Source organism: Chryseobacterium sp. MHB01 (assembly GCF_034651565.1).
Lineage (GTDB): Bacteria > Bacteroidota > Bacteroidia > Flavobacteriales > Weeksellaceae > Chryseobacterium > Chryseobacterium nepalense.
The window spans coordinates 57672-115342 of sequence record NZ_JAYEDA010000012.1 but is presented as its reverse complement, the minus strand read 5'-3'; the positions used below and the strand labels follow the sequence as shown (position 1 = coordinate 115342).

Sequence of the window (57671 nt, the reverse complement as noted above, 5' to 3'; positions counted from 1 at the left end):
AATAATTAACAAATTTTTTAACATTATGAACAATTACGAAACTGTTTTCATTTTAACTCCCGTTCTATCTGAAGCTCAGGTGGAGGAAGCAGTGAACAAGTATGTAGATCTTATCAAAGAAAAGAACTGCGAAATCGTTGCTAAAGAAAACTGGGGATTAAAAAAATTAGCTTACCCGATCCAATTGAAAAAGAACGGATTTTACACTTTAATTGAATTTAAAGGTGAAGGTTCTGTAGTAGCTGATCTAGAATTAGCATTCAAGCGTGACGAGAGAGTAATCCGTTACCTTACTACAAAACTAGACAAACATGCTGTTGACTACGCTGTAACTAGAAGAGCAAAAGTAAAAGCAGCTAAAGCTTAATTATTAACCCTATTTTTTAAAAAGACAAGACATGGCAATAGACGAAATGGCTAAACAAGCCTCAGCTGGAGGAGAATCTGAAGTAAAATTCCTTACTCCGCTTGATATCAATACAAAATCTGAAAAGAAATATTGTAGATTCAAAAAATACGGAATTAAGCACGTTGATTACAAAGATGCTGATTTCTTATTACAGTTCGTAAACGAACAAGGTAAAATCTTACCAAGAAGATACACTGGAACTTCTTTAAAATACCAAAGAAAAGTTTCTGCTGCAATCAAAAGAGCAAGACACCTTGCGTTACTACCATACGTAGCTGACTTATTGAAATAAAAAAAATTGCAATTAGCCATTAGCATTAGCTTTTGGCTTTTTGTTGCTGAATAAATAATTAATTCTAACTTGATTTTAGATAATAGATTTAAGGTTTGAGACAAAATGTCTAACATCTGATTTCTAAATTCTAACATCTAAAAAAGGACAACAACAATGGACATTATCCTAAAAAAAGACGTAGAAAATTTAGGTCTTGAATTCGACACCGTAAGCGTAAAGCCAGGTTATGCTAGAAACTTCTTAATTCCTCAGGGATACGCACTTTTAGCAACTCCTAAAAATAAAGCAGCTCTTGAAGCTACTTTGGAAGCTAGAAAAGAAGAAGAAGCTAAGTTAATCGCTGCTGCAAACGCTGTAGTTGAACAATTGAAAAAAACTTCTATTACTATTCCTGCAAAAGTAGGTTCTGGTGATAAATTATTCGGATCTATCAACAATGCAGATCTTTCTGCAGCTCTTGGAAAAGCAGGAGTTTCTGTAGAGAAGAAATACATCAAAATCCCAGGAAATACAATCAAGAGAACTGGTAAAGTAACGGCTAACATCAGACTACACAGAAATGTAGAATACAATTTCGAATTCGATATCGTATCTGATGCTCCGGTAGAAGCTGCTCCTGCTAAAAAAGAAGAAGCAAAATCTGAAGAAGCTTAATCTACAATACTTGTATAATACAAAACCACTTCAATTTGAAGTGGTTTTTGTTTTGCTTAATAAATAAAATTCGCGAGTTAAGTTTATGACTTTGGAACCCATTCCTTAAAAAACTCTTTTACTTTTTCAAGGCTGTACCCTTTACCTTCTTCCAACACGTCACTCTGCTGAACATGGATCATTTTGCCGTTTTTATCCAGAATAATGAACACAGGATAACCGAATTTTTCGCCGGGATTTCCATAGGCTTCAAAAACTTTTTCGTTTTTGTTGTCAGGGGAATAATTGAGGTGATAATATTCATAGCTCTTATCAACAATTGATTTCAGCTCCGGTGTTGTTTGTACAAACTGGTTGAATCTGAGGCACCAGATACACCAATTTCCGCCAGCTTGGATCATTATATTCTTTTTCTCTTTTTTTGCTTTAGCAATAAGGTTCTGAATATCTTTTTCAGCATCAGCTTTCGGATCATATGGCTTTGGTAATTTAGCCTTTTCTTCCGCAGCTTTCTTTTTAGCATCCAGTTCAGACTGATCTGGCTTTACCAACAATGACTTTTCATCATTTTTTCTTTCGTCTGCCGGCTTAATATTTTGAGAAAAGGCAAAAAAACTTAATCCCAAAAAACCTATTAGTGATAATTTTTTCATATTGTAAAATTAAAAAAATATGAGTATTTGCATGCAAAAATACAACCATATTTTTATTATCCGTAAATTTGCCTGTTTTATGAATTTTCTGATAAAAATATTAAACTTGATTTCCAAGCTTCCTCTGAAAATATTGTATGTTTTTTCAGATATTATGTTCTTTCTGAATTATTATTTGGTAGGCTATCGGAAAAATGTAATTACTAAAAATCTTAAAAACTCCTTTCCCGAAAAATCTGAACAGGAAATAAAAGAAATAAGAAAAAAATTCTACCGTAATTTTTCCGATTATCTGGTAGAAACCATTAAATCTTTTGGTATTTCAGAAACGGAATCAAGAGTAAGGATGCAGCATATTAACCAGGAAGTTTTCCATGAAGCAAAACAAGAAGGGAAAAACATCATCTTATTGGCAGGGCATGTATTCAATTGGGAATGGATTAATGCTTTGGCGAAAATAATTCCGCAGGACCACTGCCATCCCGTGTATAGAAAAGTAAACAGTGATTTCTGGGAAAATCAGATGAAAAATGTCCGAAATAAATTCGGCAATGAGGCGCTTGAAGCAAAAGAAGTAATCCTTAATATTGTACGGTCCAGGAACGACGGAAGCTCAGCCTACATGTTTGTGGCGGACCAGACTCCACATTTTGCTCATATCACCTATGGCTTGGAATTTCTTAATCAGAGAACTCCTGTTTTTACAGGCTACGACAGACTGGCAACAAAAATGGATCTTGCCTTCATTTATTGTGAGATGAAGAAGGTGAAACGCGGGTTCTATCAGGTCAATTACCACAGAATCTATCCGGATGGAGAAAAATTTGTTGAACATGAAGTAGTAAAAAAATTCCATAAATTACTGGAAAATACAATTAATAAACGTCCCGACAATTATCTCTGGTCTCATAGAAAGTGGAAATATCAGGATTCTATCAAAAATTTTGATTCTGAAAAAATTTAGTAACGAATGTCAAAAAAATTAGCGGTTGTCATATTAAACTGGAACGGAAAATCATGGCTGGAAAAATTTCTTCCGGACGTAGTTCGTTTCTCTCCTCAATCAGATATTTATGTGATCGACAATCTTTCAACAGATAATTCTATTGCTTTTTTACTGAACCATTTTCCAGAAGTAAAAGTTATTAAAAACGATAAAAATTACGGTTTCGCAGGCGGATATAATGAAGGTTTGAAGCATATCAAGAACGAAATATACTGCCTTCTGAATTCTGATGTTGAAGTGACTGAAAACTGGACAGGTCCTGCGATTGAATTGCTGGAAAAAAATCCCGATATAGCAGCGGTACAGCCGAAAATCTTGTCATACGACAGAAAAAATTATTTTGAATTCGCAGGTGCCGCAGGTGGACTGATTGATAATTTGGGATATCCATATTGCAGAGGAAGAGTTTTTGATGACATTGAGGAAGATCACGGACAATATAATGATGAAGCTGAAATTTTCTGGGCTTCGGGATGCTGCTTATTTATCCGCTCAAAAGATTTTTGGGAACAAAACGGTTTTGATGAACGCTTTTTTGCCCATCAGGAAGAAATTGATCTCTGCTGGAGATTAATTAATTCAGGAAAAAAGATTTTTTATACCGGAAAATCTGAAGTTTTTCACGTTGGTGGCGGAACATTGAATAAGCAAAGTGCAAAAAAAACGTTCCTTAATATGAGGAATAACCTTTTAATGCTTTTGAAAAATTTGCCGTTTCCACAGTTAATTGTCGTAATATTTTCAAGGCTTTGTCTTGACGGATTCGCTGCTTTATATTTTGGTTACAAATACGGAATCTCTCATTTTTGGGCAGTAGGAAGAGCGCATTTTGCTTTTTATACTTATATTCCCGGAACATGGAAAAAACGGCAGAAGAATCAGAAACATCAATTTTATCAATCTAAATGGTTGATTTTTAAACATTTTTTGAAATGAAAACAACTCCACTAGTCTTATTATTTTTACTTTTCTTTCAGCAGTCATTTTCGCAGAAAAATGCATGGTCTGCTATTGATAAAAGTTACAGCATTAAAACAATATCAGAAAAAAGTACGGAAATTTTAAAAGATACAGATCCTGTAAATGTTAAGATTTTTTCATTTCGTGATATTGTTGATAATCTCGATCCTGAAAAAGAAAAACCGGCATCCGAGAAGAATTTGTCTTTTAAAGATATCCGTGATAAAGTTGATAAAAAAGGTAAAGTTAATTTCAAAAGAAACTCTGTTTATCTGGTAAGGCTTAAAGAAGGCCTTAATGGCGGAAGGTTCCGGATTACCATCAATAAAAATGCTGACAAAAACGCGGTAGAAAATTTAAATCAATACCTCAGCGAAAAAATTACGCACGGAAGCATTTTAAAAGAGACCATTGATACACCGGAAAGTAAAAATATGACTACGGGATTTATTATTACGGTAAGTGATAAGGATGGCGTTGATATTAATAGTTTAAAACAAAAATACAGCAATATTATTAGTGATATCACCAAGGTTGCCACGAACAAAAGTACACTCTTTTTTAAAATAACAACTTAGAAATTATGGATTTTTGTGCAATAGATTTTGAGACCGCTACGCACGAGAGAAATTCTGCATGTGAACTGGGAGTTTGTATCGTACAGGATTCAAAAATTATCGAAACCAGGACATGGCTCATTAAACCGCCGAGTTTCCCTTATTTTAATCCTTTTAATGTCGACGTACACGGAATTGTGGCAGACGACGTAAAAGACGCTCCTACTTTCGATGAAATCTGGTATGAAGTGGAAGAAATGATGTACGGAACTTTAATGATTGCACACAACGCAGGTTTTGACGCCGGTGTATTACGCGGTTGCCTGAATCATTACGGAATATTTACTCCAAAGCTGAATTATTTATGCAGCATTCAGCTAGCCAAAAAATCATGGAATTATTTACCAAGGTACGGACTGAAACATTTGGCAGAATATCATCAGTTAAGCTTTAACCATCATAGAGCGGGCGATGATGCAGAGGTGTGTGCAAAAATATCTTTACTGGCTTTTGAAAAGCTGTTTTTAAGCAGTAATGAGGAAATAAGTGATGTTATGAAATTAAAAATAAAAAAACTTTAATTTTTTTTTTCTATAGGCAACATGCAAATTCCAGAATAAGGAATAATTCCGTATTTGGGAATTTTAATTGCTTAAAACTTCTGATAACAAATTAAATTTCGGAATATCAATTTCAAAATTTTCCTGGGTTTCCATATTTCTTACGAGGTACTTTCCACTCATATTTCCGACTCCGGAACGAAGCATTACATTGGAAAAATAGGCAAAATTTTCACTGACAGCAATTTCGGGTGTTAAGCCTATAACACCGTCTCCGATGATTTCCGTATAGCCGAATCCCACATCGAAAATCAGCCATTTTCGCTTTAAAATCTTTATCGGAAAGCTTCCGTCATTTTCGATCGTTATGTTATACTTGAAAACATATCTGTTTTCAGATGGATAACTGTTTTTGCTATCATATTCAGGTATTACTGAAACTTTGATATTGGAGGTCATTTTGGAGAACATCATCTTGGTATTTTCTTAAAATATACAAAAATCTCGCCCTTTTTGGGCGAGATTGAAATTTATATCTTATAATTTGTTTTTATACTTATAAGCCCAGGCCTTTTCTTTCGTCCCCGTTCATTAAAATTCCTACCGGATTGTCAATGGCTTCTTTTACCGCAACCAGGAATCCAACAGACTCTTTTCCGTCGATAATTCTGTGGTCGTAAGACATTGCTACATACATCATTGGGCGGATAACCACCTGCCCGTCAACAGCTACCGGTCTTTGAATGATATTGTGCATTCCAAGAATTGCAGATTGCGGAGGATTAATAATCGGTGTTGACATCATAGAACCGAATGTACCACCATTGGTAATGGTAAAAGTACCCCCTGTCATTTCGTCAACTGTAATCTTCCCGTCTCTTACTTTTGTAGCAAGATCTTTGATATTCGCCTCAACACTGGCAAAAGACATGTTTTCCGCATTTCTCAATACAGGAACCATTAATCCTTTAGGACCTGAAACGGCAATTGAAATATCGCAGAAATCATAATTTACTTTGAAATCTCCGTCGATGGATGCATTAACGTCCGGGTACATTTGCAATGCTCTTGTAACCGCTTTTGTGAAGAAAGACATGAAACCAAGTCCAACGCCGTGTCTCTGAGCAAATTCTTCTTTATATAATTTTCTTAATCTAAAGATTTCGGACATGTCAACTTCATTAAATGTTGTTAGCATCGCCGTCTCGTTCTTCACAGAAACTAATCTCTGTGCTATTTTTCTTCTAAGAACTGAAAGTTTTGTAGTAGTGGTAGATCTTGAACCTGTAGCGGTAACCGGATTTCCTCCCAATGCAGGAACAGCAGCAAGTTCAGCATCTGATTTTGTAATTCTTCCATCTCTTCCGCTTCCTGAAACCTGTGCAGCGTCCATTCCTTTTTCATCAAGGATTTTTTTAGCTGCAGGAGACGGAGCGCCCGTTGCATAGGTTTGTGTTGCAGCAGGTTGAGCAACAGGTTGTTGAACCGGTACTTCCTGTTTAGCAGGCTCAGCAGCTTTTGGAGCTTCTTCCTGTTTTGGAGCTTCAGCAGCAGGAGCAGCACTTCCTGAAGGTTTTGCAGCATCCATATCGATTAAGCAAACCACTTGTCCTACCTGTACCACATCCCCTTCTTCAGCTTTTAAAGTAATTACACCGCTTTCTTCAGCAGGCAATTCCAGCGTTGCTTTGTCTGAATCTACCTCCGCGATGGGTTGATCTTTCTCTACATAATCACCATCTTTTACAAGCCAGGTTGCAATTTCAACTTCTGTAATTGATTCGCCCGGTGAAGGAACTTTCATTTCTAAAACTGACATATCGTATTTTTTATTTTTTTATTTATTATCTTTTTGACTTTATGAGAATAGATGAATAGATTTTAGAATCTTAGCTTTATTCTTGTACATCTTACTTATAACATCTCACCTCTCACTTTATTAAAATTAAGCGGTTACAGGTCTTTTTACCGGAGCATCATTTCTGTCGAATACTCTGTTGATCACTGCATTCTGATTTTTCTCAAACATTTTGTGACTTCCGGGAGCCGGAGCACCGCTTGGAACCGGAGCGATTACCTGGATTCCCGTATCTCTGAAGTTTCTTAAGATATAAGACCATGCTCCCATATTTTCAGGTTCTTCCTGAGCCCAAACAATTTCTTTTCTGTTTAAATATTTTTCGAAGATGGCTTCAATAGCGTTATTCTGTAAAGGGTATAACTGCTCGAACCTTACCAATGCAATATTTTCAGCATTCAGCTCTTCTTTTTTAGCTAGTAATTCAAAGTATAATTTTCCTGAACAAAGCACTAATTTTTCAACTTTTTTAGGATCTGCAGAAGGATCATCAAGAATTGGCTGGAAACCTCCGTTTGCAAAATCTTCAAGTGGAGAAACTACTTTCGGATGTCTTAGCAATGATTTAGGACTCATTACGATTAACGGCTTTCTGAATGACCATTTCAGCTGTCTTCTTAATAAATGGAAATAGTTTGCAGGAGAAGTGATATTGGCAACCACCATATTTTCATTGGCACATAAGGTAAGGAATCTTTCCAGTCTTGCAGAAGAGTGTTCCGCTCCCTGACCTTCCGAACCGTGTGGCAATAGCATTACCAAACCATCCTGAATTTTCCACTTTTCTTCTGCAGCAGCCAGATACTGATCAACAATAATCTGGGCACCGTTTACGAAATCTCCGAACTGAGCTTCCCAAATGGTTAAAGTATTAGGTGATGCCATTGCATAACCGTAATCAAAACCTAAAACCCCATATTCTGAAAGATGAGAGTTATACACATCAAATCTGCTTTCTGAAACATGTCTTAGCGGGATATATTCTTCTTCCGTATCTTCAGTCTTTACCACGGCATGTCTGTGTGAGAAGGTTCCTCTTTCTACATCTTCCCCGGAAATTCTTATGTTATGGCCTTCCACTAAAAGGGTTGCATAAGCCAGCCATTCTCCTAAAGCCCAGTCTAAAGAATCGGCTTCGATTGCTTTAATCCTGTTTTCAAAAAGTCTTGTAATTTTGTTTAGGAACTTTTTATCAGCAGGAAGCGTAGACATTTTAACGGCCAGTTCTTTCAGCTTTTCAAGGTCATATTTTGTATCAACAGAATCCTGAACTGCGCCTCTTTTGGCGATTGGATAATTGGTCCAGTCATCTGCCATGAATACATCCATCACGTTTTTTTCTATTTCTTTGGATGCATCGAAATTTTCATCTAAAAGTGCTTTGAATTCCGTTTCCATTTTAGCAATAACATCATTTGAGGTTACGCTGTCTTTCAACAATTTATCTTTATAGATCTCTCTTGGGTTCGGATGTTTTGAAATGATTTTATAAAGATTCGGCTGCGTAAATCTTGGCTCATCCCCTTCGTTGTGTCCGTATTTTCTGTATCCTAACAAATCAATGTACACATCTTTACCGAATTTCGCTCTGAAATCAGCAGCAAAGTGGATTGCATGAACAACAGCTTCTGCATCATCAGCATTTACGTGCATTACAGGAGATTCCGTAACTTTTGCAATATCTGTACAATATGTTGAAGATCTTGCATCCATGTAATTCGTTGTGAAGGAAACCTGGTTATTAACTACGATATGAACCGTACCACCTGTTCTGTAACCTTCCAGTGTCATCATCTGGGCAACTTCGTAAGCAATACCCTGTCCGGCAATAGCGCCGTCACCATGGATTACGATCGGTAAAATTTTAGAATAATCACCTTTGTACTTATCATCTACTTTTGCACGGCAGATTCCTTCTACAAGAGCAGCAACCGTTTCAAGGTGAGACGGATTCGGGGTAAGATTGATGGAAACTTCCTCTCCTGAGGCTGTTTTAATTTTTTTAGATGAACCTAAATGGTATTTTACATCTCCCGAGAATACGTCTTCTTCAAATTCTTTTCCTTCAAACTCCGAGAAGATTTGCTTGTAAGACTTTCCGAAAATATTGGTAAGAACATTCAGTCTCCCTCTGTGCGCCATTCCTAAAACAACCTCATCAACGCCCAACTGTGAAGATCTTGAAATTAACTGATCCAATGCAGGAATCAATGTTTCACCACCTTCAAGAGAAAATCTTTTTTGTCCGACAAATTTTGTATGAAGGTAATTTTCAAATGCAACAGCCTGATTTAATTTTAATAAAATCTCAGTTTTTTCATTTGCTGAAAGACCTGGATGGTTTTCGTTAACCTGGATCCATTTTTTAATAAAATCTTTTTCTTCAACGTTGTTGATGTGCATATACTCTACCCCGATAGAATCACAATAGATATTCTCAAGGTGTGTGATAAGCTCTTGTAACGTTGCAGGACCCTTCATCCCTGTTTCAACTGCACAATTGAATTTTGTATTTAAATCCGACTTATCAAGGCCGAAGTTTTCGATGTCTAAAGTCGGAGTATAATGTCTTCTTTCTCTAACAGGGTTTGTTTTCGTAAACAGATGTCCTCTCGTTCTGTACGCTTCGATAAGGTTTACCACCTTAAATTCTTTTTTGATATGCTCAGGAACTTCACCGTTTGATGCAGCCTGTGCTGCCTGCTGTACTACCGGAGCAGAAGCAGCCGGAGCCTGTGTGTACTGACTATAATCGTCTTCCCCGTAATTCTCCAAAGCAAAATCGAAACCTTGAAAAAAGGCCTTCCATGATGGTTCTAAAGAATCGGGAAATTTTAAATACTGTTGGTATAAATCCTCAATTAACTGAGAATGAGCTGCGTTTAGGAATGAAAATCTGTCCATTATTACAGTTTATCTGTTATTAAAATTTGTTTGTAGAATTAAACGTCAAATTTAATAAAAAAAACCGACTTGGAACAGCCTGCAACTATTAAAAAAACTATAAAAGAAATAAATTTAATGAATTTACTTAAATACTGATAATGAGAGTTTCATATTCACATCTCCATCCTCTACCGGGCGTTCCAAAAACGTCTGCCGGATATCACCAAAACGCATCTCATCTTTTTTGGCTTTCTGAATAAGCTGCTGAATTGCTTTTATTCTCCCGTCATAAGTCCCTTTATAATACATGATATAGTTTTGGGTAGGAGATTGAGTCCTGAAACTGAAATTGTTATCCGTAAGCCCGAATTGTTTAGACAAAGGAATTCCAAGAAAATAAGAAACTTCCTTATCTTTATAATTGTCGGCATCCGTGATCATTACCGGAAAACCAAATTCATCCTCTTTTTTGCCCAGATCCATCGTGGTGTAATTATAAATTTTGTTATAATTCATCACAATATTTCTGTAGAGCGCATCTTTTTTGTTGGAAGTGCTTACGTTAATTCCCAGGAGAAGCTTTTCTTCCTCATTTTCAACCATAAGGCTATCGTATTTTATAGCTGCCATCTGATTGTCTTTTTCAACTTTATTACCTAAAACATTGTTGAGATTAATCATGCTCTTATTAATATTTTCAGCAAAACGGTCTTCTGTCCAGAAGTTTTCAACACGTCTTAAAACAGACAGTTTAGGAGTATGTACAATCCAGGTGATTTTTGTTTTTTCTGCGGCTACGGACTTAAATTTCACATCAACCACAGTAGGACTTTCATTGTTGTCTTCAAAGAGCTGATAGCGTAAGGTTCTGTTTGGATTTTCGTAGCGGAGGAACATTTCCCCGTTCGTATCATTTTTCGGGTCTGTATAGCTTATGGAACTTCCCTGCCCTTCATAGGGTGTATAATAATCAATATCAACGGAACTTGAACTGGTGAAGAAATTATTCCACCTTGTAAAATTCTGAAGATTATTAAACTGGTTAAAAACTTTTTCTACCGGATAATTGATTTCTTTTTCGATTGTAAAATCTTTGCTTTCATCCACAAAATAATACATGGAAGCCGCATAAGCCCCGATCAGTAATAAAACAATAGCTGCTATGATTTTAAAGAAACGCATCGTACAAATGTATTGAAAATAACAAAAGTGACCAATATGATGATCACTCTGTTTTAATTTATTTTTGATAAAGTTAAACTAAGTTTAAATTTTTTAATCTCCTTATCCGATATGAGTTCCCGGTGTAAGTACCGCACCCTTTTTCACTACAATAATACCGTCCTGAACGGAGTATGTACCGTAGTCGCCGTCACTGATATGTTTTCCTCCAATGATGCGTACATTGTCGCCAATGTGGCAGTTTTTATCTAAAATTGCTTTTTCAATATAGCAGTATTTCCCTATGCCCATATTAGGCTGCCCATTTCTGTCATTGTTGATAATTTCTGCAGGATCCTGATAAAAGTCAGCGCCCATAACGTAAGAATTTACGATGGTACTTCCCTTATCGATTCTTGTTCTGTTTCCGATTACGGAATTTTCGATTTTATCTGCCATAATAATACATCCGTCACCGAAAACCGCCTTACTTACGTAAGAACCGTTAATTTTGGATGGCGGAAGCATTCTAGCTCTCGTATAGATTGGTGATGAAGAGAAAAGATTAAACTGAGGAAAGTCCTGGCAAAGATCCAGGTTTGCTTCGTAGAAAGATTCTATGGTTCCGATGTCTGTCCAGTAGCCTTCATACTGATAGCTTAACGTAGTATATTTCCCGATGGAATTAGGGATAATGTCTTTTCCGAAATCGTCTCCGGCTCCTTCATCAAACATTTTTTTCAAAATGCTTTTGGTGAAGATATAAATCCCCATTGAAGCCAGATATTCTTTTCCCGCATGTTTGTTTTCTTCCGAAACTTCAGATTTTAAACCATCTAAGATATCATATCCCGGTTTTTCAACAAAAGAGGTTATGTTGCCTTCGTCATCAGAACTCAAAATTCCAAAACCTGTAGCATCTTTGGCGTTTACCGGAATGGTTGCAATAGTAACGTCGCCACCTTTTTCGATATGGAAATCCAGCATTTCTTTGAAATCCATCTGGTAAAGCTGGTCTCCCGAAAGAATCAAGATATAATCATAATCATATTTTTCTAAATGTTTCATCGACTGGCGTACTGCGTCAGCCGTTCCCTGATACCAATTTTCGTTTTCAACATTCTGTTCTGCGGCAAGAATATCTACAAAACCTTTGCTGAAAATATCGAAATGGTAAGAGTTTTTAATGTGTGAATTTAAAGAGGCAGAATTAAATTGCGTTAAAACCAGAATTTTGTTCATTCCTGAATTTAAACAGTTTGAAATAGGAATATCTACCAGCCTGTATTTTCCAGCGATGGGAACTGCCGGTTTAGATCTTGTGAACGTTAATGGGAACAACCTTGTTCCTCTACCTCCTCCTAAAACAATGGAAATGACATTGCGATTCATAAATTATTTTGCGTTTTATTTTATTAAGTTTACTGTTCTGTTTTTGGTGTCTATATATTTACTTCAGAAATTAATTTCAGACAATTCTCAAAATTAATTTTTATATAAAGCTATATATTTTTCTGCTGACTTTTCCCATGAAAAATCAAAATTCATATTGGCATGAATCAGATTTTCCATTACATCCTTTTGATTGTAAAGCATTAATGCCCTGTTCATGGCATGGATTACATCATCTACTCCGGGATAGCTAAAATTAATCCCTGCTCCACCCGTGGAAATATCAGCTACTGTATCTCTCAGACCTCCGGTGTAGCGTACAATCGGTACCGTTCCGTATCTCATGGAGTACATCTGATTGAGACCACAAGGCTCTACCCTTGAAGGCATCAGCAAAAAATCCGCCGAAGCGTATATTTTATGGGAAAGATGTTCCTTATATCCCAAATCCAAAGCAAAATTGGTATACGTATAATCGTATTCTTTAAGCTTATTTTCAATATAACTGTTACCGGATCCTAAAACCATGATGTTGAGTGCACCGTAGCTTTGTTTAATGCTTTTCCAGACAATATCAGGAAGAAGATCGGCGCCTTTTTCTGTGGCAAATCTTCCGATAAAGGCAAACAAAGGAAGTTCAGGCTTCAATCCATATTCTTTACAAAGTTTTTCTTTGCCTTTCCTTTTCTGCTCAACAGCATTTTTAATGTTAAAATTAAAATCCAGCATCGGGTCGGTTTCCGGGTTCCAAACTTCGGTATCAATTCCGTTGATAATTCCGTATGCCTTACCAAATTCGTCCCTTACAAGACTTTCAAGACCGCGGAAGCTTACATACAGCTCTTCAAGATAGCCCTGAGAAACGGTTGTAAAAGCATGGGCACATTTGATCATGCTTGCGAGAGGATTGATCAGTCCGTTCCAATCCATTAATCCCCATTTATACTGATCGAAGGATGGAAGAAACCGGGCCATTTCCCAGCTCATCATTCCCTGATATTCGCCGTTGTGGATTGTTGCTATAGTTTTCACTCCTTTAAGGGAAGAAAATTCAGGACAATATTCAATCATAAAAGGAACCAATCCTGTATGATAATCATGGCAGTGTAAAACATCCGGACGGATATTCATCGCACTTAACCAGTGAAGAACGCCATGCTGAAAACCTAAAAACTGAAAATTTTCGTCCTGGTAGCCGTAAGGATTGTCTCTGTCTAAAAGTCCCGGGATTTTTACCATGTACAGTTCGAAGCCCAAAACATTTGATTTCTCCTTTAAAACCTGCACCCGAAGCATATTTCCTCCCTGGTGAATAAAGCCATCAAAAACTATGTCAAACTCATGATCGTAGACAAAAGATTTGTTGTACCAGGGCATAACAACCTTCGCTTCAATATCTTTAATTTTATTCTGATATTTCGGCAAAGCGCCCACTACATCGGCCAAGCCTCCTACTTTTGCCACCGGATAACATTCCGTGCTTAGATGATAAATTACCATTTTCTATCTTATCTTTTGTGGTGTTTAATTCTATTTTGCTTGTATTGCTTGTCTTTTCTTTTTAAAATAATCCCTGCCATCGGAGGAAGATTAAGGCTTATAGATTTCTGATGTCCCATATACTCCTCATACTGTTCATTAAAAATATCGGCTTTCACACCGCTTCCTGCATAATGCTCATCATCAGAATTTAGAATTACTTCCCAATGGGTTCCTGCAGCTACACCAATTTTGTAATCAATAACTCTTGGAGTCAGGTTAAGAATTACCATGTATGAATCATCTTTTCGCTTCCCCTTTCTCAAGTAGATGTAGACAGAGTTATCCACATCATCTGCCTGTATCCATTCAAAGCCTTCCGGCGAAAACTGATTTTCGTAAAAAGCAGTTTCATTCCTGTAGATATGATTAAGATCTTTTACCAGTTTCTGTAATCCTTTATGAACGGGATATACAAGCAAATGCCAGTCCAGACTTTTTTTGAAATTCCATTCATTGGTCTGCCCGAACTCATCGCCCATGAATAAAAGTTTGGCTCCAGGATGCGTAAACATATACACATACAGTGCCCGGAGATTGGCAAATTTCTGCCATTCGTCACCAAACATCTTGTAAATCAGGCTCGATTTACCATGTACGACCTCATCATGAGATAAAGGCATCATATAATTTTCATTATACATGTACATGGAAGCAAAAGTCAATTTATGATGATAAAATTTTCTGTCAATAGGATCTTTTTTAAAATAATCCAGTGTATCGTGCATCCAGCCCATCATCCATTTCATACCAAAACCTACACCTCCATTGTGAACAGGTTTAGTAAGCATTGGAAAATCCGAACTCTCTTCAGCGATGGTAATAATGGAATCACCAAACTCTTTATACACTGCCGTATTAAATTCCTGTAAGAACGTTTTTGCTTCCAGATTTACATTTCCCCCATAGATATTGGGTTCCCATTCGCCCTCATTTCTGGAATAATCGAGATGGAGCATGGAAGTAACCGCATCCACACGCAGTCCGTCTGCATGATAACGTTCCAGCCAAAACATAGCATTTGAAATTAAAAAAGATTTTACTTCATTTCTTCCGTAATTGAAAATATAGGATTTCCAGTCGGGATGAAAACCTTTTCTCGGATCTTCATGTTCATATAGGTAAGAACCGTCGAATCTGTGTAATCCGTTGGCATCACCAGGAAAATGGGACGGAACCCAGTCCAGAATCACACCGATATTGTTGCGGTGAAGTTCATCAATTAAAAACATCAGATCCTGAGGCGATCCGAAACGAGAAGTGGCAGCAAAAAAACCTGTAATCTGGTATCCCCAGCTCGGGTCATACGGATACTCCATAACAGGCATAAATTCAACGTGCGTGAATTCCATTTCTTTGATATAAGGTACGAGCCTTTCCGCTATATCGCGATAATTTAAAAATTTTTCAGGATCTTCCTCATTTCTCATCCAGGAAGCAATATGAAGCTCATATACGGAAAGCGGAGCTGTAAGGCTGTTTTTTTTCCAGCGGCGGTCCATCCATTCTTTGTCATTCCATTCATACCATGTTGTTGAAAACAAAGATGCTGCCTGAATATTCTGTTCCCAGCTTAATGCATAAGGATCACTTTTTTCAAGAATTTCTCCTCCGGCAGTTTCTATAGCATATTTATACAAGGTTCCCCAGGTAAGACCGGCAATGAAACCCTCCCAGATTCCTGAGCCGTCCCATCTGGGAAAAAGAATATGATCTTTGGAATTCCAGTTGTTGAAATTTCCGATTACTGAAACTTTTTTGGCATTAGGAGCCCAGACCGAAAAGTAAACACCCGGCACTCCGTCTTTTTCAGCAGAATGTGCCCCGAATTTATCATACAGCTTATAATGTTTACCTTCTCTGAAAAGATAAATATCTTGATCCGTAAAAAGTGTATATGTTTTAACCGAATTCATCACGGTTTTAGTTTAAATTTTATTATTTTCCTGAAAGTACTAAAAAAATCAGAAAGAAAGGTTAATTATTATTGAAGAAATTATTATGTTTAATTACCCGTTATCACTAGTTTCTATCAAATATAGAGCTTTTTGAGGAGTATAAGATCATTTTAAAAATAATTTGCCATAAAAAGATTTTATTATAAATTTATCTTTGAATTGTTAAACACACCTGGATGAGATTTAAACTCCGTACCGAAGAACATGATGAAAGAAATATCTACCTTACCGGAAATTTCAACAGCTGGAATCCGAAAGAAGAACAATATAGACTTGATCAGCTGGATCCCGAAAACTATTCCATCGAAATTAAAGATGAGTTTCTGCCTGAATTAATTGAATATAAATTTACCAAAGGCGGCTGGGAGAATGTGGAGCTCGACCAATACGGAAATATTACACCCAACAGAAAGATCAATAAATCCGAAGCTGAAACTTCAGATGTGGTAAAAAAATGGAGACTCAATTGGGGACCTTTTAAAAAAGAGTTTTTTCCTATTGCAGAAGTTATTTCCGAAGCATTTTATATTCCCCAGCTCGAGCGTCACCGTAAAATCTGGGCCCTTCTCCCCTATGATTATTATGTATCAGGCAAGAGCTATCCGGTTCTTTATCTTCAGGATGCCCAGAATCTCTTTAATGAAGGAAGTGACTACGGAAACTGGGAGATCGACAAAAAGTTATCTCTGCTGACGGAATACGGACGTGGTGATATCATCATCATCGCTATTGAACACGGAAGCGAAGACCGGATAAAAGAATACATTTTTGATAACGATCATATAGCAAACGGCTCTGAAGGTAAGAAATACATCCGTTTCATCACCGATACGCTTAAACCTTTTGTTGACGAAAACTACCGTACCAAAAAAGACCGGGACAATACCGGAATCGGCGGAAGCTCTCTGGGAGCACTGATTAGTATTTACAGCGGTTTTCTATATCCTGAAGTATACTCTAAACTGCTTATTTTTTCACCTTCGTTGTGGGTTGAGCCTAACAATAATTTCCCAATGATGAATTTCAGGGTTCCTTTTGACATGAAAATTTATTTATATGGCGGAGGTAAAGAAGGCTCTAAAATGGTAAAAAGAATTCATATTTTCGAAGAATACCTGAAACAATGGGAAAAGAAAAACCTTTTCAATTTCGAATTCAGGACAAGTATAAATCCGGAAGGCACACACAGTGAATTTTACTGGTCTCAGGAGTTTCCAAGAGCTATCGAATGGCTCTATTATAATAGTAAAGAAAATCCTGTAGAAGTAAAATCCCGGCAAAAAATCAATAAAAATTAAATTATGAAACTAATCAATAAAAAAATAAAAAATTATACGCAGATATTCCACCTTTTTACAGAAGAAGAATGGAACAGAGCTTCTAAAAATTTCAATAAAAATATTACTGCTTTTTTCACGGGTAAAAAACACGAAGTGTTTATTAATGTGCAGGATGAAGGAGTTGCCTACTTCATTGGCTTAGGGAAAGAAGATTCACCGGTTTTTGAAATTCAGCAGATTGCTGTTAAATTCTCTCAAGCGCAAAAAGAAAAGCTGATGGCAGTTCCAACATTGGTTGTTGGAGATTTTATGACGGAAAAGCAGTTTGAGGAATTCACAAAAGGTCTTCTCCTGGGAACATATCGTTATCCTTTTGAGAAAACCCACGCCTTCTGGAATCCAAAATTCGAACTTCATTTTGAAAATTTAAGCCAAAAAAAACTGGATATGATCAGTCGAAAGTCTGAAGCGCTGAGCAACGGACAGACTGCGTGTCAGGAATGGCTCAATAAACCTGCAAATCTTAAAAGGCCTGAAACTTTCAGCCTTTATCTAAAAACAATAGCTAAAAAATATAATTTTAAATATACTTCATTCAACAGGAAAAAATGTGAAGAACTGGGCTTGGGAGCTTATCTTTCGGTAAACCAGGGAAGTGCTTACGATGCTGCTTTTACAATTATTGAATATAAAACTGAGGTTAAAAATGCCAAAACATTCGGGCTTGTAGGAAAATGTGTTCTTTTCGACACGGGCGGAATTTCCCTGAAAAATCCGGACAATATGCATTATATGAAGTCGGATATGGGTGGCGCGACAGCCGTTTTAGGAGCCTTGATATATGCAGCAGAAATGCAGCTTCCTGTAAATATCATTGCTATTCTTCCAGTTACAGACAACGCGATTTCTCAGAATGCTTTCCTGCCAAGCGACGTCATTACAGCCTACAACGGGAAGACCATCGAAGTCCTGAATACAGACGCAGAAGGGAGAATGATTCTTGCAGATGGACTTTCTTACTTATCAAGAAACTACAAAACAGATATTCTTATTGATCTTGCCACCTTAACAGGCAGTTCGGTAAGAATGTTCGGTGATACCTGCGGAGCGATGTTTTCCAATAATGAAGAGCTGAAAAACCTTCTTATAAAAACCGGTGACAAAACCAACCAGCGCCTTTGGAATCTGCCACTTTGGGATATCTGGAAAGATGATATCCGTTCTGATGTTGCCGATCTTAAAAACATATCCATGAAACCTATTGGAGACTGTATTGTTGCCGCCAAATTTTTGGAGCAATTCATTGAAAACCATCCAAGATGGGCACATCTTGATATTGCCGGAGTGGCTTTCGGAAATGTAGGATATGCCAAAGAAAAAGCAGCTACTGGCTTTGGAGTGCAGTTACTGGCAGATTTAATTGAAAATTATCACTAAAAATTAGTTTATTACAAAAATTCTCTGTATAATTGAAACAGTATTTTCAAAATTGTATTTTATTTTAAATTTTAACATTAAATAAACAAATAAAAACAACTTTTATTTTTGAAAATTCATCAAAAACTAAAAAACATTATATGGAGAAGAAAACAATAGTATGTATTTCGTGCTATTATAAGGGGTATGACTTCATGGATGAAATGAAAAACCTCGGCAACAAGGTAATTTTGGTGACTTCCGAAAACCTGAAGGAAAAAAACTGGCCATGGCATGCTATCGATGAGGTTTTCTATATGCCTGAGCTAAAACCTTCCGTTTGGAATCTTGATCATCTTATCCAGGGCTTTTCCCACCTCATGCAGACGAGAAAAGTGGATGCCGTGGTTGCCCTTGATGATTATGATGTAGAAAAAGCAGCCCTGATCCGTGAAACATTCCGTATTCCCGGGATGGGCCAGACCACGCACCGATATTTCAGAGATAAATTGGCGATGAGGCAGAAAGCAAAGGATTCTGGAATCAATGTTCCCGAATTTACAGCTGTTTTCAATAATGATGAAGTAAACCTTTTTGTTGATAAAGTATCTCCTCCATGGGTACTGAAACCCCGCTCCGAAGCCTCTGCATCCGGCATCAAAAAACTGGCATCCAAAGAAGACCTTTGGGAAGAACTCAATAAACTTGGTGAAGAACGGCATTTGTTTCTGCTGGAAAGCTTTAAGCCCGGCGATGTATATCATGTTGACAGTCTGACTTTTAATAAAGAAACGGCTTTCACTTCCGCTTCAAAATATTTAGCACCACCCATGCAGGTTTCTCATGAAGGCGGTGTTTTCAGGACAAAAACCCTGGGAAGATATTCCGATGAATTTAAAGCTCTTGAGGCTGCCAATATAAAAGTCCTTTCCAGCTTTGGACTGATGCACGGTGCAACCCACACAGAGTTCATCAAAAGTAACGAAGACGACAAATATTATTTTCTTGAAACTTCTTCACGCGTAGGAGGCGCCCATATTCCTGATTTGGTAGAAGCATCAAGCAGCATCAATATATGGAGAGAATGGGCCAGAATTGAGGACGCTTTGTTAAAGGGGAAACACTACGAAGTTTCAAAACCTACAGGATACTATTCGGGGCTAATTATTGCTTTGATCAAAAACAAAAATCCTGATTATGGAGAATTTGAAAGTCCGGAAACTGTAAAATTCTTACCCATTGAACATCATGTAGGAATTGTTTACAAATCCAATGATCCTATCATTATTCAGGAAAGGCTTGACAGCGCTGCAGAGAAAATCCTTGCCGAAATGCTGAATATTCTTCCTCCTAAAAGTAAACCGACAAGCTGAGAAGTTAGAAGTTAGAAGTTAGAAGTTAGAAGTTAGCGAAAATAATTGATTATCATTCACAATACAATATGCCACATATAGAACATACAGATTATTATTCACATATTTTGGGAAAAAGCATCAAAGTTGAGGTTACCGGACATTACGGCTACCCAATTATTATGTTTCCTACCTCACAGGGGCTTTATACACAAAACCACGATTTTCAACTGAACGGAAGTATCAACTGGTTTGTGGAGCAGGGAAAAGTTAAGCTTTATAATATCCAGACTATCGACAGCTGGAGCTTTTATGATGATAATATTCTGCCTCACCATAGAATTAAAAACTATGAAAGATACGTCCAGTTTCTGATTCAGGAATTTGTACCCTATATTCAAAAAATTCATAAAACTCATCGCGTTGCGGTTGCAGGAGCAAGTTTCGGGGGCTATCATGCGGCTAATTTTGCTTTCAGGTTTCCGGATGTTGTCTCGCATCTGTTCTGCCTTTCGGGCGCTTTCAGTATCAGAAATTTCATGGAAGGATATTCCGATGATCTCGTGTATTTTAATTGTCCGAGAGAATTTGTAAAGAATGATGAAGCCTGGAAATACAAGCATATGCATATTGTACTAAGTACTTCCGACCAGGACATCTGCAGGGATAAAAACATTGAAATGGCGGAAATCCTGCGTTCCAAAGGAATTGACTTCTGGTATGATGAAAGAAAATGGATTAACCACGACTGGCCACTGTGGAGAATGGTTTTCCCAACATTTATCGGAGCATTTTTCTCTTAAATTTAAAAATACAGATTAACAAATATTAAAAAATACATTATGGTTAAAAAAGTTGGAATACTATTCGGAATGGAAGATACTTTTCCCTGGGCATTTATTGATAAGGTAAATGAACTCGGTAAAGGCGAAATTATTGCAGAACCGGTAAGTATTGATAAACTTGAACAAGGCGCAGATTACGGATATGCCGTAATTATTGACAGAATTTCCCAGGATGTTCCGTTTTACAGAGCTTATCTTAAAAATGCTGCATTAAATGGCACCTATGTCATCAATAACCCGTTTTGGTGGAGTGCCGATGAAAAGTTTTTCAATAATGCTCTGATGACAAAACTTGGGATCCCATTACCTAAAACCGTATTGCTTCCTTCTTATGAAAGACCGGAGAACACTTCGGAAACTTCTTTCAGGAATTTAAAATTTCCTCACGACTGGGATTATATTTTTAATTACGTAGGTTTTCCGGCTTACATGAAACCTCACGATGGCGGAGGCTGGAGAAATGTATACCGCGTAGAAAGTCCTGAAGATCTTTGGGCAAAGCATTCGGAAACAGAACAGCTGGTGATGATGGTACAGGAAGAAATAATTTTTGATGATTATTACAGAGTATATTGTCTGGGTAAAAAATATGTTCACATTATGCCCTATGAACCCCGAAACGCACACCATCTACGATATGCAACAACGCATAAAACCCAGGGTGAAGAGCTGGAAAAATTATTAAAAACCATTCATGATTATACCATTACAATGAATGAAGCCTTAGGCTATGATTTCAATACGGTAGAATTTGCCGTGCGGGACGGAATTCCTTACGCCATCGACTTCTGCAATCCTGCCCCGGATGCAGACAGGAATTCTGTAGGTGAAGAAAACTTTGCATGGATTGTTGAGCATGCCGCAAAACTTGCTCTGGAAAAAGCAAAAGAATACGTTCCGGGAAAACCGAATATCTCCTGGGGAACTTTCGTAAAAGATTCTGTACAATAAAAAAACATTAAATAAACACGAAAAAAAATGCATCAATTTACTATTGGAATCGAAGAAGAGTATCAAATCATTGATGTTGAGAGCCGTGACCTGGTCTCTCATGTTTCGAAAATTATTGAAGGCGGAAAAGCAGTTTTAAGCGAAAACTTAAAGCACGAAATGCACGAATCCATGATCGAAATGGAAACGGGAATCTGCCAGAATATCCAGGAAGCCAAAACGGAATTAACCAACCTGAGAAGACATCTTATCAAAACAGCCCATGAACAGGGACTTCGCGTTTCCGGCGGGGGAACACATCCTTTTTCAAACTGGGAACACAACACCATTACCAACGGCGAACGATATATCAAAATCGTTGATGACATGGGCGATGTGGCACGTGGAAATCTTATTTTCGGGCTGCACGTTCATATCGGAATTCCAAACCGTGAAGAAGGAGTGAGAATACAGAATGTGATGCGATATTTTCTTCCGCACGTTTATGCGCTGTCTACCAATTCACCATTCTGGATCGGAAGAAATACCGGTTTCAAGTCTTACAGACAGGAAATTTTCGTGAAATTCCCAAGAACCGGGATTCCAAGCTTTTTTAATTCCCTGGCTGAGTTCGACAGCTATGTGGATCTTCTGGTGAAAACAGGAACCATAGACAATGCCAAGAAGATATGGTGGGATCTTCGGGTTCATCCGTTTTACCCTACCATTGAATTCAGGATTTGCGATATGCCTTTAAGAATAGATGAAACCGTTTGCTTAGCTGCAATTATGCAGTCTCTTGTAGCAAAAATTTATAAACTTCATCAGCAGAATTTAAGTTTCAGGAGCTATAGAAGGTTATTGCTGAACGAAAATAAATGGAGAGCATCCAAAAGCGGAATAGAAGCGCATCTTATCGATTTCGGGAAAGAAGAATCCGTACCATACCCGGATCTTCTGAAGGAACTCCTTGAATTTATTGATGATGTGGTAGACGAATTGGGATGCAGGAAAGAAGTAGAATATGCATGGACCATTCTTGAAAACGGAACGGGTGCAGACCGCCAGCTCAGGATATTTAATGAAACCGGCGATCTTACAAAAGTTGTTGATTATATGATCTCTGAAACAGAATACGGCATTACTCATGGAGAAGTTTTACATTCATAATATTTGATACATTTGTATAAATTTAAGATAAGATGAAGGATATTCGAATTGCTTTGCTGGATATGAATAATAATCAGATCAACCAGGGATTTAAAAATATTAAAGAAATTTCTGAAGCCTTCAGGCAAAGCTGTACCGGGGAAAATGTAAGCATTACAACATTTGATGTGAGGTTTAAAAATGAAATTCCCGATATTGAAGATTTCGACATATTTATTTCTTCCGGAGGTCCCGGAAATCCGCACCGTGAAGGGTTTGAATGGGAAGATAGATTCAGTGCTTTTTTAGATTCAATTCACAATCACAACCGGATCAGCCAGGAGAAGAAATACCTTTTTTTAATCTGCCATTCTTTTCAGCTGGCAAGCATTCACTGGAAGCTGGGAAATATCTGTAAAAGAAAATCCTATTCATTCGGTGTAATGCCCATTCATAAAACAGAGGAAGGCGAAGAAGAATTTTTATTTAAAAATCTCCCGGATCCTTTCTACGCGGTGGATTCCCGTGCCTATCAGTTTATAGAACCGGACCATGAGCGGTTTGAAGAGCTGGGAATGAAAATTACTGCGATTGAAAAATTCCGTCCTCATATTGATCTGGAAAGAGCGGTAATGGCTGTGCGGTTTTCTGAGGAAATCTTCGGTACACAGTTTCATCCTGAAGCGAATCCTGAAGGAATGATTGAAAACCTGAAAGATGAAAAAAACAAATTGGCCATGATTGAAAATTTCGGAATGGAAAAGTATCTTGAAACCATCGACAGAATTGATGATGAAGATAAAATTACCCTTACGCAGTCCCAGATTTTACCGAGATTTTTAGATTTTGCAAAGCAAAATATTATCAACAAAGTAAATGTTCTGATTTAGCAAAATATAATTAATAACATAATCGGGCGATCGTCCGATTTTTTTAAATCACAACGAAAAAAGATTATGATTTCAGAATACAGAAAAAAGTTTAATCAGGAATTTTCGCAGGAAAAATATGCTCAGCTTAAAGAATATTTAAAGCAAAAAAGCGGACTGGAACCGGCATTCAGAATTTCTGAAAGTCCTTTATTCCTTACCAAAGATTTTGAAGCTAAACTGATCAATGCGAGCGAAAGTATTATTAATCAGATAAAAGCTTTATCCCCGGATATTTTACAGAAAGCTGTTCCTGATAATTGCAGAGTTCCAAATGATACGGAAAAACCGCATTTTTTTACCATCGACTTCGGAATCTGTAAAAATGAAACGGGAGAAGTGGAACCGCAATTAATTGAGCTTCAGGCTTTCCCTTCTTTATACGCTTTTCAAAAAGTTTTTGAAGATGCCTTCTGCGAAATTTATCCTTTCCTTTCTGAATTAAAAAATACAATGTCTCCTGACGATTTTAAAAACCATTTCAAAGATCTTATTATTGGAGACGAAAATCCGGAAAATGTTATCCTTCTGGAAATTTATCCTGAAAAGCAGAAAACAGCCATCGATTTTGTCCTGACAGAACAATTACTTGGAATAAAAACGGTCTGCCTCACCAAAGTAAAAAAGAACGGAAAAAAACTTTATTATGAGAATAATGGAAAGTTAACCGAAATTAAAAGGATTTATAACCGTGTTATCTTTGATGAATTAGATAGGATTCCGGATCTGAAAACTGAATTCGATTTCCGGGAAGATGTTGATGTAAAATGGATTACCCATCCCAACTGGTTTTTCAAAATTTCAAAATTTTTACTGCCTCTTTTACAACATCAATTTGTTCCGAAAAGTTATTTCCTGCATGAATTTCCCAAAACAGAGGATTTGAAAAATTTTGTTTTAAAGCCGTTGTTTTCTTTTGCCGGAAGCGGGGTGAATCTAAATCCTACGAAAGAAATTACGGATGCCATTGAAGATAAACAAAACTACATCCTGCAGAGAAAAGTAGACTACGCTCCTATTTTTGAGGATATCAACGGAGATTATTCGAAAGCAGAGATTCGTTTATTATATATCTGGCCTGAAAATAATGAAAGCCCGATTCTAATGGAGAATTTAGCAAGAATGACTAAAGCAGCGATGGTAAACGTCGATTTCAATAAAAAAGATGCCATCTGGATCGGAAGCTCGAATGCTTTTTTTGCGAAGGAATAGTTTACTAAACTATAATAAAAGTTAGAAAAATTTCGGCGGCATCTTCGATGCCGCCGAAATTTTATAGAAAGCCAAAACTTTAGAAATATAATTATAGCATTTTATCGTCTTCCATTAATTCCCGTGTCTGATAATCCTGAACCAGATCAATTGCATTAGATATAACGTCGCTTAAAGCAGTGATAAAAGTACCTTCTTCAGCCATTCCCATTGCATGTTTCAGGGCTTCAATTTCTTTAGGAATAATTTCATAGCTTACATCTTTGCCCGAAGACTGCATACCTTCGATAATAAGTCCGTTAATTTCATCTTCCGTACGTCCGCGGAGATGCTTCTCATTTCGGATGATGATATGATCAAACATTCTTCCTGCGATCTTTCCACACTCTTTAATATCACTATCCCTTCTGTCTCCTACCCCTGAAATAATCCCGATTTTTTTCGTTGCTTCAATATTTTTGAGATAATCTTCAATCGCTTCATAACCCGATGGATTGTGTGCGAAATCAATCAGCACCTTGAAATTTTTAAACTTAAATACATTCAAACGTCCCGGAGTAAGCTGTGCACTTGGAATAAAAGTCCGTAAAGAATTGGAAATATCTTCAATCCCGAATCCATATAAATAACAGGCAAGACTCGCAGCCAGTACATTTTCAATCATGAATTTAGCCTTACCTTCCATCGTAATCGGAAAATCCTTTGCCTTGCCGATTCTTATTTTCCAGTCTCCTTTCTTGATCGTAACAAAACCTTCCTCATAAATACAGGTAATACGTCCTTCTTTCGCGAATTTCTGGATATGCGGATTATTTTCATTCATACTGAAAATAGCAACATGGCTATCCAGGTCATTAACAATTTTCATGGAATATTCATTATCTGCATTCAGAATACTCCAACCGTTTTTCTTTACACTATCGAGCACTACTCTTTTTACACGGGTAAGATCTTTAAGGTTATGAATATCATTCATGCCGAGATGATCCTCTTCAATATTGGTTAAAACCCCAATATCACACTGAGAAAATCCGAGCCCGGAACGTAAAATTCCGCCACGCGCAGTCTCAAGCACCGCAAACTCTACGGTAGGGTCTTTTAGAATAAACTCTGCAGAAAGCGGTCCTGTAGTATCGCCTTTCGACAGCATGGTATTCTGAATATAAATTCCGTCTGAAGTCGTAAAGCCAACTCTGTAGCCGTTACTTTTTACGATGTGTGAAATAAGTCTTGTGGTGGTAGTCTTACCGTTGGTTCCTGTAACCGCAATAATCGGAATAGTAAAAGGTTTTCCCGGAGGATACAGCATATCTACTACTGGTGCGGCAACGTTTCTCGGCAATCCTTCGCTTGGCGCCAGATGCATTCTGAATCCCGGTGCGGCATTAACCTCAATAATGGCACCCCCACTTTCTTTTAAAGGCTGGGTAAGGTTTTCAGCCATAATATCAATTCCACAGACATCAAGACCAATAATTTTGGAAATTCTTTCAGCCATGGTAATGTTTTCAGGATGTATCATATCTGTTACATCAATCGACGTACCTCCGGTTGAAAGATTGGCGGTAGATTTCAGATAAACGACCTCCCCTTTCTGGGGAACCGTTTCCAGGGTATAGTTCAGTTTTTCCAAAAGCTCGGTGGTATCTTTATCAACCTCGATTTCCGTTAAAACATTTTCGTGTCCGTACCCTCTTCTCGGATCTTTATTTTCTTTTTCTATCAGTTGCTGAAGATTCAATTCCCCGTCGCCGACAACATGGGCGGGAACTCTTCTGGCAGCAGCCACCATTTTATTATTAATGACCAGCACCCTGAAATCATATCCTGTAATATACTTTTCTACAATTACTTTTTTGGAATATTTCTGGGCATGTTCCAGTCCGATTTTGGCAGATTCCCAATCATTGACATTTATAGAAGATCCCTTTCCGTGATTTCCATCCAGAGGTTTAATAACAACGGGATATCCAATTTTTCGTACAACGCTGTCAAGTCCTTCTTCATCCATAATAAGATCTCCCATAGGCACAGGAATCGCAGCATCATGCAGCATTCTTTTGGTAAGTTCTTTATTGCAGGCGATATCTACGGCAATAGAGCTTGTTTTCCCTGTAATGGTTGCTTGGAATCTCTGCTGGTTCACCCCATATCCAAGCTGTACCAAAGAGTTTGTCCCTAAACGGATCCACGGGATTTTTCTGGAAACCGCTTCTTCTACAATGCTTCCGGTAGAAGGTCCTAAACGAACCCTTTCACGGATTTCTTTAAGCTTCTGGATACAGGCGTTAAGATCATATTCCTCCCCTTTAATCAAAGCTTCTGCAATTTTTACAGATTCTTCCCCTGCAAAAATTCCGGCATTTTCTTCAATATAATTAAATACGACATTATAAACCCCCGGTGTTTTAGTCTCCCGCGTTCTTCCAAAGCCAACTTCCATTCCGGCAAGAGTCTGGATTTCCAGGGCGATGTGTTCAATAACGTGGCCCATCCATGTTCCCGTCTCAACGCGATGAAAAAAACCTCCTTCCACTCCTTCGGAACATCTGTGAGTAAATAAAGAAGGCAATAACTTTTCTATTCTTTCTCTAAATCCTTCGATTTTATTAGTAGGAAAATTTTCCATCTCTTCCAGATCCAACCTCATCTGTATCAGCTTCTTTCGTCTGATACTCCAAATGTTCGGGCCGCGCAATGCCTGTATTTTTTCAATTTTCATAGTCTATTTGCATTTTTAATAGTTAACAATAACTGCATTTAAAATCAAAGATAATGCAAAACCCTAAACAAAACTATACCACGTTTGAATATTTATTAAAAATAATCATTCTTTAGTATTCATTCTAAAATCCTCAAAATCAATTTTATGTACCCTGAAATTTTTTCAGCTGTTAATATTTTTTTAAATTTGCAGCCTATGACGAAACCTGTTGGAAAATTAATTGTAATTGGTGGTGCAGTAAACAAAGGAAGTTTTGCAGAAACCGATTTTGATCAGAATATAGAAAAAAACCTGAATTTTTTTGAGCGAGGAATACTTAGAAAAATCATCAACGAGTCTAAGCATAAGGAAAACTCTGTAATTGAAATTATTACGACAGCCTCGCAGATTCCTCAGATTGTTGGCTCCGAATATAAAAAAGCCTTTGAATTTTTAGGGGCAAAAAATGTAAATATTCTGGATATTCATAACCGTGAAGAAGCCAATTCTGATGCAATTGTCGCAAGGGCAAATGCAGCCGACGTGGTGATGTTTACGGGCGGAGATCAGCTTCGTCTTACATCTATTCTGGGCGGAACAAGATTTCACGATACCATTTTACTGAAGTATCAGGAACAGGATTTCATTTATTCCGGAACTTCTGCCGGTGCTGCTGCTGCGTCTGAAAACATGATTTATCAGGGAAGCAGTTCTGAAGCATTGCTCAAAGGCGAAATTAAAACCACACAGGGACTAGGACTGATCGACAATGTCATTATTGATACGCATTTTGTACAAAGAGGAAGAATCGGAAGACTGTTCCAGGCTGTGGTAAATAATCCGAGAACACTGGGAATCGGGCTTGGAGAAGATACCGGTCTGTTTATTTATAATGATGTAATGACGGCCGTAGGTTCCGGACTGGTAATTCTGGTTGACGGAAGATTTATTAAAGATACCAATCTTACGAATATTAACCTTGGAGAACCGATTTCTATTGATAACCTCACGGTGCACGTGATGTCCATGAATGATCATTATGACCTTACAACAAAGGTGCTGACAATAGAAAATTCACAATTTAATCCTATTCCGCAGGAAAAATAGCAAATCATATTTTTCAACGAATATTAATTATCATTCGCAAAATCATAACCGGTTTTGAAAAATTTGGCTATCTTGTCTTCTAAATAACAATATACAATGAAGGTAATCATTCACGGTGGATTCTTTTCAGAAAGCGATCAGAGTCATGAGGTAAAAACTGCCAAACAGGAGTCTCTGAAAAATATTGCCAAACAGGCTTTTGATTTTTTACAGACCCATTCTGCTTTTGACACCGCTGCTTTTGCTGTTTCTTTACTGGAAAATGACGAACTGTACAACGCTGGTATCGGTTCCCAGATTCAAAGTGACGGAATTATCCGGATGAGTGCTGCAATTATGGATGGCGAAAGCCAGAAAATGAGCGGTGTGATCAATATTCAGGATGTAAAAAATCCTGTTTTTGTAGCGAAGGAACTGATGAAGGAAGACGACAGGGTTTTGGGAGGTAGTGGTGCTAAAAAGTATGCTGCAGCCCATGGTTTTGAAAATTTTTCAACTGAAATCCCGAAAAGAAGACAGGAATATGAGGAAAAATTACGCAACGGCGGAAAAGGAACCGTTGGTTGTGTGGTAATTGATAAAAGCGGAAAATTAGCCGTTGCTACCTCCACCGGAGGAAAAGGATTTGAAATCCCCGGGAGAATTTCTGATTCTGCAACTGTAGCCGGAAATTATGCCAATTCTTTCTGTGCTGTAAGCTGTACGGGAGTGGGAGAAGATATTGTAAGTAATGCAACAGCAGCGAAAATTGTTACAAGGGTAACTGATGGAATGTCCCTTAGCGAAGCTTTTGACAAAACCTTTGACGAACTGAAAACAATAGACGGATTTGCAGGCGCTATTGCAATTGATAAAGAAGGAAATCTTGCCCACAGAGATTCTCACCCGACTATGGTTTTTGCAAGTTTTGACGGTGAAAATTTAGAAACCTTCAATTAATTTTAACATTATTTTATAGTTCTGATATTTTTTTTGGCACGTATTTTACATGTTTACTAATAACAAAATTTTAATATTAACATTTAAAAAATAGAAATCATGGGAAATAAAACAAAAGGTTTATTGGCACTGGTTGGACTTGGAGCTTTAGCATACTGGAAATATAAAAACTCAAGTCCTGAACAAAAACAAATGGTAAAAGATAAGTTCAACAATGCAAAGGACAACCTAAACAAATGGGGGAATGATATTAAGGACAGAGCCAACAATGTTGCTTCCCAAGTTCAGGAAAAAGCGGATGAATTTAAAAGCCAGGCACAGGATACTGTAAATAAAGCACAGGAAACTGTAAGTTAAGAATAGTTATTTAACATTCATATATTCAGAAAAGTCATCGTAGTATTTATTACGATGACTTTTTTTGCGCATCAATGGCGAAAACCAAAGGAACGTTATTTCCAAATTTTGATATTCTCCATTTACCTTTTTCAGATTCTTCAACATGTCTGAAACATGGATACGGCGACCAGTCGAATTCTTTAAACTGATGTATCATCAAATGATTATCAATCAGACTCTGTAATACTTCTGCTAAAGAATGGTTCCACATCACATATTCCTGAACGATATCCGCAGAAGGGTCTGCATAGGTTCCTTCGTATGTTTCGATTATAGGCTTTTCATTAAAATAATTATATTTCACGTCTTCAAAATCACCATCAAACATCCAAATAACAGGATGAAATTCTGCCATTATAAATTTCCCATCAGATTTTAAGAAATGAGAAATCACTTTTGCCCAGCGGTTTAGGTCCGGAAGCCAGCCTATCGTTCCGTAACTGGTAAAAACGATATCAAATTTTTCATCAAGAACATTGGGTAGATTGTATAAATCTGTACATATAAATTTCGTGTCTGTATCACATTTTTGTGCAAGTTGCTTTGCTTCGGCAATTGCTTTATCTGATAGATCTATGCCTGTTACTTTGCCGCCAAGCCTTGACAAGGAGATGGAATCCTGACCAAAATGGCATTGCAGATGCAGAACAGATTTATCTTCCAGATTCCCTAAAAGTTCCAATTCAATAGAGTTCAGTGAGCTTCTGCCTTTTAAAAATTCGTCCAAGAAATAAAAATCTGATTTCAAATGGGGATCTACTTTGGCATTCCACGACTTCCTGTTGATTTCTAAATAGTTTTCCATGATTAATATTTTATGTTTAAAAGTATAAAAATAAATGTAACTATAATTACAAGCTCACTTAAAAGCAAGTCAATTAAAAAGTCAGAATTTTTCGATGTAAAAGTATATTTTCGTGAGGTTAATCTACATTTTAGCAAGGTAATTTTACTTTCTTGCGTAGTAAAGTTACATTTTACTATTGCAATTCTACATTGGCACGATGTAAATTTACTTTCTTGAAAAATAAGGTTACTTTTTTATATAGTAAAGTTACTTTTTTGCGAGGTAAAGTAACATTTTAACCTTGTAGTTGTACATTTTTCTAAAGGTTATTCGATTCTTTAATATATAATCGCCATTTATAATAAGTTCAGTAAATATCCCATTACGGAACCCGATACAACGACGAGCGCACTGTTGATTTTCCTGTATCGAAAACTTATATAAAGGCATACAACAGCAATAAGAATTGTACGCCAGTCGGTAACAGTTTCTATTCCCATACTGATGCAAACAGAAACAATAATGGCAACAGAAGCCGCATTTACCGCATCCAGAAATACTGAAAAAATTTTCGAGTTTCTCATTTTCTTTACCAACGGATTCAGCAGAGCGACAAATAGGAATGAGGGTAAGAAAATCCCAAGGGTTGAAACAGCAGCCCCAACCCATCCGTTAATCTGGTACCCGATAAATGTAACCGAAGAAAAAACCGGTCCGGGAGTAAACTGTCCTACTGCAATAGCGTCAATAAGCTGTTTCCGGTTCATCATTCCACTGGTAACGAGTTCTGCATCCAGAAAGGCAAACAGTACATAACCACTTCCGTAAAGAATGGAACCTACTTTCAGGAAAATAAGAAAAAGTTTAAAGTTTAAACATGGTATCAAATTATATTCACTACCCTGTAAATAAATGATAGGAATAAGATTTTTCAAATCCCCGGATCTTCCGGGACGTAGAAAAGTGATCAATACATAAAGAATACCGGCTCCGAAAAGAAGAAAAATTTCATTGTAACCTAATAAAGATCCCGTTAAAACAAGTAATCCTAAAATAATAAGACCTATCGACTTAAAAGATTTTTCAGCTAACGGAAAGATGGCCGATAAAATCACTGCAATAATCGCCGGCTTGATCCCATAAACAAATGGCTGAATTTCAGGCAGAGCACCATACTTTTTATACAGCCACGCGAATATCCCGGTAATAAAAACTGCAGGAAGTATAAAACATACTCCTGCAGTAATTAAGCCTTTCCAGCCTGCTTTTTCTCTTCCGATGTGGATGGCCATTTCCGTACTGTTGGGTCCTGGAATTAAGTTGGTAGCTCCTATCAGATCCAGAAAATGCTGCTGTGAAATCCATTTCCTTTTGGTGACAACTTCATTCTGCATCATTGATATATGTGCAGCCGGTCCTCCGAAACCAATTATTCCCAGCTTGAGAAAAAGTCTGGCTATATCTTTTAAATTTTCTGTATTTTTCATGGCATTTCCTGAGTAACAAACTTTGTTCTTGGCAACAAAGCCTGTGCACGGGAAATTTCCTGATACGGTATATTATTCCCTGCAATATATACTACTTTCAGTTTTTTCATTTTTTCCAATCCGGGAGGAAAAGCTGTAATTTTATTTTCCCGGATATCCAGAACTTCTAGATTTTCTAGATTATAAAATTCAGTTAAACATTCGTTGGTAAGTTTATTCTTATCAATAAAAAGCCCGGTAAGTCCAGTCATACTGCCGATTCCGGCCGGAATCTGGCTAATCTGATTTTTGTAGATATCCAGTCTTTTGAGATTTGAGATTTTATATAATTCCTTAGGAAAAACTTTAAATGCATTATTGCTAAGGTTCAGCGTTTTTAAATTTTGAAGCTTAGAAAATCCATTTGGCAAGGTTGTCAACACGTTATCTGAAAGCCAAATATCATTAACCATATTTAAATATCCTATTTCTTCGGGCAGCTCAGACATTAGATTTCTGCCCAATGACAAAGTTTCCAAATTTTTCAGATTCTTTATGGAAGGCGGAAGATTCCTTCCCGGTTTTCCTTCAACATTTTGTAAGCTTCTGATATCAAATCCTCTTGATAATGCCAACCTTTTCAGTGTTTTTAGCTTCCCAATATCCTGCGAAAAATCAAAATAGCTGAACTGATAATATTCTAAATCTTCCAATGATTTAAGATTAAAAATCACAGGAGACATCTTTTCAGTAAGCATATTATGCAAAGCCAATTTTTTCAGTTGATTTAAAGAAGAAAATTCTTTAGGAAAATCTTTAATTTTATGACCTCCCGTAAGCATAAAAGACTCAAGATTCTTTAGTCTGGAAATTTTCTCAGGTAGGCTTGTCAACTGATCTGATTCACTTACCGTAAGATATTTAATATTCCATGAAAAAATATGTTCCGGAAAAGAAGTGATTTCCCGAAGCAAAACTCTGTCGCTTTCTTTGCTGAGGTCCTGTTTAGGAGGATCCGGCATCCTTACCTGTGCCTGAGTAATAACAGAAGATATGAGAAATGCTAAAAATAAGATATTCTTCATCGCTCTAAGATTGTAAAAATTCCTCTAAGGAAACCGTGTTCTGCTCTCCGGCTTCAAGATCTTTATAGGTAACATTTCCGTCCTTAATTTCTTCTTCTCCCAGGAAAACAAGATTTTTAATTCCTTTCTTCTCTGCATACGTAAACTGTTTTCCAATCTTGGCAGATTCAGGATAGAGTTCGGCAGAGATTCCTTTTTCTCTCAGCTGTTTTATTAATTTCAGAGCTTCCAGGGTTTCGTTACCTCCAAAATTAGCAAACAGGTATTCTACTTTTGAGGTTGCCTCTTCAGGGAACAACCCAAGTTCTTCTATAACAAGATAAATCCTGTCTAAACCGAAAGAAATTCCGATTCCCGGAATATTTTTAACCCCGAAAACTTCCGTAAGATTATCATATCTTCCGCCACCACCGATAGATCCCATTTGGACTTCGTCCGCTTTTACTTCAAAAATGGCTCCGGTATAGTAATCCAAACCTCTTGCAAGCGTAATGTCGAATACCAGATTCTGAATATCTACTCCCAGATTTAATGACTGCGTGATTACGAACTCCAGTTCTTCAACACCTTTTAAACCGGTTTCATTTCCGGCAAATTTCTCTTTTAGCTGTAAAAGATTTTCCAACGCATCATCTGACTGTTCAAAAAGAAAATCCAGCTTATCGATAGATTCCTGAGCAATCCCTCTTTCAAGAAGTTCCTTTACAACACCTTCTTTCCCTATTTTGTCCAGTTTGTCAAGAGCAACTGTAAAATCTATTAATTTATCTGCAATTCCTGCAAATTCCGCAAGGCCTGAAAGAATTTTTCGGTTATTAATATGAATGGTTACAGCAAGACCTAATTCTGCAAATGATTTTAAATATAACTGAACAAGTTCTACTTCCTGCAGAAGGCTTTCACTTCCCACCACATCGGCATCACACTGGTAAAACTCCCTGAACCTTCCCTTTTGAGGTCGGTCTGCCCTCCACACCGGCTGAATCTGGTAACGTTTGAATGGAAAAGTGAGCTGATTATGGTTCATTGCTACAAATCTTGCAAAAGGTACGGTAAGATCATAGCGTAAAGCTTTGTCTGAAATCTGCGAGGTTAATTTCTGATGATTTTTGTCTTCCCAGTCCTGTTGATTTACTTTTGAAGTATAATCTCCTGAATTTAAAATTTTAAAGATCAGGCGGTCTCCTTCTTCTCCGTATTTTCCTGTTAATGTCGAAAGATTTTCAAAGCTTGGGGTTTCCAATGGCTGGAACCCGAATAATTCGAAGTTTTTCTGTAAAATATTAATGATGTATCTTCTTCTGGCAACTTCCAATGCTGTAAAATCTCTCGTCCCTTTTGCTAAACCTGGTTTCATTCTATAATTGATAAATGATGATTAATGTATAAGTGTTGCAAAAATAAGGAATTGAACTGACTTTAAAACTAAAATCCAAAGCTGAAGAAACAATCTTCTTCAGCCTTGAATATCTTCATCATTTGTGTTCTTGTGTTATATCAGATACTATCTAAAATTTCAAGGATTTCCTCGCCGTAATTCTCTATTTTATGCTTTCCGAATCCCTTAATATCCAGCAGCTCTTCTTTGCGGGCCGGCTTATATTTGGCAACGGATATAAGTTCTTTGTTGGTTGCAATAAAATAGCCCGGCAGATTTTGCTCTTTTGCTTTATCGGATCTCCATTCTTTCAGGGCGTAGAGAATTTTTTCCTCGTCTGAGTTCAGCGCTTCATTTTCTGCTGTATATTTGGCACTTTTTGATTCTTTTACGGTAGTTACAGCCATCTTCAATGCTTCAAAATATAAGAGTACTGACCAGTAATTTTCATCGTTTACAAAAGCCGTCTCCACTTTTACAATTTGATGTTTTCCGAGAAATTCATCCAGCATGTGCTGATCATGATGTAAAAACTCCTGATCCAGCCGGACTTTAAAAACTTTTACTTTCATCGCCTGTGTTTTTTTACTGTTATTTACCTCCCAGAAGCAGAATTTCATCTACCTTAACTTCCGTGATATAGCGTTTTACGCCATCCTTATCATCATATGATCTGTAGGTAAGCTTTCCTTCTATGGCAATTTCTTTTCCTTTCGTAACATATTTCTGGAAAATTTCAGCGGTTTTACCAAAAGCAATGAGATTGTGCCATTGTGTTTCTTCCACTTTTTCGCCTTTCGCATTCGTGTAATAATCACTTGTTGCAAGAGATACAACGGCTTTGCTGTTTCCGTTTTCGAAGTTTACCATTTCTACCTCCTTTCCTGTGTAACCAATCAATGTTACTTTGTTTCTTAGTGACATAATTTTGTTGTTATTTAGATTAATATTCAGATCCGAGACGTTCACTGTTTTCTCAGATCTCTGTTGCAAAGATTGGGGAAAGCTGAAACTCAAACCGGTACAAAACTATTTAAATTCGTTTGTAGTCGTTTGAAAACGAATAATGCAAAATATCATTCTTTTTATCCGTTTGAAAACGGATAATTTCCATACCTTTGAGTATATATGAAAAAAGCAATCAAAAGGACATTCAGAGTATCAAAATACGTGATTTACAGGGAAACACTTGTTGATTATAAAGAACATTTCTGGTCTTTTCTGGGCGCATTTTTCGGAATCGGGATTATTGCTTTTATCCAGTCGCATTCAGTATCCGCTACAGAGAATATTTTTCTGATCGGATCTTTCGGTGCTTCAAGTGTTTTGATTTATGGTGCAATTCAGAGTCCGCTGGCGCAACCGAGAAATTTGGTAGGAGGACATGTGATTTCAGCTTTGGTTGGCGTTACGATTTATAAGATTGTTCCTGATATTATCTGGCTTTCAGCTCCCCTTGCCGTTGCTTTTTCAATTGTTTTAATGCAATATACTAAAACCCTTCACCCTCCCGGTGGCGCTACCGCACTGATTGCAGTAAGCTCCACAGGAAAAATCCCTGAACTGGGATTCTGGTATGTGTTTACACCGGTTCTTTCCGGGTGTATCATTTTATTACTTACGGCACTTTTTTTCAATAATATAACATCCAACAGAAGCTATCCAGCACACAGCAGGTTTAAGAAACTATTAAAGAAAAAACATGCACATCCACACAAATTGAAAAAATAAAAATTATGAATTGTCTTGAATGTGACGAAAAAATCATCGGAAGATCCGACAAAAAATTTTGCAATGACGCTTGTCGGAACGCCTACAACAACAAGCAGAATAAGGATTCCAACAATCTCATGCGTAATGTTAATAATAAACTTCGCAAAAATTACAGAATCCTTGCTGAAGTGAATACGGACGGAAAAACAAAAGTCACCCGTTCAAAATTGGATGGGTTGGGTTTTGATTTTGATTATTTTACTAATCTGAAGGTCTATAAAAATGGATCAGAGTACAAATTTATATATGATTATGGCTATAAAATTCTGGATGATGATTTTGTTTTAATCGTTAAAAACCAGTCATAACAGTAAACGCACTTATTCATGAAAGATATTATTCTCATTACCGGGGCGGGCGGACTTATTGCCCATGAACTTTCCAAAAAACTTGAAAAAGATTTTACCGTTCGCTTTTTAACAAGAAAGAAAAAGCACAGTAATGAATTCGAATGGAATATTAAAAATAAAACGATTGATGATGCGGCATTTGAAGGAGTTTCGCACATCATCCATCTGGCAGGAGCCAATATTTCTGAAAAACGATGGACCGATGAACGAAAAAAAGAACTGATTTCCAGCAGGGTTGATTCTGCCGATCTGATTGTGAAAACACTTCAGGAGAAAAAAATCAGGCTGAAATCTTTTATTTCTGCTTCTGGAATCAATTATTACGGGACAAAAACTACTGATACCATTTTCACTGAAAATAACCAGCCCGGAAATGATTTTTTAAGTGAAGTCGTAGTCTTGTGGGAACGTGCTGCTGATCAGTTTAAAGAACAGAATCTTGCCGAAAGGGTGGTGAAAATCCGCACTGCGGTTGTGCTCTCTGAAAAAGATGGTGCTTTGAAGAAAATGCTACCTCCTATCCGAATGGGAATCGGCGCTCCTCTGGGAACCGGGAAGCAATATATGCCCTGGATTCATATTGAAGACATTTGTGCCATTTATGAATTTGCACTGAAAAATGACACCATGGATGGAGCTTTTAATGCCGTTTCACCGCAGCATACAACTAATGAGAATTTAACCAAAAAAATTGCTGAGGTTTTAAAGAAACCGCTTTTCATGCCTAATATTCCCGGATTTGTTTTAAAACTGATTTTTGGCGAACTTGCAGATGCGCTGCTGGAAGGCTCAAGAGCTTCCGCGGAGAAGATTCAGAATGCAGGTTTTCAATTTAAGTTCCCCGATTTAAAAAAAGCATTGGAACATTTATTAAAAAATAATTAACAAGATTATACAATCTATGCACAATACAAACGTTCAGATAGAAAAGACGGAAATATTATCAGACAACTGGTACACCTTAAAGAAGGTAACATTCAGCATCCAGAAAAAAGACGGCAGCTTTCAGCAGCAAAGCCGTGAAGCGTATGACCGGGGAAACGGCGCGGCTATTTTATTGTATGATAAAAGTACGGAAAATGTAATCCTCACCCGACAGTTCAGATTGCCTTCTTTTCTAAACGGAAATGAAACAGGAATGATGATTGAAGTCTGTGCCGGACTTCTGGACGATGATAATCCGGAAGATTGTATTAAAAGGGAAACCGAAGAAGAAACCGGCTACAAAATTTCTCACGTTGAGAAGATTTTCGAAGCGTATATGTCACCGGGTGCCGTCACAGAAATTCTTCACTTTTTTATCGCCGAATATTCGAAGGATATGAAAATAAATGATGGCGGCGGACTTGATGATGAAGGTGAAGATATTGAAGTGCTGGAACTTTCTTTTGAGGAAGCTTTGCAAATGATTGATACCGGAGCGATTAAAGATGCCAAAACCATTATGCTGCTGCAATATCTAAGACTTAAAAATATTCTTTAAATCTTAACTAAAAATTAGTGAAACATCATGAAATTATTATACACAGTCAGCCTCACCTTACTTTTATCAGCATCTGTTTTTGCCCAGAAAACCGAAAAGCCAGGACCAAAAGATAAGGCTGCTATCGAACATTTTAAAAACGATTATAAAAAGAAAAATTACAAAAAGTTTTCGGGAAACCTTGTGATGAAAGATAATCAGGTACAGTTTGATAATAAGGTTATTTTTTACGATAAATCTGATAAAATTACGAAAGCCATTCTTCAGGAAGGACTGGTTTACCCTCAACTTTTAACCGATTTCCAGGTTGATAAGTTTGAAAATGAAGACAGCGACAGAACCCAGAAGAGATTCGCCAGGCTACAGAAAAACTGGAAAGATGCTTTTGATGTAAACAATATAAGGTTCTATAATGCTTCCGAGCTTGTTTTCTTAAGTAATGATGAAAAGGTAAAACGTTTCAAAATACTGTGTAAAGATCCCAAGTTTCCCAATACAATGGTGTATTATATTGAACTCACCAATAAAAATGCAGTGAAGGATATGCCGTTACAGGATTTCATTAAGGATTCTAAAGTGACACATATTTTCCAGAAAACGGAGTAATTGAGGGATAATGTCTTCTACAGAACTAACCAATTACTTTAATGCTATCTGCGAATTCAGACAGCTGCATCCTGTGCAGAAAAATATGCCTTTAAGAACCAATGATCCTGAAATGATTTCAATCGGAGATGCTCTGAATAGATTAAAAATACATTTACAACAGCAATATCGGGAAATCAATAATATCCCGCTTACCATAAAAGTTTCCCGGGGCATTGTGAATCTTCCTAATGTTCTTTATGCATGTATTCTTCCTCCCGGACAGCTGGTTCGCAATGGAATTTATACTGCCCTCTGCTTTGATGTGCTAGGAAGAGGTGCCCTGATCGGCTGTGTGGAATCTAAAGTAACATCTAAAGGCTTAACGACTGTACAGCGTAAAAATGGCCACGGATTATTGTCTATTGATGTAGACGGAGGGAGCCAAAGGACCAAATACAATAATGTTTTTGTTAATCCGAAAGAATTTTATTATCCATTAAATAATTCAGAAATATTGGACAAACATATTCACGAGTCAATCAAGGTGTCGTTGGCATTGCTGAATATTTGAAGTAATCTGGTAAATAACTGCATTTTAAACTAATAAAAATTTAATGTTATTTTATTAAAACAAATTAATAATGAATAAGTTATATTCCAATTAAATAGTTTAATTTTGCATCCCGAAAAAAGGATCCAACCATAATGAAAAAATTAGGCGAATACAGAAAGCTTCTTGAAGTTGATAAAAATGTGACACTGAGAGAACTGAAAACCATTTACAGGAATACGATGAAGGATACGCATCCTGACAAATTCATCAATGATGAAGCCGGTAAACTGGAGGCGGAAGAAAAAAGTAAATCGGTGATTGAAGCCTATCATTTCCTGGTGAGCATTAATCCGGAAACTCAGGAAAAATACAAGGAAGAATATACGGAGACTACCACGACTTCCAATATTCAGGATTTCTATCTGGAAAAATCCATACTAACCATTCAGCATCTTAACGGTAATATTTATGAATACCTGGGTGTTCCTAGAAATACCTACATTAAAATGGTGAACGCAGATTCGCCAAGCCGTTTCGCAAGAAGACATATCTATGGCAGCTTCGTGTACCGAAAGGCAGGTGAAGTAATGGCAGATTAAATCTTACGATTTAATATAAATATAAAGCTTTCGGGATTCCCGGAAGCTTTTTTGTTGGATTAATCTTAACACAAAGAATTGCAAAGTTTTTTAAAATTATCAAAAATATTTTTGTCCGCAAAGGCTGAACTATGTTCGTAAACTTTCAGTTTATACTCAGCAATTGAGCATTGATGTTATCATTTAAAATTGCTTCTTGCTCATCGCAATGAAAAAAAGCGCACCATTTCTGATGCACTTTTAAGGTTAATTAAGGTTGTTGTTATATTAGTCTAAATGTTTCGGGGTATAACCGTCTTCACTCAGTTCTCTGTGATCATAATCGGCTTTCATTTCAGCTTCATAATCCACTTTTTCATGTTTGCCCATTCTTCTCAGGATGGAATCAAATAAAGAGTAAACCACTGGTACAATAATCAAGGTAAGGAATAGAGATGATGTTAAACCACCAATAACTACCCATGCAAGACCTTTGTTCATCTCCGCTCCGGCTCCTGTAGCCAATGCGATCGGTAACATCCCGAAGATCATCGCAATTGTTGTCATCAGGATCGGACGAAGACGGGCGTGATTAGCCTGTACCAAAGCATCATGGGTGTTGGCTCCTGCAGCTTTTCTCGCATTGGTAAAGTCGACGATCAGGATCGCATTCTTTGCAACCAGACCAATCAACATGATCATCCCCAACATGGTAAAGATGTTTAATGAATTGGCAGTAAGTGCAAGAATCACCATTACTCCGATCATTGCCAAAGGAATGGAGAATAATACCACAAACGGATACACGAAACTGTCATATAAAGAAACCATCACCAGGTACACCAATACGATAGCTGCCAGTAAAGCAATTCCTAAAGTACCGAAACCTTCCTGCTGGTTTTCCATGTCTCCGCTCCAGATATAATCTACACCTACAGGTTTGTTTTTGCCATCCATGAATTGTTTAGCCCATTCATTGGCCACATCTCCCACCGGTCTACCTACAGCTTTGGCTCTTACTTTTACAGAAGGTGCCTTATCTCTACGTTCCAGCAAGCTTGGTCCTGAACCCATTTTAACTTCAGCAAACTGACTTAAACGAATCTGCTGTCCCTGCGGATTGGTAAACATTAAGTTTTTAACATCATCAATAGATTGTCTGTTGGCATCTCCGAAACGAATGTTAATATCATATTCATATTCTCCGGCTCTGAATTTCCCATCTGTATTTCCGTTGAATGCAGTCTGCATCGTTTGTCCTACACTGGAAAGGTTTAATCCTAAAGAAGCCATTTTATCTCTGTCTATATTTACCTGTACTTCAGGGTTTCCTGTATCGGTAGATAATTCAGCATCTACAGCCCCGGGAACTTTTTTCAGTAATTCCAGGATTCTTGTTGCTTCCTTTACAGCGGTTGCGTTATCCGGTGCGGTTACCACCATTTCGATCGGCGCATTTTCAGCACCCATGATTCCGATTGGAGCAGTTTTAAATTCAACTCCGGTAAATCTCTCTTCTAACGCTCTTTTTATTTTTGCCGCTTTGATATTTGTGCTTTCAGAACGTTCAGACTTGTCGGTCAAGTTTACCTGAACCTCAGACTGGTAAGTTGTAGCCTGAGCTCCACCGAAACCGGTTGACTGCTGCCCTACCGTGGTGATAAGGTCTACAACGTCTTTATCATTTCTTAAAAACTTTTCAACATCCAATGTCAGCTGATTTGTTTTTTCAACAGTTGCATCTTTTGATAATTCCATCTGAACAAGGAACTGTCCTCTGTCGATCGGCGGGAAGAATTCACCTCCGATAAATCCGAATGCCACCAGCATGAAAGAAGCAATTAAAACAACGAATGTTATTACAACTGTAGAAATTCTTCTCAAGGTTGTTTTCAGACACCATTCCAGAATTCCTGTGATCCAGTGGGTAAATCGGTCGATCATTCCTTCAAACCAAAGGATGAATTTTTCAAACCAGTTTTTTCCGGTTAAATGTTCCAGCTTACCGAATCTTGAAGAAAGCCAAGGAATAATGGTAAACGAAGCCAGCAATGACAACAATGTAGCAATTACTACCGTAACACAGAACTGTGCCAGAATATTGGCCACCAAACCGGAGCTCATCGCAATCGGAAGGAATACTACCACGATTACCAGGGTAATTGCCGCAACCGTAAATCCAATCTCCGAAGCTCCGTCGTATGCTGCACGGATTTTACTTTTCCCCATCTCCATGTGACGGTAAATATTTTCCAGTACAACAATCGCGTCATCTACAAGGATACCTACCACGAGCGAGAGCCCTAATAAACTCATTAAGTTCAGTGTATAACCCATAAGATTCATCCCAATGAACGTTGCTATAAGGGAAGCCGGGATTGATACCATTACGATAAATGCATTTCTGATACTGTGAAGGAATAATAACATCACAATAGCCACAAGGATAATCGCAAGGAACAAGTCGAAGATAACGTGGTTGGCAGACTCCAGGGTAAAGTCTGTTGTATCGTTTACAACTTTTACTTTAATTCCCTGAGCTTTGTATGCTTCCTGTACCGTTTCAATAGTTTTCTGAACACTTTCCGAAACGGAAACCGCATTTGCATCCGACTGTTTTTTCACCTGCATCAAAATAGTAGGAAACTGATTGAACCTTGCTACTTTTTCAACATCTTTCTGGGAGTCAAAAACCGTTGCAATATCAGATAAACGAACCTGTGCTCCATTTTTATTGGAAACCACAAGATTGTTCATTTCTTCTACCGATTTATATTTTCCTGATAACCTGATGGTAGATTTTGAGGTTCTTGTTTTCAGACTCCCTGTAGGGAAATCAAGGTTTGAAGATAAAATTGCCTGCTGCACATCGCCAATTGACAGCCCATACCCCTGCAGCTTCTTCTCATCAAGATTCACCTGAATTTCTCTTTCCTGTCCCCCCACAAGATCTACCTGTGCCACGCCGTTTACACGGGAGAAAATCGGTTCTATTTTTTTATCTAAAAGGTCGTACAGATCTTTGCTGTTTAATTTATCTGATGAAATACTCATCGTGATGATCGGTAAATCATCGAGTGAGAATTTATTCAGTGACGGGGCATCCACATCATCCGGAAGGTCTGCCAAGATCGCATTTACTTTTCTCTGAGCATCATTTAAAGCATAATCCACATCTGCTCCGTCATTCAGCTGTACCATGATTACGGATAAGCTTTCATAGGAAGAAGATTCTACTTTTTTCACGTTTTCCAAAGAACCAACGGCGTCTTCGATCTTTCGGGTAACCGATGTTTCCACCTCTGCGGGTGAAGCCCCCGGATATACCGTAGAAATTGTTACCATATTGGTTTCAAACTTCGGAATCAATTCGTATCCCATGAGTGTATAACTCAGGATACCACCCAGCGTAAGAATCGTAAATAATACGATCACCAACGATGGTCTTTTAATCGATATTTCTGCTAACTTCATAGATCTTCTACTTTACGATATTTACTTTAGACCCGTTATCCAGATTGATCTGCCCGCTGGTTACCACCTGTTCGCCTCCATTCAGTCCACTTAGCACCTGAACTTTATCCCCGTACACTTTCCCAACGGTTACTTTAATCAATTTTGCAACACCATTTTGAACAACAAATAACTGTCCTGAACTTACACCATTTACAAAAGCTTCTGCAGGAACCGTAAGCATGTTCTGAGTTTCCGCGCCATGGTTGGTTTTAAATGTTGCTGTAGCATACATCCCGGCTTTCAGGTTTCCTTTGTTCTGAACTTCAATTTCAACAGGGAAATTTAAAGAAGCATCACTTTTGGGAGCAATGAATGTAATTCTTCCCACAAAAGAATCTTCAGGAAGAACATTTACTTTAATAGGAACCTCCTGCCCGATCTGAATTTTCCCGATCTGGCTTTCGTCAACTAAAACTGAAAGCTTTAATGAATTGATATTCACAATTTCAAATAAAGCAGTTCCCGGTGCGACTACCATTCCCGGTTCCACCATTTTCTTGTTGATGGTACCGCTGATTCCTGCGCGAACGCTGGTATCGTTTATTTTTACCCCCTGCGCACGAACTGCCGCCTGCGCATTTTTAAGCTGTAATCTTGAATTGTCAAGCTGCTGCTTTGTCACCCCTCCTGTTTTGAAAGCATTTTCGTAACGCTGATTATCAATAATAGCATTCTGCAAGTTGTTCTGAGCCTGGGTAACGTCTACTTCGATGGCATCTTTTTTAATAGTCGCCAAAACCTGGCCGGCACCTACTCTTGACCCTTCTTTAACCAGAACACTTACAATTCTTCCGGAGATTTCAGAAGACTGGTTGGATTCCTGCTTTGGAATGAATGTTCCGTTGGCAGAATAATCCGTATCTATATTTTCTCTGGAAACCGTAACCACATTCACATTGATTTTGTCTACCTGCTTAGCTACTTCTTTTACTTCCTGAGTCTGCTTTTCTTTATTTCCTGCAATTTTGTACGCCGCTAGACCGACCAGTACAGCTGCCACGATAATATATATTAGAGTTTTTTTCATTGTAGTTTATTATGGGTTTTGTAATGTGTTTAATTGTCCTTTTGCTTTGATTAATTTAATTTCAGCCTGTTTATAATCCAATAAAGCATTTGCATAATTCTGCTTAGCCTGAGTAAGGGCATTTTCAGCATCCAGCACTTCGGTAAGTGTGGCAAGACCATATTGATAATTGGATTGTGTATTTTTCTGAACTCTTTCGGCAAGACCAACGTTATCCTTCATGCTTTCGATATTAATGATCGCATTTTCCATATTACTGATGGCATTTTTATAATCAAGGTCGAGACTTTCTCTGGTATTGTTAATATCCTGATCAAGATCCTGAATATCAATTTCAGCCTGCTGAATCTGCGCTCTTGTCGATCCGCCTGAGAAAATCGGGATTTTAATCGCTAAACCTATAGACGCATAATCACTCCAGTTTGTTCCCTGGGCGCTTCCCGTAAAATACGGAAACTTATTACCCAGTCCCTGCCATCCGTAGTTTGCCTGCAGGCCAACCGTTGGATACAGTAAAGCTTCAGTAGCTTTTTTATTGTATTGTAAAAGTTCTTTCTGTTTGTTCAATACTTTAATCTCTGAACGGGTTTCCAAATTGGCAGCAGTATTTAATAATGCCGTATTCGGCTCGATGGTTTTTTCTTCCAGTTCAATAGGTGTACTGATCGGGATTCCCATATAGAATTTCAGTGCATTTTTTGAAACTTCAACAGCATTTACAAGCTGTTGTCTGTTTGAACCGATATTCGTAAGCTGAACGTTGGTACGGTCAAGATCAATGGATTTTGCCAGTCCGTTATCCACGAGACTTTTAATAACATTTCTCACTCTTTCCGTATTGGCATAGCTGGCTTCTACGGTTTTAAGGTTTTCTTCCTGAACAAATACCTGGTAATAGGCAGTTGCTACGTTTTCGATAATCTGTTCATTGGTAAGTTCAGAATTAAGCAGATAAAATTCTCTTGTAGATTTAGCCGCTTTTAACCCTGTAAAAACCCTTTGATCAAAGATATTCTGATACAGCGACACTGAATTTACCGACTGCCATTTTGTTCCGAAAGTAACGGGAACAAGCTGTCCGGGCATCCCGATAATTTCTCCGGGAAGCACAGATTTCTGAAGAATCGGATTAAAAGTATTACTGATGTTGGCACTGATCTGCGGAAGGGCTCCGGCTCTGGCCTCATCAATTTTGTATTCAGCTTTTTTCACCTGTAAAGCAGCTTTTTTAGCTTCCGCCTTATTTTGGAGCGCCTGTTTAATGGCCTCCTGAAGGGAAACCTGCTGCTGTGCAGATAGTGATGAAAAGCCGAAAATCATAAATGCAGCCGCTATTCCTATTTTAAGCTTTAGTGCAGTTATTCGTTTTCTTTTCATAATTTTATACTTCGTTTATTTTTTTAATGTAATTGCTGTTGCTGTAGTTTTTATTTCTAAAAGACGATTCATTTTTTAAAATACTTTAACATTTTTAATTTTTAAATAACATATTTAAAATGATGTCTTTCCGTTCTGAAATAATTTTATCGAATGTCACTTCATCTATCATTAGATTTTCCATTAATAAAGGTCTTACGGCACTTGGAAAAACCAATAGGGAAATCATATTCAAGACAAACTGAATGGGTGCCATTTTTTCAATATTTCCCAGCTCCATTTCTGCTTCTACTTCCTGATACAGTTTTTTTAATTCATCTTCTTCAATATCTTTTTTATGGCAGTTTCCTTTGTTGATCTGTGAAACGATATAGGTTTCCAAATATGGATACTGAAGACTGGTAGACAAACTTCCTTCGATGAACTGGCCAATCTTTTCCTTAAACGGTAAATCAGAATTCATAATGATTTCAGATTTTTCGTGTTCTACTTTCTGCGCTTCATCAAAAATGATCTGGATCAGATTATCTCTTGATCGAAAATAATAGTTGATCAGCGTTCTGTTGACCCCGGCCTCATCAGCAATCTCCTGTGTGGTGGCATCAAACTTCCCTTTCACAAAAAATAAATTCTTTGCAGTTTCTTTGATTAATTCCTGTGTTTGGTCTTTTTTTGTTTGATTTGACATTTTTGTTAAACAAATTTGTGCAAATATAAATCAATCATATGTTTTGACAAAATTGTTAAACAAAATAATTAAAGAAAATAATTATGATATGCATCAGGTTTTAACATAAAGAATTTAACATAAGAAAAAAACCAGTAAATAAATTTTTTAGGTGCAGGTTTATAATTATTTTAGATAAAAATTTATTAAAATGAGCACAAATAATCAAATCAGTGTGGAAATTCCTCAAAATGTATTAGACAGCGTAAATCAAAAACTTCAAGAGTGCAAAACTTTACTGTTCCCATATTTACAAGCTCTCACTGTTGATGAGAGAAAATCACTTTTTAAAATGGGTGATAAAACTATTGCAACGGTACAAAAGGTAAAAATGTATATTACCACCAACCCTGAATTTGCACCAGTATATATGGATAAAACCGAATTTCTAAAAGATGAAATGGTGGTTACAGGATTAAAACCTTTAGCCAATTTAGCAGAACAATTAGCCTCTGACCTGGATGATACTATAATGCTTGCAGGAAGTGAAGCACTGGTTGCTTCAATGATGTACTATGGAACAGTTAAAGAAGCAGCATCCAAAGCAGTAACTACTGCGAAACCAATATACGAAGATTTAAGTCAGCGATTCAGTAAGAAGGCAAATAAAATTAATTCTAAAAAGGAATAGCATTAATAAAAGACCTGACAATTTGACTCTTTTAGTATCTATTTTGATATTAAAAGAGTCTTTTTTTATATTTAAAAGGTGTTCGTTGTCACAAAATGTGACAACGAACACCTTTTAAATGTTTTTATTGATATTTTTTATATCTAATTAAAAACTAAAAGAATGTAAGCAATAACTTAAAATATCAATGCACATACAACAAGTATTAAATAGTTAAAAAAATATTATAAAACAATAAATTAAAAATTATATTTCAGACCGCCAATAATATATCCCCGTAAAGCTGTAGTTGAAATTTCATCGATTCCTAATTGGCTCGTAAAGCTATTGATATATTGAAAAGAATTCAGATTTAAAATATTATTGAATAAAAGATTATATTCAAAATTAGACTTTTCCTTTCTATAGGATACCTGCCCGCCAATTAAAAAATTCTTCAAAGTATTTTGATCTGTTTTTTGAATCAAACATTCCCCTAAAACATTGGCGATCAATTCTTTTCTAATATTTGCTCGAATTCCTAAAGCCAACTTTATATTATTCTGCTTGGAGTTCACATCATAAAAACTTTGTTCAAATACATTCTTTAATAAAGTATAACCCAAATCAAATTGTAATGGTCTATTTTTAAAATTTGTTGAAACTTTTTGTGATAATTCAAAGTTCTTTATTGTCGAAAAGTTTGTATTATTATTAATAAAGTTAGAGGTTCTATTAATCATTCCCGTAAACTTCGATTTCAAAGTAAAATTCTTAGCAAATTTCGAATCATTGGCTACTAAAAAAATGAATTTATCATTAGATCCTCCAACAGTATTTTCAATTTTAGAAAATGTCCCATAATTAGTAGTATTGGTTGTAAATGTTGACTGAGTCTTATTATACATCATCATTAAAAATAAATTGTTTCCTTTTTCAAAATTGAAACGATGCCATGTAAATTTATAACTGTTAGTCTTACTTAACAAATCTGAGGTTAGCGATGTATTTTGAAAAAACAAAAGATCCTTAGTATATAAAGGACTGTATTGAAGTAACTTTAAGCCTGGAGTATTATATTTGCTACTATAACCTAATTCAAATTCTCCAATTGAAATAATATCAGGACTATATTTTACTTGAAATCTTTTTTCAAAATAATGTTTATTAACATCATTAATATTTAGAAAGTTTGAACTTAAAGCTACTACAAATTCAAATCCTTTTATTTTCTTAAAAAGATTAAAGTCATTAATATAATGGTAAATCTTGAGGTTTCTGCTTTCCTTAGCTTGGGAATAAATCTCGTCTAAAGCAGAAATATCTTTTTTATAAGAAATTCCTGTATGAAAGTTGAAATTAATCACTTTGTTTTTGTTTTTTAAATAAGCGTCAAATGCATACTTATTAGAATTGGTTATATATTGTTGTGATAAAAGATTACTATTCCCTAAAAATAGTTTATTATTAGAATTTATATCTAATCCACCTTCAAAAGATTCATTAATTTGGCTTAAAGAAAATATAAGTTTAGATCCTATAACTTCTTTATTCCATGATAGAAAATTACTCAAACTTATATTTTTCGTTTTATTATCTATTTCAAAGAAATTGTTTTCGTCAGAAAATCTATCCATATTTTGTTTAAAACTATCTTCCGTAGGATTATACACCATATTATAATATAAAAAACTATTATCAGGAAAAGTCTTTTTCATTTTAATTTGAGTGGTTCCAAAATACCCTTTATTATCTTCTCTTTTTTGCTCAAAATAATTAAGATCCAGAGACTGATTCTCAAATGCTATTCTTCTTGTTGTAGAATATTTTTCTAGTTGAGTATTGTTAAGAATTGAGAAAGCAGTAATGCTAAAATTCTTTTTTGATTTAGAATATTGTAATGCTCCGAATTGATTTGCTTTTGACATTACTTTACCATCATTGTTAAGAAAACTTGGTATATCTATATTATTTTTGGATTCAGAATTTTCTACATCTTCCTGAGTGTTCATTTCATAAAAATCCATGAAATTAATTGGGTCTTTAGCAATATTGTTAGCATCAGCAACAAATGCTAAATTTCCGGCTTTTCCAAACTTAAATAAATTGTTGTGACCTAAATAAGAATTTTCAGTCCCATAGTTACCTTCTATATTTCCTGTAATTTTACCTTTATACTCGCTTTTCAATTTTAAATTTAAAGCAGTAGAGTGATTTCCGTTGATAGTATTGAAGTTCTGCCAAAGATCAATACCTTCAATCATATTAGCAGAAATATTTTGAGTTGCCATTTTATGGTTTTTACCAAATAACTCATTTCCTTCAACTAATACTTGCCCTATTGTATTCCCTTTATAAGTAACTTTTCCATTATCATTAATATCTAATCCCGGAAGTTTTTTAATCAGGTCTTCTGTTGTTCTTTCTGTTCCGTCTCTTACAGCTTTTAGGTTAAAAGAAATGGTGTCTTCATTACCTGATGCAATCTTTGGACGTGATTTAATTTCTACTTCCTTGATCTCTGTAATCTGTTGCTCTAGTTCCATATTAAAATCTGTTTTTTGATTAGTATCAACTTCAACAATTTTTGTCTTGTAAAAAACAGAGGTGAATTTTAAAGAAAAAACTCCCTTTTCAGAGAGCTGGAAAGTACAATTACCTGTATCATTTGTTTTTTGGAAATCTATTGTTTTTCCATTATGAAGCAGCTGTACATTGGTATCACTTATAGATTTACCAGTATTATCTTTTACAGTTATAGTAATGCTTTGTGAAAAAGAGTGGCAGAAAAAAAATATTAGAATAAAAGTTAAGAATCTCAATGCCATTTATTACAACTTTATTTCCTGAAGAATTGGCTTACTGTTAAGCTCTCTTACTTCCTTCATTTTATTAGTGAAATCATCACCTCTATACACCCTTAATTTTGCATTGATTTTTTCAACGTCACTTTCCTTAGCATCATTACTAATTTTTACAGCAGTCATTACATAGCTTGGAGATTCGACTCTTAGTACAACACCAGGAAAAGTATTAAAGCCTGCGGGACCTGTAGAAATAGGGATATCTTCTGTATACCATATTTTTGCTATCTGATCATTTATGAGGGTAACTTCTACTAATTTGCAAAAATAATTATCAATTTTTAGGATATCATCTTTATAATTTATTTTTTTATAATTCATTTCAACGTACCCATAAAATTCTTCATTAATTCTTGGATAATTTTGGTATTGATAAGAGCCCTTTTCGTTTTTTAAATGGTATATTTTAATTTCAAAATCTGTGAAAACTTCTTTTTTAACCGTTACGTTTGATTCATCAATTTGTGTTTTTCCTGCATCATGAATGAAGCTAGCACGGGGAATATTTTTAAAAAAAGAATTTCCGTTAGCATAGTATAGAAAATTTTTTTGAGGTTTTTTTCTTGCTTCTTTTACTTTATCATTATATTCTTTTGACATTGTCGAACTGCTGATATCTTGAAGATCCGTTCTTTCATATTCTATTTTTAGATATTGCCCAAATAAACTGTTTAAAAAGGCTGAGGCAAATAAAGCTATTATTACATTTATTTTCATAGGATGATAATATTAAATTGAAATGTGCACCAATATTTTGTAATAATGATGCACAAGTGTATAATCTGTACTTAATTAAAATCTTAACACCAGTAAGTATAATGAGTATAAGTTCCCACTGTTTCAGTTATAATTGTATTTGTCTGCATATCATAATAGCTATGCTGTTCCTCTGTATAAACAAGCTGACCACAAATTTTTTTAACACTGATGATTTTCTTATCTACAGAAGGAGTAACTTTCTCTAATGACAAATTCTTGTCAACTTTTAAAATGTTTGTAGATTGTACATTGTCTTTTGCAAATCCTAAAGTAGTTCCAGCAACTAATACAGCTGCGAATAAAAATTTTTTCATAAATGAAATTTCTGTTTGATTAAAAATAAATTTAAAACACTATAAAAAACATTTGTGCACTTGTGTTTTTTCTAATGGCTAAGCTAATTAAATCCCTCCGAGTTGAAAAATACTTTTGATAAAAATATTTTTACTTTTATTAAAAAAATATATACTTTTGAGGAAATTAAATATAAATGACAGAAATGGAGAAAATTATTGAGAAAATTGCCCAACAAAGGAGTAAAAAAGGCTATACTTTTGAAAATATGGCTCACGAACTAAACATTACCCCGGCTGCATATCGTAAAATAGAAACGGGAGAAACCAAATTAAGTGTAGAAAGGCTGATGAAAATATCTGAAATTCTCAATGAAGATTTATCCAACCTTTTGGATATTGATACTAAAAATATATTTAATAATCAATCTAATGAAGGGAATGGTTATGTAGAAACCATCAATAATGACTATAAAGATGTTATTAATGATATCAAAGATACCTACGATAAACTTATTAAGTCTAAAGATGAGCAAATTCTTTTACTAAAAGAACAGATTACTTTTTTAAAAGAGAAATAACAAAAAAGAGCAGAAAATTCTGCTCTTTTTTGTTTTATAATAATTTGATTTTATCGTCAAGGATATCAATAACTTTATCTTTATAAAGTCCGCCAATGGCTTTTTTAAAATTCTTCTTACTCATCTGGAGCTCATCTTTGATCTCTTCAGGAGACGACTGATCGGAAATGTATAGGAGACCGTAATTTTCTTCCAGTTTATCCAGAATTTTCTTTTTAAACTCATCAATATTTTCAAAACCTTCCGGCTGGAGTGAAACATCTATTTTTCCGTCTTCACGGATGGCCTTGATATAACCGGTTTCTTCGGATAAAGGATACAGTTTTTTGAAAACATCAGAACTGTAAATAAGACCTATGTATTTTTTATTGATAACCACATTCCAGCCCAACTCGCTTTCATTCATCATGATAAGATCTACTTTATCTCCTTTTTTGAATGGCAGCTCCTGATATTGCGGATTTCTTTTAAATTTTGTGGTTCCGGTGATGAGTTCCAGGTCTTCATCAACATAAATGTGTACAAGATATCTTTTACCTTCTACAATTTTTGTTTTCTGCTGTTTGTATGGAATAAAAAGATCTTTGATAATCCCCCAATCCATAAAAGCACCACTCGGAAGGCTCTGCACACAGCTCATTACGGCAAACTCTCCCACTTCCGCCAATGGAATTTCCGTAGTTGCCTTCAGTTTGTTGTCATCCTGATATACAAAGACTTCAATTTCATCATCTATTTCTTTATCTTCCTGAATGAAAATCTTCGGCAAAAAAGCCTTTTCGCCAGATTCATCCGTTAAGATCCATCCTGAATTATTTTTATCTGAAATTTTTAAAGCCTGAGTTTTTCCGAGTTGCATTGATCATAAAATTAGTGGGTAAAGGTACGGAAATATAAGCCGAACTTGCAAAAATGAAAAATGGACAAAAAAAGAGGAAAAACTTCCCTCTTTTAGTTGAACTGATATTTGAATCAAATGTTTTATAATTTAGAAATATAATCCATCAGTTCCTTTCTGCTGCTTTCAAAATCCAATGCTTCTCCAACAATAAAATACTTTTGCTTATCCACACATTTCGGAAATAATGATTTGGCTAAAGCCAGTTTATTTTTATCAAAACTAAGATCTTTTACCAACATACTGATTTGCTCCGAGGTAAACATCGCATGTCTGCCCTGCTGATTGATAAATGCCAGTTTTTTATCATCAAACCAGGCTCTATCCTTCATTGTATCCATAAACTGCTGAAATGTCTGATTGTCCATCACATTAGGATAGTTTATATTTCCGCTGTTTCCGTACGGATTGTTCCAGATATCATTCCAACTGTTGAAGCCGTAAGACTGAACAGGGTAAGAATCCAGCAAAAATAAACCTTCATTGGTAAAAAAATCAAGAACCAGTCTGCTGTTGTTTCTTACATTCAAAGTAGTTCTGTATAATAAATATCCGCTTTCATAGATTGAAATGGGAATTCTTCCTGCCGGCAGATCAAAAAACCGGAATTTCCCTGAATTATTGGAGATAAACTGATCGCCTATTTCCACACTGAAAAATCCCTGTTCGGGAATTCTGAGAAAAACTTCGGAATACCCATATTCCTGATTCCAGCGGTATTGCGGACTATTTGTTCTGAAACCACTATTTCCCTGGTTTCTGAAACCTGGATTATTTTTGCCGTTTACACCGGATTTTTTATTATTTACAGATCCAATTTCAGTTTTGGAAGCTTCATTCTTCAGGAGCTCACCTGCTTTTCCTGCTTCCTGCGCAAATGAAGTGACTGCGAAGAGAAGCAAAACACTTATACATATACTTTTCATAACACTTGTATTTAAAAATACCTTTTCATAAAAAAAGAAGAGGCTTATGCCTCTCCTAATTTACAAATATTTTTAAATGATTGAATTTTTTTTAATTCAATATTACATGTGAATCGGTCTTTTTGCCGTAGCATCCAATGCCGCTTCTTTAATGGCCTCTGCATAGGTAGGGTGTGCATGAGAACTTCTGGCGATATCTTCAGCGCTTGCCCGGAATTCCATTGCAATAACACCCTCTGCGATAAGATCGGCAGCTCTCGCTCCTACGATATGCATTCCTAAAACTTCATCCGTTTTTTCGTCTGCAATGATCTTAACCAGACCATCAACATCACCACTTGCGCGGCTTCTTCCTAAAGCTCTCATCGGGAAAGATCCAACTTTATAAGCAACACCTTCTTCTTTAAGCTGCTCTTCAGTTTTACCGACTCCTGCAACTTCCGGCCATGTATAAACCACTCCCGGAATTAAGTTATAATTAATGTGAGGCTTTTGTCCTGCTAATGTTTCAGCTACAAAAACTCCTTCCTCTTCCGCTTTGTGAGCTAACATTGCTCCTTTAATAACGTCTCCGATCGCATAAATGTTAGCTACATTTGTCTGAAGGTGATCGTTTACTTTCACTCTTCCTCTTTCGTCAAGCTCAACACCTGCTTTTTCCAGTCCGAGTCCGTCTGTATACGGTCTTCTTCCTACAGAAACCAGACAATAATCTCCTTCAACCGTTACTTCTTCTCCTTTTTTATCTTTGGCTGTGATTTTTACCGTATCTCCATTTCTTTCCACTGCAGAAACTGCTGTAGCAAGCATGAATTTCATTCCCTGCTTTTTAAGAACTTTCGTCAATTCCTTGCTTAAAGCGCCATCCATTCCTGGAATGATTTTATCCATAAATTCAACAACGGTAACGTGGGCGCCCAATCTCAAATAAACCGAACCTAATTCAAGACCAATTACTCCACCTCCGATTACCACAAGATGTTTAGGAATCTCTTTAAGGTTTAACGCTTCCGTGGAAGTAATTACTCTTTCTTTATCAATCGTGATGAAAGGCAAAGAAGATGGCTTGGAACCTGTAGCAATAATGGTATATTTAGATTCGATCATTTCTGTAGAACCGTCATTCTTCGTTACTTTGATCTGGGTTGCAGATTCGAAGCTTCCGACTCCTTCAAAAACAGTGATTTTGTTTTTATTCATCAGATAGCTGATTCCGTCTGTATTTTGTTTGATGACCTCATTTTTACGCTCGATCATTCTTGCGATATCAGCCTGAGGTTCGTTGATAATGATTCCGTGGCCGGCAAAATTGTGTTTTGCATTCTCAAAATGCTCTGAGCTGTCTAAAAGCGCTTTCGACGGAATACAACCCACGTTAAGACAAGTTCCTCCCAAAGTAGGGTATTTTTCAATAATTGCTGTTGTGAAACCTAACTGTGCAGCACGGATTGCAGCAACATAACCACCAGGACCGGAACCGATTACGGTAACATCGAATTGACTCATGTTATTTTATGAATTTGTTTATTATTAACTTTCTTATGCTTACAAATTTAACGATTAATTATCAGGTGGGAAAGTGAGATTTGTCAATTTTCTGGAAGAAAGCGGAGTTAAAAACCTTTTCAGCAAAAATCTTTAATATCTTTAAATTTCTCAATGATTTCTTTACATTTTTCATCAAGCAAATTTTTATATTTTGCATCTACTAATTCTAATTTTGAATCAAGTTTCTTAAGATATTCCATATTGTAAAGTTTTCTTTCTTCACCGACAGGATAAAATTGAATTTCGTTATAGAACTTCTCAAAAATATTTAAATCAATATCTAATGGTTGGATATCATTTATTCTTCCAATAAGATAATGCATTTTAAAATATCCGGAATGAATCTCAATTTGATTTGTTATAATAGCAATAGCGTTTGATCGCAATTTTTTAATAAATCTGTAACGTTTCAGCTCTTCAAACTTATTCATATAAATTCATAAGATATCTAAAGATATTATAAATCGACGCTCAATTTTCCCTGTCCAAATTCTCCTGTGGAATCAAAATAAGAACCTCCATACACATACCATTCAAGACTTTCCAGATATTCTACAGCATTTTCGGGGGTAATTTGTGGCCTGTCTTTTTTAGAAACAATTCCCCTGTACCATCTTCTTGATTTAGAGTAATGTTCAAATTCAACCAGGTAATGAATCCATATTCTCTGGCAAAGCTTACACTGCTGAATGCTTACTTCCGCATGTCTTCCGTTCGTATGGTCAATTCCTAATTCCGAACTTCTGTATTCCGTATAATTTGATGTGGGTTTCTCGCAGGCGCATCCTATTCTCTGGATTTTATTCATGAGGAATTATTATAGTTTGGATAAAATTAAAGGCATCAAAAGTATAAAATAAACTGCATAAGAACAATACAACAGAATCATTTCACCATGCTCAACAGTACCTTTTCATAGGCATCCAGAATAATATTTTTAGAAAACCTGGATTTGATAGAGCTTTTAATCAGATCTTCATCATGATTTTTATGAAGAATTTTTAAAATTTTCTGTGAAAAATCTTCATAATTTTCTATATCGGAAACTTCACCATTAGTTTCATTTTGTATGATTTCGTTAATGCCACCCGGACAATTATTGGCCAGCGAATAGATTCCGCAAGCCCCTGCTTCAAGCAAAACGTTAGGAAATCCTTCGTAGCGCGAAGAGAGAATAAAAAGGTCCGCATATTTCAGGAATTCATATGGATTTTCTTGTCTGCCGTGGAAGATGACGCGTTCAAGGCCAAGGAAATCCTTCATCTGATGCAACATTTCGCGGTCTTTTCCGTCTCCCAGAATGTGAAGCAGAATATTTTCATTTTTCAGTCTGGAAAAAACTTTCAGGAGATTATCAAAACCTTTTCTTGCCGATAAATTTCCGATAGCTACTACGTTTTTGTAGTTTAATTTAAAGCTTTCAGGCTTTTGTGCGGAAGCAAGCTTTGATTCAATAAAATCAAAATCTACGGGATTGTTGATTTTAACAATCTTGTTCGATTTTATGCTGAAATTTCTAATAAGATCCCGCATCATATCATCGCTTTGCGCAATAATCTTATCGTAATTATTATAGAAATTATAGAAGAATTTGATTTCCTTTCTGGTGACGTGCCGGGTGACCACATTCGTTTCCCTTGCGATAAATTTCGTTTTCGGAAAAAGCTTGATAAACAATGATAAATATGCATTTACCTCTCCAAATCCGGAAAATACAATATCGGGTTTTCTGCGGTATATTTCCCGCAGAATAGGTTTTAATGAATGCCTGATTCTTTCAGTATTAATGTCAATGATTTCTACATCTCTATTGAGAAATTTCAGATATCCGCCCTGTTTGCGTAACAGCAAAATCTTAGGCTCGAAACGATCTCTGGAAAGATGATTCGCAATGGTGGTAACAATCCTTTCTGCGCCTCCGGTTTCAAGATCCGGCAGAATAAATATGACAGAAATCTTTTTCATCACTGTAAAATTAGTAAAAAGTTTTATTAACCTTTGATCCTAATCTATAATTAATGATTTTAATGTAAAAAAAGATTTTAATTTTATACTAAATACTTGTCTCTAAAAGAAAAAGAAACTCCTCGTGTGAAGAGTTTCTTTTTTATTTTTTTCCTTGAAGATACCAGTCTATAAATACTCCAAAAAGAAGTAAAAGGAAATAACATCCTATCAAGAAAATTATAATATACAAAAGATATTTTAATACATCTTTCATTTAGTTGGCAACATCGCTGATGAATTTTATTCTCAACATTCTCACCTCTTCATCCGAAAGTTCATCCCCGAATTCATCCAGCAGCACTTTCATGCTGTCACTTTCGGATTCGTTCATGAATTCCATAAAACCG

At 36.4% G+C, this 57671-nt stretch carries 56 protein-coding genes (1 of these 56 only partly in view); 27 read left to right on the top strand and 29 right to left on the bottom strand.

What is annotated here, in order from left to right:
• Positions 1-25 precede the first annotated feature (25 nt).
• The 3 genes from rpsF to rplI all read left to right on the top strand — a co-directional run bounded on the left by rpsF (position 26) and on the right by rplI (position 1358).
• Entirely contained in the window at positions 26-367 is a 342-nt protein-coding gene (rpsF, locus tag U9K52_RS17580) for a 30S ribosomal protein S6 (protein ID WP_066434819.1), read from the top strand.
• Between the two features lie 31 nt (positions 368-398).
• Positions 399-701, top strand: coding sequence for a 30S ribosomal protein S18 (rpsR, locus tag U9K52_RS17575; RefSeq protein WP_002979091.1), 303 nt, complete (start codon positions 399-401; stop codon positions 699-701).
• 156 nt (positions 702-857) lie between these two features.
• Complete coding sequence (gene rplI, locus U9K52_RS17570; RefSeq protein WP_169230733.1) at positions 858-1358, top strand: 50S ribosomal protein L9; 501 nt, start codon at positions 858-860, stop codon at positions 1356-1358.
• Between the two features lie 83 nt (positions 1359-1441).
• On the opposite strand, the gene U9K52_RS17565 is transcribed toward rplI, so the two are convergent.
• A complete protein-coding gene (locus U9K52_RS17565; protein ID WP_322927563.1) occupies positions 1442-2011 on the bottom strand; it encodes a thioredoxin family protein in 570 nt (189 codons plus the stop codon).
• A gap of 79 nt (positions 2012-2090) precedes the next feature.
• Here U9K52_RS17565 and U9K52_RS17560 point away from each other — a divergent pair, with 79 nt between their 5' ends.
• The 4 genes from U9K52_RS17560 to U9K52_RS17545 are packed head-to-tail and all read left to right on the top strand — an operon-like array spanning position 2091 to position 5115.
• Entirely contained in the window at positions 2091-2975 is an 885-nt protein-coding gene (locus U9K52_RS17560) for a lysophospholipid acyltransferase family protein (RefSeq protein ID WP_248393653.1), read from the top strand.
• A 6-nt stretch (positions 2976-2981) separates the two neighbouring features.
• Positions 2982-3953, top strand: coding sequence for a glycosyltransferase family 2 protein (locus U9K52_RS17555; protein WP_322927562.1), 972 nt, complete (start codon positions 2982-2984; stop codon positions 3951-3953).
• Positions 3950-4555 (top strand): hypothetical protein, encoded by a 606-nt coding sequence (locus tag U9K52_RS17550; protein ID WP_322927561.1) that lies wholly within the window; start codon positions 3950-3952, stop codon positions 4553-4555. Before U9K52_RS17555 ends, U9K52_RS17550 begins: the two co-directional genes overlap by 4 nt.
• Before the next feature lie 5 nt (positions 4556-4560).
• Entirely contained in the window at positions 4561-5115 is a 555-nt protein-coding gene (locus U9K52_RS17545) for a 3'-5' exonuclease (protein ID WP_248393656.1), read from the top strand.
• 63 nt (positions 5116-5178) lie between these two features.
• Here U9K52_RS17545 and apaG read toward each other — a convergent pair whose 3' ends face one another.
• From apaG to glgB, 7 genes are all read right to left on the bottom strand, one after another.
• Positions 5179-5568: a Co2+/Mg2+ efflux protein ApaG gene (gene apaG / locus U9K52_RS17540; RefSeq protein WP_248393657.1), complete on the bottom strand. Its 390-nt coding sequence runs from the start codon at positions 5566-5568 to the stop codon at positions 5179-5181.
• 82 nt (positions 5569-5650) lie between these two features.
• On the bottom strand, positions 5651-6913 hold the full coding sequence (odhB, locus tag U9K52_RS17535; RefSeq protein ID WP_263602964.1) for a 2-oxoglutarate dehydrogenase complex dihydrolipoyllysine-residue succinyltransferase: 1263 nt from the start codon (positions 6911-6913) through the stop codon (positions 5651-5653).
• 126 nt (positions 6914-7039) lie between these two features.
• Complete coding sequence (locus U9K52_RS17530) at positions 7040-9856, bottom strand: 2-oxoglutarate dehydrogenase E1 component (RefSeq protein WP_322927560.1); 2817 nt, start codon at positions 9854-9856, stop codon at positions 7040-7042.
• A 123-nt stretch (positions 9857-9979) separates the two neighbouring features.
• Positions 9980-11020 carry an SRPBCC domain-containing protein gene (locus U9K52_RS17525; protein ID WP_322927559.1) on the bottom strand — a complete coding sequence of 347 codons (1041 nt, stop codon included), beginning with the start codon at positions 11018-11020 and terminating at the stop codon, positions 9980-9982.
• Positions 11021-11122: 102 nt separating this feature from the next.
• Positions 11123-12391, bottom strand: coding sequence for a glucose-1-phosphate adenylyltransferase (locus U9K52_RS17520; protein ID WP_248393661.1), 1269 nt, complete (start codon positions 12389-12391; stop codon positions 11123-11125).
• A gap of 93 nt (positions 12392-12484) precedes the next feature.
• Positions 12485-13891: a glycogen/starch synthase gene (locus U9K52_RS17515; RefSeq protein WP_322927558.1), complete on the bottom strand. Its 1407-nt coding sequence runs from the start codon at positions 13889-13891 to the stop codon at positions 12485-12487.
• Between the two features lie 8 nt (positions 13892-13899).
• The gene (gene glgB, locus U9K52_RS17510) at positions 13900-15846 is read right to left on the bottom strand and encodes a 1,4-alpha-glucan branching protein GlgB (RefSeq protein WP_322927557.1); all 1947 of its coding nucleotides are present in this window, start codon (positions 15844-15846) and stop codon (positions 13900-13902) included.
• Positions 15847-16064: 218 nt separating this feature from the next.
• On the opposite strand from glgB, the gene U9K52_RS17505 reads away from it, so the two are divergent.
• The 8 genes from U9K52_RS17505 (at position 16065) to U9K52_RS17470 (ending at position 25001) form a co-directional block, all read left to right on the top strand.
• Positions 16065-17186, top strand: a complete 1122-nt coding sequence (locus U9K52_RS17505) for an alpha/beta hydrolase-fold protein (RefSeq protein WP_322927556.1) — start codon at positions 16065-16067, stop codon at positions 17184-17186.
• Positions 17187-17189: 3 nt separating this feature from the next.
• Positions 17190-18605 carry a leucyl aminopeptidase family protein gene (locus tag U9K52_RS17500; RefSeq protein WP_322927555.1) on the top strand — a complete coding sequence of 472 codons (1416 nt, stop codon included), beginning with the start codon at positions 17190-17192 and terminating at the stop codon, positions 18603-18605.
• 140 nt (positions 18606-18745) lie between these two features.
• Positions 18746-19957 (top strand): hypothetical protein, encoded by a 1212-nt coding sequence (locus U9K52_RS17495; RefSeq protein WP_322927554.1) that lies wholly within the window; start codon positions 18746-18748, stop codon positions 19955-19957.
• Between the two features lie 68 nt (positions 19958-20025).
• On the top strand, positions 20026-20739 hold the full coding sequence (locus U9K52_RS17490; RefSeq protein WP_263602959.1) for an alpha/beta hydrolase-fold protein: 714 nt from the start codon (positions 20026-20028) through the stop codon (positions 20737-20739).
• Between the two features lie 39 nt (positions 20740-20778).
• A complete protein-coding gene (locus tag U9K52_RS17485; RefSeq protein ID WP_322927553.1) occupies positions 20779-21732 on the top strand; it encodes a hypothetical protein in 954 nt (317 codons plus the stop codon).
• 27 nt (positions 21733-21759) lie between these two features.
• The gene (locus U9K52_RS17480; RefSeq protein ID WP_248393669.1) at positions 21760-22881 is read left to right on the top strand and encodes a carboxylate-amine ligase; all 1122 of its coding nucleotides are present in this window, start codon (positions 21760-21762) and stop codon (positions 22879-22881) included.
• A 32-nt stretch (positions 22882-22913) separates the two neighbouring features.
• Positions 22914-23750, top strand: coding sequence for a type 1 glutamine amidotransferase (locus U9K52_RS17475; RefSeq protein ID WP_312176272.1), 837 nt, complete (start codon positions 22914-22916; stop codon positions 23748-23750).
• A 66-nt stretch (positions 23751-23816) separates the two neighbouring features.
• Entirely contained in the window at positions 23817-25001 is a 1185-nt protein-coding gene (locus U9K52_RS17470) for a hypothetical protein (protein ID WP_322927552.1), read from the top strand.
• A gap of 91 nt (positions 25002-25092) precedes the next feature.
• On the opposite strand, the gene cphA is transcribed toward U9K52_RS17470, so the two are convergent.
• Positions 25093-27723, bottom strand: coding sequence for a cyanophycin synthetase (cphA, locus tag U9K52_RS17465; protein ID WP_248393672.1), 2631 nt, complete (start codon positions 27721-27723; stop codon positions 25093-25095).
• 198 nt (positions 27724-27921) lie between these two features.
• Between cphA and U9K52_RS17460 the strand changes: the two genes are divergently transcribed.
• The 3 genes from U9K52_RS17460 (at position 27922) to U9K52_RS17450 (ending at position 30108) form a co-directional block, all read left to right on the top strand.
• On the top strand, positions 27922-28812 hold the full coding sequence (locus U9K52_RS17460; RefSeq protein ID WP_072885670.1) for a cyanophycinase: 891 nt from the start codon (positions 27922-27924) through the stop codon (positions 28810-28812).
• A gap of 96 nt (positions 28813-28908) precedes the next feature.
• Positions 28909-29751: an isoaspartyl peptidase/L-asparaginase gene (locus U9K52_RS17455; protein WP_322927551.1), complete on the top strand. Its 843-nt coding sequence runs from the start codon at positions 28909-28911 to the stop codon at positions 29749-29751.
• Positions 29752-29850: 99 nt separating this feature from the next.
• Complete coding sequence (locus tag U9K52_RS17450) at positions 29851-30108, top strand: YtxH domain-containing protein (RefSeq protein ID WP_263602953.1); 258 nt, start codon at positions 29851-29853, stop codon at positions 30106-30108.
• A 49-nt stretch (positions 30109-30157) separates the two neighbouring features.
• On the opposite strand, the gene U9K52_RS17445 is transcribed toward U9K52_RS17450, so the two are convergent.
• The 6 genes from U9K52_RS17445 to U9K52_RS17420 form a co-directional block, all read right to left on the bottom strand.
• Positions 30158-30955 carry a class I SAM-dependent methyltransferase gene (locus tag U9K52_RS17445; RefSeq protein WP_322927550.1) on the bottom strand — a complete coding sequence of 266 codons (798 nt, stop codon included), beginning with the start codon at positions 30953-30955 and terminating at the stop codon, positions 30158-30160.
• Positions 30956-31293: 338 nt separating this feature from the next.
• Positions 31294-32424 carry a chromate efflux transporter gene (chrA, locus tag U9K52_RS17440; protein WP_322927549.1) on the bottom strand — a complete coding sequence of 377 codons (1131 nt, stop codon included), beginning with the start codon at positions 32422-32424 and terminating at the stop codon, positions 31294-31296.
• Positions 32421-33488, bottom strand: coding sequence for a leucine-rich repeat domain-containing protein (locus tag U9K52_RS17435; protein WP_263602950.1), 1068 nt, complete (start codon positions 33486-33488; stop codon positions 32421-32423). The genes chrA and U9K52_RS17435 overlap by 4 nt, the downstream gene beginning before the upstream one ends.
• Positions 33489-33492: 4 nt before the next feature.
• Positions 33493-34845, bottom strand: coding sequence for a histidine--tRNA ligase (hisS, locus tag U9K52_RS17430; RefSeq protein WP_322927548.1), 1353 nt, complete (start codon positions 34843-34845; stop codon positions 33493-33495).
• Positions 34846-34985: 140 nt separating this feature from the next.
• Positions 34986-35438, bottom strand: coding sequence for an HRDC domain-containing protein (locus tag U9K52_RS17425; RefSeq protein ID WP_322927547.1), 453 nt, complete (start codon positions 35436-35438; stop codon positions 34986-34988).
• A gap of 19 nt (positions 35439-35457) precedes the next feature.
• Positions 35458-35790 carry a single-stranded DNA-binding protein gene (locus U9K52_RS17420; RefSeq protein WP_322927546.1) on the bottom strand — a complete coding sequence of 111 codons (333 nt, stop codon included), beginning with the start codon at positions 35788-35790 and terminating at the stop codon, positions 35458-35460.
• A 204-nt stretch (positions 35791-35994) separates the two neighbouring features.
• Here U9K52_RS17420 and U9K52_RS17415 point away from each other — a divergent pair, with 204 nt between their 5' ends.
• From U9K52_RS17415 to U9K52_RS17385, 7 genes are all read left to right on the top strand, one after another.
• Entirely contained in the window at positions 35995-36597 is a 603-nt protein-coding gene (locus U9K52_RS17415; protein ID WP_322927545.1) for an HPP family protein, read from the top strand.
• A 5-nt stretch (positions 36598-36602) separates the two neighbouring features.
• Positions 36603-36947, top strand: coding sequence for a hypothetical protein (locus U9K52_RS17410; protein WP_322927544.1), 345 nt, complete (start codon positions 36603-36605; stop codon positions 36945-36947).
• Positions 36948-36965: 18 nt separating this feature from the next.
• Positions 36966-37874: a TIGR01777 family oxidoreductase gene (locus U9K52_RS17405; RefSeq protein WP_312176245.1), complete on the top strand. Its 909-nt coding sequence runs from the start codon at positions 36966-36968 to the stop codon at positions 37872-37874.
• A 16-nt stretch (positions 37875-37890) separates the two neighbouring features.
• The gene (gene nudK, locus U9K52_RS17400; RefSeq protein WP_322927543.1) at positions 37891-38472 is read left to right on the top strand and encodes a GDP-mannose pyrophosphatase NudK; all 582 of its coding nucleotides are present in this window, start codon (positions 37891-37893) and stop codon (positions 38470-38472) included.
• Positions 38473-38499: 27 nt separating this feature from the next.
• Positions 38500-39078: a hypothetical protein gene (locus U9K52_RS17395; RefSeq protein ID WP_322927542.1), complete on the top strand. Its 579-nt coding sequence runs from the start codon at positions 38500-38502 to the stop codon at positions 39076-39078.
• A gap of 10 nt (positions 39079-39088) precedes the next feature.
• On the top strand, positions 39089-39631 hold the full coding sequence (locus tag U9K52_RS17390) for a hypothetical protein (RefSeq protein ID WP_322927540.1): 543 nt from the start codon (positions 39089-39091) through the stop codon (positions 39629-39631).
• Positions 39632-39765: 134 nt separating this feature from the next.
• A complete protein-coding gene (locus tag U9K52_RS17385) occupies positions 39766-40212 on the top strand; it encodes a KTSC domain-containing protein (RefSeq protein ID WP_248393686.1) in 447 nt (148 codons plus the stop codon).
• A 267-nt stretch (positions 40213-40479) separates the two neighbouring features.
• Here the strand turns inward: U9K52_RS17385 and U9K52_RS17380 are convergent, their stop codons facing one another.
• The 4 genes from U9K52_RS17380 to U9K52_RS17365 form a co-directional block, all read right to left on the bottom strand.
• Positions 40480-43665 (bottom strand): efflux RND transporter permease subunit, encoded by a 3186-nt coding sequence (locus U9K52_RS17380; RefSeq protein WP_248393687.1) that lies wholly within the window; start codon positions 43663-43665, stop codon positions 40480-40482.
• A gap of 7 nt (positions 43666-43672) precedes the next feature.
• Entirely contained in the window at positions 43673-44734 is a 1062-nt protein-coding gene (locus U9K52_RS17375; RefSeq protein ID WP_248393688.1) for an efflux RND transporter periplasmic adaptor subunit, read from the bottom strand.
• A 9-nt stretch (positions 44735-44743) separates the two neighbouring features.
• Positions 44744-46111: a TolC family protein gene (locus tag U9K52_RS17370; protein WP_263602941.1), complete on the bottom strand. Its 1368-nt coding sequence runs from the start codon at positions 46109-46111 to the stop codon at positions 44744-44746.
• 94 nt (positions 46112-46205) lie between these two features.
• The gene (locus tag U9K52_RS17365; RefSeq protein ID WP_263602940.1) at positions 46206-46799 is read right to left on the bottom strand and encodes a TetR/AcrR family transcriptional regulator; all 594 of its coding nucleotides are present in this window, start codon (positions 46797-46799) and stop codon (positions 46206-46208) included.
• A 190-nt stretch (positions 46800-46989) separates the two neighbouring features.
• On the opposite strand from U9K52_RS17365, the gene U9K52_RS17360 reads away from it, so the two are divergent.
• Positions 46990-47469 (top strand): hypothetical protein, encoded by a 480-nt coding sequence (locus tag U9K52_RS17360; protein WP_322927539.1) that lies wholly within the window; start codon positions 46990-46992, stop codon positions 47467-47469.
• Positions 47470-47708: 239 nt separating this feature from the next.
• On the opposite strand, the gene U9K52_RS17355 is transcribed toward U9K52_RS17360, so the two are convergent.
• The 3 genes from U9K52_RS17355 to U9K52_RS17345 form a co-directional block, all read right to left on the bottom strand.
• Positions 47709-50276, bottom strand: coding sequence for a hypothetical protein (locus tag U9K52_RS17355; RefSeq protein WP_322927538.1), 2568 nt, complete (start codon positions 50274-50276; stop codon positions 47709-47711).
• Between the two features lie 3 nt (positions 50277-50279).
• Positions 50280-51029 (bottom strand): GLPGLI family protein, encoded by a 750-nt coding sequence (locus tag U9K52_RS17350; RefSeq protein ID WP_322927537.1) that lies wholly within the window; start codon positions 51027-51029, stop codon positions 50280-50282.
• An 83-nt stretch (positions 51030-51112) separates the two neighbouring features.
• Positions 51113-51385 (bottom strand): hypothetical protein, encoded by a 273-nt coding sequence (locus U9K52_RS17345; RefSeq protein WP_322927535.1) that lies wholly within the window; start codon positions 51383-51385, stop codon positions 51113-51115.
• A gap of 185 nt (positions 51386-51570) precedes the next feature.
• Here U9K52_RS17345 and U9K52_RS17340 point away from each other — a divergent pair, with 185 nt between their 5' ends.
• A complete protein-coding gene (locus tag U9K52_RS17340) occupies positions 51571-51945 on the top strand; it encodes a helix-turn-helix domain-containing protein (protein WP_263602934.1) in 375 nt (124 codons plus the stop codon).
• Between the two features lie 34 nt (positions 51946-51979).
• Here U9K52_RS17340 and U9K52_RS17335 read toward each other — a convergent pair whose 3' ends face one another.
• The 7 genes from U9K52_RS17335 to recQ all read right to left on the bottom strand — a co-directional run.
• The gene (locus tag U9K52_RS17335) at positions 51980-52804 is read right to left on the bottom strand and encodes a S1 RNA-binding domain-containing protein (RefSeq protein ID WP_263602933.1); all 825 of its coding nucleotides are present in this window, start codon (positions 52802-52804) and stop codon (positions 51980-51982) included.
• A 122-nt stretch (positions 52805-52926) separates the two neighbouring features.
• Positions 52927-53769 carry a DUF4476 domain-containing protein gene (locus U9K52_RS17330; protein ID WP_322927534.1) on the bottom strand — a complete coding sequence of 281 codons (843 nt, stop codon included), beginning with the start codon at positions 53767-53769 and terminating at the stop codon, positions 52927-52929.
• A 102-nt stretch (positions 53770-53871) separates the two neighbouring features.
• Complete coding sequence (gene lpdA, locus U9K52_RS17325) at positions 53872-55275, bottom strand: dihydrolipoyl dehydrogenase (RefSeq protein ID WP_322927533.1); 1404 nt, start codon at positions 55273-55275, stop codon at positions 53872-53874.
• A gap of 119 nt (positions 55276-55394) precedes the next feature.
• The gene (locus U9K52_RS17320; protein ID WP_322927532.1) at positions 55395-55748 is read right to left on the bottom strand and encodes a hypothetical protein; all 354 of its coding nucleotides are present in this window, start codon (positions 55746-55748) and stop codon (positions 55395-55397) included.
• A 26-nt stretch (positions 55749-55774) separates the two neighbouring features.
• Entirely contained in the window at positions 55775-56125 is a 351-nt protein-coding gene (locus U9K52_RS17315; protein ID WP_322927530.1) for a hypothetical protein, read from the bottom strand.
• Between the two features lie 77 nt (positions 56126-56202).
• A complete protein-coding gene (locus tag U9K52_RS17310) occupies positions 56203-57282 on the bottom strand; it encodes a glycosyltransferase (protein ID WP_322927529.1) in 1080 nt (359 codons plus the stop codon).
• Between the two features lie 256 nt (positions 57283-57538).
• A protein-coding gene (gene recQ, locus U9K52_RS17305; RefSeq protein WP_263602928.1) for a DNA helicase RecQ crosses the window boundary here: on the bottom strand, positions 57539-57671 show its final stretch. It continues 2072 nt past the right edge of the window; the window shows 133 of its 2205 coding nt (coding positions 2073-2205); its start codon lies off the right edge, out of view — the gene reads right to left on this strand; the stop codon is at positions 57539-57541.

Coding starts and splice junctions, on each gene's coding strand:
- rpsF (WP_066434819.1), top strand. CDS start 26: ATGAACAATTACGAAACTGTTTTCATTTTAACTCCCGTTCTATCTGAA.
- rpsR (WP_002979091.1), top strand. CDS start 399: ATGGCAATAGACGAAATGGCTAAACAAGCCTCAGCTGGAGGAGAATCT.
- rplI (WP_169230733.1), top strand. CDS start 858: ATGGACATTATCCTAAAAAAAGACGTAGAAAATTTAGGTCTTGAATTC.
- U9K52_RS17565 (WP_322927563.1), bottom strand. CDS start 2,011: ATGAAAAAATTATCACTAATAGGTTTTTTGGGATTAAGTTTTTTTGCC.
- U9K52_RS17560 (WP_248393653.1), top strand. CDS start 2,091: ATGAATTTTCTGATAAAAATATTAAACTTGATTTCCAAGCTTCCTCTG.
- U9K52_RS17555 (WP_322927562.1), top strand. CDS start 2,982: ATGTCAAAAAAATTAGCGGTTGTCATATTAAACTGGAACGGAAAATCA.
- U9K52_RS17550 (WP_322927561.1), top strand. CDS start 3,950: ATGAAAACAACTCCACTAGTCTTATTATTTTTACTTTTCTTTCAGCAG.
- U9K52_RS17545 (WP_248393656.1), top strand. CDS start 4,561: ATGGATTTTTGTGCAATAGATTTTGAGACCGCTACGCACGAGAGAAAT.
- apaG (WP_248393657.1), bottom strand. CDS start 5,568: ATGATGTTCTCCAAAATGACCTCCAATATCAAAGTTTCAGTAATACCT.
- odhB (WP_263602964.1), bottom strand. CDS start 6,913: ATGTCAGTTTTAGAAATGAAAGTTCCTTCACCGGGCGAATCAATTACA.
- U9K52_RS17530 (WP_322927560.1), bottom strand. CDS start 9,856: ATGGACAGATTTTCATTCCTAAACGCAGCTCATTCTCAGTTAATTGAG.
- U9K52_RS17525 (WP_322927559.1), bottom strand. CDS start 11,020: ATGCGTTTCTTTAAAATCATAGCAGCTATTGTTTTATTACTGATCGGG.
- U9K52_RS17520 (WP_248393661.1), bottom strand. CDS start 12,391: ATGAATCGCAATGTCATTTCCATTGTTTTAGGAGGAGGTAGAGGAACA.
- U9K52_RS17515 (WP_322927558.1), bottom strand. CDS start 13,891: ATGGTAATTTATCATCTAAGCACGGAATGTTATCCGGTGGCAAAAGTA.
- glgB (WP_322927557.1), bottom strand. CDS start 15,846: ATGAATTCGGTTAAAACATATACACTTTTTACGGATCAAGATATTTAT.
- U9K52_RS17505 (WP_322927556.1), top strand. CDS start 16,065: ATGAGATTTAAACTCCGTACCGAAGAACATGATGAAAGAAATATCTAC.
- U9K52_RS17500 (WP_322927555.1), top strand. CDS start 17,190: ATGAAACTAATCAATAAAAAAATAAAAAATTATACGCAGATATTCCAC.
- U9K52_RS17495 (WP_322927554.1), top strand. CDS start 18,746: ATGGAGAAGAAAACAATAGTATGTATTTCGTGCTATTATAAGGGGTAT.
- U9K52_RS17490 (WP_263602959.1), top strand. CDS start 20,026: ATGCCACATATAGAACATACAGATTATTATTCACATATTTTGGGAAAA.
- U9K52_RS17485 (WP_322927553.1), top strand. CDS start 20,779: ATGGTTAAAAAAGTTGGAATACTATTCGGAATGGAAGATACTTTTCCC.
- U9K52_RS17480 (WP_248393669.1), top strand. CDS start 21,760: ATGCATCAATTTACTATTGGAATCGAAGAAGAGTATCAAATCATTGAT.
- U9K52_RS17475 (WP_312176272.1), top strand. CDS start 22,914: ATGAAGGATATTCGAATTGCTTTGCTGGATATGAATAATAATCAGATC.
- U9K52_RS17470 (WP_322927552.1), top strand. CDS start 23,817: ATGATTTCAGAATACAGAAAAAAGTTTAATCAGGAATTTTCGCAGGAA.
- cphA (WP_248393672.1), bottom strand. CDS start 27,723: ATGAAAATTGAAAAAATACAGGCATTGCGCGGCCCGAACATTTGGAGT.
- U9K52_RS17460 (WP_072885670.1), top strand. CDS start 27,922: ATGACGAAACCTGTTGGAAAATTAATTGTAATTGGTGGTGCAGTAAAC.
- U9K52_RS17455 (WP_322927551.1), top strand. CDS start 28,909: ATGAAGGTAATCATTCACGGTGGATTCTTTTCAGAAAGCGATCAGAGT.
- U9K52_RS17450 (WP_263602953.1), top strand. CDS start 29,851: ATGGGAAATAAAACAAAAGGTTTATTGGCACTGGTTGGACTTGGAGCT.
- U9K52_RS17445 (WP_322927550.1), bottom strand. CDS start 30,955: ATGGAAAACTATTTAGAAATCAACAGGAAGTCGTGGAATGCCAAAGTA.
- chrA (WP_322927549.1), bottom strand. CDS start 32,424: ATGAAAAATACAGAAAATTTAAAAGATATAGCCAGACTTTTTCTCAAG.
- U9K52_RS17435 (WP_263602950.1), bottom strand. CDS start 33,488: ATGAAGAATATCTTATTTTTAGCATTTCTCATATCTTCTGTTATTACT.
- hisS (WP_322927548.1), bottom strand. CDS start 34,845: ATGAAACCAGGTTTAGCAAAAGGGACGAGAGATTTTACAGCATTGGAA.
- U9K52_RS17425 (WP_322927547.1), bottom strand. CDS start 35,438: ATGAAAGTAAAAGTTTTTAAAGTCCGGCTGGATCAGGAGTTTTTACAT.
- U9K52_RS17420 (WP_322927546.1), bottom strand. CDS start 35,790: ATGTCACTAAGAAACAAAGTAACATTGATTGGTTACACAGGAAAGGAG.
- U9K52_RS17415 (WP_322927545.1), top strand. CDS start 35,995: ATGAAAAAAGCAATCAAAAGGACATTCAGAGTATCAAAATACGTGATT.
- U9K52_RS17410 (WP_322927544.1), top strand. CDS start 36,603: ATGAATTGTCTTGAATGTGACGAAAAAATCATCGGAAGATCCGACAAA.
- U9K52_RS17405 (WP_312176245.1), top strand. CDS start 36,966: ATGAAAGATATTATTCTCATTACCGGGGCGGGCGGACTTATTGCCCAT.
- nudK (WP_322927543.1), top strand. CDS start 37,891: ATGCACAATACAAACGTTCAGATAGAAAAGACGGAAATATTATCAGAC.
- U9K52_RS17395 (WP_322927542.1), top strand. CDS start 38,500: ATGAAATTATTATACACAGTCAGCCTCACCTTACTTTTATCAGCATCT.
- U9K52_RS17390 (WP_322927540.1), top strand. CDS start 39,089: ATGTCTTCTACAGAACTAACCAATTACTTTAATGCTATCTGCGAATTC.
- U9K52_RS17385 (WP_248393686.1), top strand. CDS start 39,766: ATGAAAAAATTAGGCGAATACAGAAAGCTTCTTGAAGTTGATAAAAAT.
- U9K52_RS17380 (WP_248393687.1), bottom strand. CDS start 43,665: ATGAAGTTAGCAGAAATATCGATTAAAAGACCATCGTTGGTGATCGTA.
- U9K52_RS17375 (WP_248393688.1), bottom strand. CDS start 44,734: ATGAAAAAAACTCTAATATATATTATCGTGGCAGCTGTACTGGTCGGT.
- U9K52_RS17370 (WP_263602941.1), bottom strand. CDS start 46,111: ATGAAAAGAAAACGAATAACTGCACTAAAGCTTAAAATAGGAATAGCG.
- U9K52_RS17365 (WP_263602940.1), bottom strand. CDS start 46,799: ATGTCAAATCAAACAAAAAAAGACCAAACACAGGAATTAATCAAAGAA.
- U9K52_RS17360 (WP_322927539.1), top strand. CDS start 46,990: ATGAGCACAAATAATCAAATCAGTGTGGAAATTCCTCAAAATGTATTA.
- U9K52_RS17355 (WP_322927538.1), bottom strand. CDS start 50,276: ATGGCATTGAGATTCTTAACTTTTATTCTAATATTTTTTTTCTGCCAC.
- U9K52_RS17350 (WP_322927537.1), bottom strand. CDS start 51,029: ATGAAAATAAATGTAATAATAGCTTTATTTGCCTCAGCCTTTTTAAAC.
- U9K52_RS17345 (WP_322927535.1), bottom strand. CDS start 51,385: ATGAAAAAATTTTTATTCGCAGCTGTATTAGTTGCTGGAACTACTTTA.
- U9K52_RS17340 (WP_263602934.1), top strand. CDS start 51,571: ATGGAGAAAATTATTGAGAAAATTGCCCAACAAAGGAGTAAAAAAGGC.
- U9K52_RS17335 (WP_263602933.1), bottom strand. CDS start 52,804: ATGCAACTCGGAAAAACTCAGGCTTTAAAAATTTCAGATAAAAATAAT.
- U9K52_RS17330 (WP_322927534.1), bottom strand. CDS start 53,769: ATGAAAAGTATATGTATAAGTGTTTTGCTTCTCTTCGCAGTCACTTCA.
- lpdA (WP_322927533.1), bottom strand. CDS start 55,275: ATGAGTCAATTCGATGTTACCGTAATCGGTTCCGGTCCTGGTGGTTAT.
- U9K52_RS17320 (WP_322927532.1), bottom strand. CDS start 55,748: ATGAATAAGTTTGAAGAGCTGAAACGTTACAGATTTATTAAAAAATTG.
- U9K52_RS17315 (WP_322927530.1), bottom strand. CDS start 56,125: ATGAATAAAATCCAGAGAATAGGATGCGCCTGCGAGAAACCCACATCA.
- U9K52_RS17310 (WP_322927529.1), bottom strand. CDS start 57,282: ATGAAAAAGATTTCTGTCATATTTATTCTGCCGGATCTTGAAACCGGA.